The organism is Arthrobacter pityocampae (assembly GCF_002927275.1).
GTDB classification, from domain to species: Bacteria; Actinomycetota; Actinomycetes; order Actinomycetales; family Micrococcaceae; genus Arthrobacter_D; species Arthrobacter_D pityocampae.
Genome location: NZ_PRKW01000003.1, coordinates 455,939 through 511,964 on the forward strand (window position 1 = coordinate 455,939; position 56,026 = coordinate 511,964).

55 protein-coding genes (2 of these 55 cut by a window edge) are annotated in these 56,026 nt (G+C 71.1%); 26 read left to right on the forward strand and 29 right to left on the reverse strand.

The features are described from left to right. A protein-coding gene (locus C4K88_RS08465; protein ID WP_241521783.1) for an alpha-amylase family glycosyl hydrolase crosses the window boundary here: on the forward strand, positions 1-566 show its final stretch. It extends 2,146 nt beyond the left edge of the window; the window shows 566 of its 2,712 coding nt (coding positions 2,147-2,712); its start codon lies off the left edge, out of view; its stop codon occupies positions 564-566. A gap of 103 nt (positions 567-669) precedes the next feature. On the opposite strand, the gene C4K88_RS08470 is transcribed toward C4K88_RS08465, so the two are convergent. Together C4K88_RS08470 and purN are read right to left on the reverse strand one after the other, a co-directional pair. Further along, on the reverse strand, positions 670-1,686 hold the full coding sequence (locus C4K88_RS08470) for a magnesium and cobalt transport protein CorA (protein ID WP_104121182.1): 1,017 nt from the start codon (positions 1,684-1,686) through the stop codon (positions 670-672). 1 nt (position 1,687) lies between these two features. Further along, entirely contained in the window at positions 1,688-2,278 is a 591-nt protein-coding gene (gene purN / locus C4K88_RS08475; RefSeq protein ID WP_104121183.1) for a phosphoribosylglycinamide formyltransferase, read from the reverse strand. Positions 2,279-2,317: 39 nt separating this feature from the next. Between purN and C4K88_RS08480 the strand changes: the two genes are divergently transcribed. After that, positions 2,318-2,776 (forward strand): hypothetical protein, encoded by a 459-nt coding sequence (locus C4K88_RS08480; RefSeq protein ID WP_104121184.1) that lies wholly within the window; start codon positions 2,318-2,320, stop codon positions 2,774-2,776. A gap of 22 nt (positions 2,777-2,798) precedes the next feature. On the opposite strand, the gene C4K88_RS08485 is transcribed toward C4K88_RS08480, so the two are convergent. Next, on the reverse strand, positions 2,799-4,079 hold the full coding sequence (locus C4K88_RS08485; RefSeq protein ID WP_104121185.1) for a cell division protein PerM: 1,281 nt from the start codon (positions 4,077-4,079) through the stop codon (positions 2,799-2,801). Between the two features lie 74 nt (positions 4,080-4,153). Next, positions 4,154-4,906 carry a sulfite exporter TauE/SafE family protein gene (locus C4K88_RS08490; protein WP_241521784.1) on the reverse strand — a complete coding sequence of 251 codons (753 nt, stop codon included), beginning with the start codon at positions 4,904-4,906 and terminating at the stop codon, positions 4,154-4,156. 73 nt (positions 4,907-4,979) lie between these two features. Between C4K88_RS08490 and C4K88_RS08495 the strand changes: the two genes are divergently transcribed. The 4 genes from C4K88_RS08495 to C4K88_RS08510 all read left to right on the forward strand — a co-directional run bounded on the left by C4K88_RS08495 (position 4,980) and on the right by C4K88_RS08510 (position 9,431). Next, positions 4,980-5,612 (forward strand): DUF1684 domain-containing protein, encoded by a 633-nt coding sequence (locus C4K88_RS08495; RefSeq protein WP_104121187.1) that lies wholly within the window; start codon positions 4,980-4,982, stop codon positions 5,610-5,612. Positions 5,613-5,697: 85 nt separating this feature from the next. Beyond that, positions 5,698-6,867 (forward strand): glycosyltransferase family 4 protein, encoded by a 1,170-nt coding sequence (locus tag C4K88_RS08500; protein WP_104121188.1) that lies wholly within the window; start codon positions 5,698-5,700, stop codon positions 6,865-6,867. Positions 6,868-6,935: 68 nt separating this feature from the next. Further along, entirely contained in the window at positions 6,936-8,582 is a 1,647-nt protein-coding gene (locus C4K88_RS08505; protein WP_174705219.1) for a stealth family protein, read from the forward strand. A gap of 42 nt (positions 8,583-8,624) precedes the next feature. Continuing rightward, the gene (locus C4K88_RS08510; RefSeq protein ID WP_104121189.1) at positions 8,625-9,431 is read left to right on the forward strand and encodes an MSMEG_6728 family protein; all 807 of its coding nucleotides are present in this window, start codon (positions 8,625-8,627) and stop codon (positions 9,429-9,431) included. A gap of 108 nt (positions 9,432-9,539) precedes the next feature. On the opposite strand, the gene C4K88_RS08515 is transcribed toward C4K88_RS08510, so the two are convergent. Continuing rightward, complete coding sequence (locus C4K88_RS08515; protein WP_438502337.1) at positions 9,540-10,409, reverse strand: phosphodiesterase; 870 nt, start codon at positions 10,407-10,409, stop codon at positions 9,540-9,542. A 281-nt stretch (positions 10,410-10,690) separates the two neighbouring features. On the opposite strand from C4K88_RS08515, the gene C4K88_RS08520 reads away from it, so the two are divergent. The 4 genes from C4K88_RS08520 (at position 10,691) to C4K88_RS08535 (ending at position 13,939) form a co-directional block, all read left to right on the forward strand. Beyond that, positions 10,691-11,101: a DoxX family membrane protein gene (locus C4K88_RS08520; protein ID WP_104121191.1), complete on the forward strand. Its 411-nt coding sequence runs from the start codon at positions 10,691-10,693 to the stop codon at positions 11,099-11,101. A 16-nt stretch (positions 11,102-11,117) separates the two neighbouring features. Beyond that, complete coding sequence (locus C4K88_RS08525; protein WP_104121192.1) at positions 11,118-11,852, forward strand: SOS response-associated peptidase; 735 nt, start codon at positions 11,118-11,120, stop codon at positions 11,850-11,852. Between the two features lie 32 nt (positions 11,853-11,884). Continuing rightward, positions 11,885-12,628: an MBL fold metallo-hydrolase gene (locus C4K88_RS08530; RefSeq protein ID WP_104121193.1), complete on the forward strand. Its 744-nt coding sequence runs from the start codon at positions 11,885-11,887 to the stop codon at positions 12,626-12,628. Between the two features lie 63 nt (positions 12,629-12,691). Continuing rightward, positions 12,692-13,939: a phospholipase D-like domain-containing protein gene (locus tag C4K88_RS08535; RefSeq protein WP_438502340.1), complete on the forward strand. Its 1,248-nt coding sequence runs from the start codon at positions 12,692-12,694 to the stop codon at positions 13,937-13,939. On the opposite strand, the gene C4K88_RS08540 is transcribed toward C4K88_RS08535, so the two are convergent. From C4K88_RS08540 to C4K88_RS08565, 6 genes are read right to left on the reverse strand one after another with little or no spacing between them, the layout of a single operon-like run. Continuing rightward, the gene (locus tag C4K88_RS08540) at positions 13,908-14,672 is read right to left on the reverse strand and encodes a GntR family transcriptional regulator (RefSeq protein ID WP_104121195.1); all 765 of its coding nucleotides are present in this window, start codon (positions 14,670-14,672) and stop codon (positions 13,908-13,910) included. The two genes, C4K88_RS08535 and C4K88_RS08540, sit on opposite strands and share 32 nt — an antisense overlap. Further along, positions 14,638-16,299, reverse strand: coding sequence for a dipeptide ABC transporter ATP-binding protein (locus C4K88_RS08545; protein ID WP_104121196.1), 1,662 nt, complete (start codon positions 16,297-16,299; stop codon positions 14,638-14,640). Before C4K88_RS08545 ends, C4K88_RS08540 begins: the two co-directional genes overlap by 35 nt. Beyond that, positions 16,283-18,091: a gamma-glutamyltransferase family protein gene (locus tag C4K88_RS08550; protein WP_104121197.1), complete on the reverse strand. Its 1,809-nt coding sequence runs from the start codon at positions 18,089-18,091 to the stop codon at positions 16,283-16,285. The genes C4K88_RS08545 and C4K88_RS08550 overlap by 17 nt, the downstream gene beginning before the upstream one ends. Further along, on the reverse strand, positions 18,088-18,996 hold the full coding sequence (locus C4K88_RS08555; RefSeq protein WP_104121198.1) for an ABC transporter permease: 909 nt from the start codon (positions 18,994-18,996) through the stop codon (positions 18,088-18,090). The genes C4K88_RS08550 and C4K88_RS08555 overlap by 4 nt, the downstream gene beginning before the upstream one ends. Next, positions 18,996-19,961: an ABC transporter permease gene (locus C4K88_RS08560; protein WP_241521785.1), complete on the reverse strand. Its 966-nt coding sequence runs from the start codon at positions 19,959-19,961 to the stop codon at positions 18,996-18,998. Before C4K88_RS08560 ends, C4K88_RS08555 begins: the two co-directional genes overlap by 1 nt. Beyond that, positions 19,951-21,630: an ABC transporter substrate-binding protein gene (locus tag C4K88_RS08565; protein ID WP_104121200.1), complete on the reverse strand. Its 1,680-nt coding sequence runs from the start codon at positions 21,628-21,630 to the stop codon at positions 19,951-19,953. Before C4K88_RS08565 ends, C4K88_RS08560 begins: the two co-directional genes overlap by 11 nt. A 129-nt stretch (positions 21,631-21,759) precedes the next feature. Between C4K88_RS08565 and C4K88_RS08570 the strand changes: the two genes are divergently transcribed. Genes C4K88_RS08570 through C4K88_RS08580 form a run of 3 tightly spaced genes read left to right on the forward strand, consistent with a single transcriptional unit; the run spans position 21,760 to position 24,384 of the window. After that, positions 21,760-22,479, forward strand: a complete 720-nt coding sequence (locus tag C4K88_RS08570; protein ID WP_167399009.1) for a YoaK family protein — start codon at positions 21,760-21,762, stop codon at positions 22,477-22,479. Positions 22,480-22,483: 4 nt separating this feature from the next. Continuing rightward, complete coding sequence (locus C4K88_RS08575) at positions 22,484-23,500, forward strand: CPBP family intramembrane glutamic endopeptidase (protein ID WP_104121202.1); 1,017 nt, start codon at positions 22,484-22,486, stop codon at positions 23,498-23,500. Between the two features lie 32 nt (positions 23,501-23,532). Further along, the gene (locus C4K88_RS08580) at positions 23,533-24,384 is read left to right on the forward strand and encodes an NmrA family NAD(P)-binding protein (RefSeq protein WP_167398999.1); all 852 of its coding nucleotides are present in this window, start codon (positions 23,533-23,535) and stop codon (positions 24,382-24,384) included. 25 nt (positions 24,385-24,409) lie between these two features. Here C4K88_RS08580 and C4K88_RS08585 read toward each other — a convergent pair whose 3' ends face one another. Beyond that, entirely contained in the window at positions 24,410-25,081 is a 672-nt protein-coding gene (locus C4K88_RS08585) for a pentapeptide repeat-containing protein (protein ID WP_104121204.1), read from the reverse strand. A gap of 147 nt (positions 25,082-25,228) precedes the next feature. On the opposite strand from C4K88_RS08585, the gene C4K88_RS08590 reads away from it, so the two are divergent. The 4 genes from C4K88_RS08590 (at position 25,229) to C4K88_RS08605 (ending at position 29,992) form a co-directional block, all read left to right on the forward strand. After that, positions 25,229-26,713: an APC family permease gene (locus C4K88_RS08590; protein ID WP_104121205.1), complete on the forward strand. Its 1,485-nt coding sequence runs from the start codon at positions 25,229-25,231 to the stop codon at positions 26,711-26,713. Positions 26,714-26,767: 54 nt separating this feature from the next. Continuing rightward, positions 26,768-27,232 carry a hypothetical protein gene (locus tag C4K88_RS08595; protein ID WP_104121206.1) on the forward strand — a complete coding sequence of 155 codons (465 nt, stop codon included), beginning with the start codon at positions 26,768-26,770 and terminating at the stop codon, positions 27,230-27,232. A gap of 90 nt (positions 27,233-27,322) precedes the next feature. Continuing rightward, positions 27,323-29,137: a glutaminase A gene (gene glsA, locus C4K88_RS08600; protein WP_104121207.1), complete on the forward strand. Its 1,815-nt coding sequence runs from the start codon at positions 27,323-27,325 to the stop codon at positions 29,135-29,137. Positions 29,138-29,146: 9 nt separating this feature from the next. Continuing rightward, entirely contained in the window at positions 29,147-29,992 is an 846-nt protein-coding gene (locus C4K88_RS08605) for an NAD-dependent epimerase/dehydratase family protein (protein ID WP_104121208.1), read from the forward strand. Here C4K88_RS08605 and C4K88_RS08610 read toward each other — a convergent pair. The 3 genes from C4K88_RS08610 to C4K88_RS08620 all read right to left on the reverse strand — a co-directional run bounded on the left by C4K88_RS08610 (position 29,989) and on the right by C4K88_RS08620 (position 33,572). Next, on the reverse strand, positions 29,989-31,239 hold the full coding sequence (locus C4K88_RS08610; protein ID WP_104121209.1) for a glycosyltransferase 87 family protein: 1,251 nt from the start codon (positions 31,237-31,239) through the stop codon (positions 29,989-29,991). The genes C4K88_RS08605 and C4K88_RS08610 overlap by 4 nt on opposite strands. 112 nt (positions 31,240-31,351) lie before the next feature. Further along, the gene (locus C4K88_RS08615) at positions 31,352-32,323 is read right to left on the reverse strand and encodes a D-2-hydroxyacid dehydrogenase (RefSeq protein ID WP_104121210.1); all 972 of its coding nucleotides are present in this window, start codon (positions 32,321-32,323) and stop codon (positions 31,352-31,354) included. Continuing rightward, complete coding sequence (locus C4K88_RS08620) at positions 32,316-33,572, reverse strand: AI-2E family transporter (RefSeq protein WP_167399000.1); 1,257 nt, start codon at positions 33,570-33,572, stop codon at positions 32,316-32,318. The genes C4K88_RS08615 and C4K88_RS08620 overlap by 8 nt, the downstream gene beginning before the upstream one ends. A gap of 45 nt (positions 33,573-33,617) precedes the next feature. Between C4K88_RS08620 and C4K88_RS08625 the strand changes: the two genes are divergently transcribed. From C4K88_RS08625 to C4K88_RS08635, 3 genes are all read left to right on the forward strand, one after another. Next, positions 33,618-34,289 (forward strand): ScbR family autoregulator-binding transcription factor, encoded by a 672-nt coding sequence (locus tag C4K88_RS08625; protein ID WP_104121312.1) that lies wholly within the window; start codon positions 33,618-33,620, stop codon positions 34,287-34,289. Positions 34,290-34,480: 191 nt separating this feature from the next. After that, the gene (locus tag C4K88_RS08630; protein WP_104121212.1) at positions 34,481-35,455 is read left to right on the forward strand and encodes an aldo/keto reductase; all 975 of its coding nucleotides are present in this window, start codon (positions 34,481-34,483) and stop codon (positions 35,453-35,455) included. 30 nt (positions 35,456-35,485) lie between these two features. Continuing rightward, complete coding sequence (locus tag C4K88_RS08635) at positions 35,486-37,153, forward strand: amidohydrolase (protein ID WP_104121213.1); 1,668 nt, start codon at positions 35,486-35,488, stop codon at positions 37,151-37,153. Positions 37,154-37,157: 4 nt separating this feature from the next. Here the strand turns inward: C4K88_RS08635 and C4K88_RS08640 are convergent, their stop codons facing one another. Then, a complete protein-coding gene (locus C4K88_RS08640; protein ID WP_104121214.1) occupies positions 37,158-37,967 on the reverse strand; it encodes an SDR family oxidoreductase in 810 nt (269 codons plus the stop codon). A gap of 65 nt (positions 37,968-38,032) precedes the next feature. Between C4K88_RS08640 and C4K88_RS08645 the strand changes: the two genes are divergently transcribed. Continuing rightward, positions 38,033-38,476 (forward strand): hypothetical protein, encoded by a 444-nt coding sequence (locus C4K88_RS08645; RefSeq protein WP_104121215.1) that lies wholly within the window; start codon positions 38,033-38,035, stop codon positions 38,474-38,476. Positions 38,477-38,577: 101 nt separating this feature from the next. After that, complete coding sequence (locus C4K88_RS08650) at positions 38,578-38,820, forward strand: hypothetical protein (protein WP_104121216.1); 243 nt, start codon at positions 38,578-38,580, stop codon at positions 38,818-38,820. Here C4K88_RS08650 and C4K88_RS17350 read toward each other — a convergent pair. Beyond that, a complete protein-coding gene (locus C4K88_RS17350) occupies positions 38,817-38,972 on the reverse strand; it encodes a hypothetical protein (RefSeq protein WP_167399001.1) in 156 nt (51 codons plus the stop codon). The two genes, C4K88_RS08650 and C4K88_RS17350, sit on opposite strands and share 4 nt — an antisense overlap. Before the next feature lie 111 nt (positions 38,973-39,083). On the opposite strand from C4K88_RS17350, the gene C4K88_RS08655 reads away from it, so the two are divergent. Then, complete coding sequence (locus C4K88_RS08655; RefSeq protein WP_104121217.1) at positions 39,084-39,854, forward strand: DUF429 domain-containing protein; 771 nt, start codon at positions 39,084-39,086, stop codon at positions 39,852-39,854. A gap of 12 nt (positions 39,855-39,866) precedes the next feature. Further along, entirely contained in the window at positions 39,867-40,751 is an 885-nt protein-coding gene (locus C4K88_RS08660) for a hypothetical protein (RefSeq protein ID WP_104121218.1), read from the forward strand. Between the two features lie 99 nt (positions 40,752-40,850). Here the strand turns inward: C4K88_RS08660 and C4K88_RS08665 are convergent, their stop codons facing one another. The 8 genes from C4K88_RS08665 to C4K88_RS08705 all read right to left on the reverse strand — a co-directional run bounded on the left by C4K88_RS08665 (position 40,851) and on the right by C4K88_RS08705 (position 49,826). After that, positions 40,851-41,690, reverse strand: a complete 840-nt coding sequence (locus tag C4K88_RS08665) for a GAF domain-containing protein (RefSeq protein WP_104121219.1) — start codon at positions 41,688-41,690, stop codon at positions 40,851-40,853. Between the two features lie 62 nt (positions 41,691-41,752). Next, on the reverse strand, positions 41,753-42,772 hold the full coding sequence (locus C4K88_RS08670) for a glycoside hydrolase family 18 protein (protein ID WP_167399002.1): 1,020 nt from the start codon (positions 42,770-42,772) through the stop codon (positions 41,753-41,755). A 211-nt stretch (positions 42,773-42,983) separates the two neighbouring features. Beyond that, positions 42,984-43,520, reverse strand: coding sequence for a hypothetical protein (locus C4K88_RS08675; RefSeq protein ID WP_146065656.1), 537 nt, complete (start codon positions 43,518-43,520; stop codon positions 42,984-42,986). After that, positions 43,517-46,237: a galactose oxidase early set domain-containing protein gene (locus C4K88_RS17355; RefSeq protein ID WP_167399003.1), complete on the reverse strand. Its 2,721-nt coding sequence runs from the start codon at positions 46,235-46,237 to the stop codon at positions 43,517-43,519. The genes C4K88_RS08675 and C4K88_RS17355 overlap by 4 nt, the downstream gene beginning before the upstream one ends. Before the next feature lie 27 nt (positions 46,238-46,264). Next, positions 46,265-47,731, reverse strand: coding sequence for an ArnT family glycosyltransferase (locus C4K88_RS08695; RefSeq protein ID WP_104121224.1), 1,467 nt, complete (start codon positions 47,729-47,731; stop codon positions 46,265-46,267). Next, entirely contained in the window at positions 47,728-48,516 is a 789-nt protein-coding gene (locus tag C4K88_RS08700; protein WP_146065659.1) for a polysaccharide deacetylase family protein, read from the reverse strand. Before C4K88_RS08700 ends, C4K88_RS08695 begins: the two co-directional genes overlap by 4 nt. Next, on the reverse strand, positions 48,513-48,668 hold the full coding sequence (locus tag C4K88_RS17360) for a hypothetical protein (RefSeq protein ID WP_167399004.1): 156 nt from the start codon (positions 48,666-48,668) through the stop codon (positions 48,513-48,515). Before C4K88_RS17360 ends, C4K88_RS08700 begins: the two co-directional genes overlap by 4 nt. 15 nt (positions 48,669-48,683) lie before the next feature. Beyond that, the gene (locus C4K88_RS08705; protein WP_167399005.1) at positions 48,684-49,826 is read right to left on the reverse strand and encodes a glycosyltransferase family 2 protein; all 1,143 of its coding nucleotides are present in this window, start codon (positions 49,824-49,826) and stop codon (positions 48,684-48,686) included. A 313-nt stretch (positions 49,827-50,139) separates the two neighbouring features. On the opposite strand from C4K88_RS08705, the gene C4K88_RS08710 reads away from it, so the two are divergent. After that, positions 50,140-51,564 (forward strand): HNH endonuclease, encoded by a 1,425-nt coding sequence (locus C4K88_RS08710; protein WP_104121227.1) that lies wholly within the window; start codon positions 50,140-50,142, stop codon positions 51,562-51,564. A gap of 141 nt (positions 51,565-51,705) precedes the next feature. On the opposite strand, the gene C4K88_RS08715 is transcribed toward C4K88_RS08710, so the two are convergent. From C4K88_RS08715 to C4K88_RS08730, 4 genes are read right to left on the reverse strand one after another with little or no spacing between them, the layout of a single operon-like run. Continuing rightward, complete coding sequence (locus C4K88_RS08715) at positions 51,706-52,101, reverse strand: universal stress protein (RefSeq protein ID WP_104121228.1); 396 nt, start codon at positions 52,099-52,101, stop codon at positions 51,706-51,708. Next, a complete protein-coding gene (locus C4K88_RS08720; RefSeq protein ID WP_104121229.1) occupies positions 52,098-53,720 on the reverse strand; it encodes a tripartite tricarboxylate transporter permease in 1,623 nt (540 codons plus the stop codon). Before C4K88_RS08720 ends, C4K88_RS08715 begins: the two co-directional genes overlap by 4 nt. Further along, positions 53,713-54,249 carry a tripartite tricarboxylate transporter TctB family protein gene (locus C4K88_RS08725; RefSeq protein ID WP_104121230.1) on the reverse strand — a complete coding sequence of 179 codons (537 nt, stop codon included), beginning with the start codon at positions 54,247-54,249 and terminating at the stop codon, positions 53,713-53,715. Before C4K88_RS08725 ends, C4K88_RS08720 begins: the two co-directional genes overlap by 8 nt. 3 nt (positions 54,250-54,252) lie before the next feature. Then, positions 54,253-55,260 carry a Bug family tripartite tricarboxylate transporter substrate binding protein gene (locus tag C4K88_RS08730; protein WP_104121231.1) on the reverse strand — a complete coding sequence of 336 codons (1,008 nt, stop codon included), beginning with the start codon at positions 55,258-55,260 and terminating at the stop codon, positions 54,253-54,255. A 198-nt stretch (positions 55,261-55,458) separates the two neighbouring features. Between C4K88_RS08730 and C4K88_RS08735 the strand changes: the two genes are divergently transcribed. After that, positions 55,459-56,026, forward strand: partial view of an ATP-binding protein gene (locus C4K88_RS08735; protein WP_241521786.1) — the 5' portion only. It continues 1,028 nt past the right edge of the window; 568 of the gene's 1,596 nt are visible here — the first part of the coding sequence; it begins with the start codon at positions 55,459-55,461; its stop codon lies off the right edge, out of view.

The following is a 56,026-nucleotide window of genomic DNA, read 5'->3' on the forward strand; positions in this document are numbered from 1 at the left end:
CGGCCGAGGGCACGCAGGTCTCCGGCGACGTCGAGGTGACCGCCACGGCGAGCCCGGAGAACTCCGAGTACGCCGTGACCCTCGAGCGCAGTGTCGCCGGAGGGGCGTGGACGGCCATCGGCACGGACGACTCGTCCCCGACCTACACCGCCGTCGACGATCTCGCGGCGCTCGACCTCGCCGAGGGCACCCAGGTCCGCTACCGGGCCGTCCTCGGGACGTCCGTGAGCGACATCCGGACCGTGACGGTCGGCTCGGTCATCGAGCAGCCCGGCACCGTGGCCGTGGCCGGCAGTCTCGACTCCGAACTGGGGTGCGGCGGGGACTGGGACCCGGCGTGCGACCAGGCGCAGATGAGCTTCGACGCCGCCTCGCAGACCTGGATCCTCGAGGTCGCGGACCTGCCGGCCGGCAGTTACGAGTACAAGGCGGCCCTGGACCGCAGCTGGACGGAGAACTACGGGGCCGGCGGCGGCCGTGACGGCAGCAACATCGTCCTCCAGCACGCGGGCGGTCCGGTCACCTTCGTGTACGACCACCGCACCCATGTGATCAGCACGCGCTAGCTCGTCCGGAGCGCACGCACCGACGGCCGGGACCACGCGTCCCGGCCGTCGGCATGTCAGGGGAAGAGGCCCGGTCGACGAGGTGCACTGGACGAGGTGCGGGTCAGAGCCAGTCGTTGCGTTTGAACGCCCAGTACAGGCCGCCGCCCATCGCGACCATGAGCAGCAGAGCGAACGGGTAGCCGAGACCCCAGTGCAGCTCGGGGATGACGTCGAAGTTCATCCCGTAGATCGAGGCGATCAGGGTCGGGGCGAAGAGGATCGCCGCCCAGGAGGAGATGCGCTTGACCTCCTCGCCCTGCGTCAGCGATGTCTCCGTCAGGCGGGTCATCTCCTCGTTCTGGCGCTGGGCGACGAGCGTGGAGTGGACCGTCAGGGCGTTCTGCAGCAGCGTGCGGAACGTGTTGACACGCTCGACCACGCGGATCACGTGGTCCTGGACGTCCCGGAGGTTCCGCGCGAGTTCGTCGTCCATCCGGTACTTGTCGGAGCCCCGGAGCAGGGCGTCCATCATGGTCTCCAGGGGCTGCGTGGCGCGCTGGAACTCGATGACCTCGCGGTGCAGCTCGTAGATCCTCCGCGTGACGTCGGGGGCTCCCCCGAACAGTTCGTTCTCGATCTCGTCGACGTCGTTCTCCAGACCCAGCACCACGGGCCCGTACTCGTCCACCACCTGGTCGAGCATCGCGTACAGGACGGCCTGGGGGCCTGCGCCGAGCAGCTCCGGATCCGCCTCGAGCCTCCGCCGCACGATCCCGAGGTCGGGTGACTCCGCGTGCCGGATGGTCACCACGAAGTCCTGGCCGATGAAGATGTGCAGCTCGCCGAACTCCACCTTCTCCTCGGCGTCGAGGTAGCGGGCGGGCCGCAGGACCACGAACAGGGTGTCGCCGTAGCGTTCGAGCTTCGCGCGCTGGTGCCCGTTGGTGGCGTCCTCGACGGCGAGGGGATGCAGCCCGAACTCGGTCTCGACCGCCTGGATCTCCGTCCGCTCGGGGCGGTACAGGCCGATCCAGCCCATGCCGCCGCTGTCCCGCATCAGCTCGAACGTCTGGTCCAGGGTGTCGGGGTTGATGCGCTTCTTCCCGCCGACGTACACGGCGTTCGCGACGAGGGGCACCTCAGGCCCCGTTCCCGACGGCGCCCGCGGGATCGCCGGCCAGTGCGGCGAGGGTCTCGATCAGGAGCCGGCGCTCCTCCACCTTGATCCGCTCGTGGAGCGTCTCCTCCGTGTCCCCGGGCAGGACGGCGACGGCGGCCTGGGCGAGGATGGGGCCCGTGTCCACGCCCGCGTCGGCGATCATGACGGTGCAGCCCGTCACCTTGACGCCGTAGGCGAGGGCGTCGCGGACCCCGTGGGCGCCGGGGAAGCTCGGCAGGAGCGCCGGGTGGGTGTTGAGGTAGCGGTCGGGGAACGCGTCGAGGAAGTGCTGATCGACGATCCGCATGAACCCCGAGGACACCACGTAGTCCGGTTCGTGCGCGGCGACCGCCTCGGTGAGGGCGCGGTTCCAGTCCGCCCGGTCGCCGTACTGCCGGAAGTCGACCTCGAACGTCGGGATCCCGGCCGCGGCCGCGCGCCGGACGCCGCCCGTGCCCGGACGGTCGGCCCCGACGGCGGCCACGGTGACGGCGAGGCGGCCTGCGGCGACGGCGTCGATCACGGCCTGGAGGTTCGAGCCGGAGCCGGAGACGAGGACTACGATGCGCATGACTCAACCTTAGGGTCTCGCCTCGCCTAGGGTTGAACCATGGCGAGGCGAGGAACCACCAGGCAGCAGGACACCGACCGGACCGCATCACGAGGTGCCGGGACCAAGCAAACGGCACCCGAGGATCCCGCGGCGGTCCGCGCCTCCTCCGCCCGGCTCTGGCTGCGCCTGTTCCTCCTGGCACTCCTCGGGGCGGCGCTGACCAGCGGCCTCGTGCTGCCGTGGAAGGTGATCGCGCTCGTGCTGGCGCTGTTCGCCCTCGCGGCCGGCGTCGTCGCGCTCGTGAAGGCGGTCGGCGCGAAGTTCCCCCGGTTCGTCGTGCTCGCGACGTCCCTCGGCCTGGCCGCCGCCCTGTTCCTCACGGCGGGTACCGCCGCGTCGGTGCTCCTCTGGCCGGTCACCCGGACCTACGAGGACTGCATGTCCCGGGCCCTCACCCTGCAGGCGCAGAGCGACTGCGAGGACGGGCTGAGAAGCCTCGACGTCTTCGGAGCGTAGGATCGCGCGGTCCGGCGCGGAGTCAGCGCCGCCGCGGTTCCCGTTCCAGCAGCGGCCCGAGGGCATGCCCGACCAGGGCCCCGACGGCCACCTCCACCGCGAGCCACAGGCCGAGCGCCAGCGGGTCCGGCCCCAGATCGGTGAAGCGGCCCAGGCCGAGCGAGGCCCGCGAGAGCAGGGCGACGGCGGCACCGAACAGTCCGGCGGCGATGCCGATGAGTCCGGCGAGCGCGAGGGTGGATGCCGTCGCGGTGAGCCACCGCCTGCTGCTGCGCAGCACGAGCCACTCGTCGAAGTGGTTCTCGCCCTCGCGGAAGAACCACCAGCCGGCGAGGAGCCCGCCGAGGACCGGGATGGCCAGCGCCGCGTACCCGTAGTCGAGGGTGCCCGCGGGGAGCGCGCCGAGGATGGGCAGGGCGGGCAGGGGGCCGACGGTGCTGGCCAGCGGCGTGAGGGAGCTGCCCGTACCGAGGGCGAAGCCCGCGCCCGTGGACCAGGACAGCGTCCACAGCGCGAGGTTGGGCAGGAGCCCCAGCTGGAGCAGGGTGACGACGGTCGCGCCGGCGATCCCGCCGTCGATGCGCTCGTAGATCGCGGCGATGCCGGCCCAGTTCAGCCCGATCGCGACGGCGAGCAGGGTGGCCGATAGGCCTGCGGCGACCAGCACGGCGATGAAGCCCGACCGGATGACCGACCAGGCGTAGGAGCCCGCCCAGCGGGAATGCTGGCTGGCACGGCCCACCCAGGCAGCGAAGTCCACGCCCACCAGGCGGCTCCAGGCGCCCGCCTCACGGTAGGCGCCGGTGATCAGCCCGATACCGGCGGCCACGGGCGGGATCAGGGCACCCGCCGCGAGCGGGACGGAGGCGTCCGGGGTGCCCGACACGTACGCGATGCCGGCGCCGATCGCCGCATAGGTGACGAGGGCGCCGAGCAGCGCCTGCCAGAGCTGGTCGGTGTAGGACGCCCGGGCCAGCCGCCGCCCGGCGCGCCAGGCGAGGAGGAGCGGGACGAGGATCAGGCCGAGGGGGACGACGCGCAGCAGCCCCGACACGGCCTCGGCCCCGGCCACACCCGGGGGGAAGTGCAGTACGAGGGGCACCCCGTGCATGAGGAGCCAGCCCTGTCCGGCGAGGCGGGCAGCGGACTCCGCCGTCCGGTCCGCGAACCCCCCGGTGAACCACACGGCGGCGACCGGGAGCACCACGAGCAGGGCCGAGATCACGGCGGCCTGTCCGAGTTCGAGCACCCCCTGGAGCCACAGGGGCATGGGAAGGGCGCGGGGCTTGGTGGGGATTTTCATCCCTTCCATGGTGCCACCGACACGGGCTCCCGCTGCCCACCGACGCGGGCCGGGCAGGTCGCACGGGCGCCGGATCAGCCGACGATGTCGACGATGCCCTTGACGACGGCGAGGCCCGCCCCGATGAAGGCGATGACGATGACGAACAGGCGGGCCTGGTCGTCACGGACGAAGCGGCCGAGCTTCTCCCCGGTGACGATGCCGGCCACGATGGCCAGTCCGATCGCGATCCACATCCACGGCGCGAGGACGGGCGCCTGGGCCGGGTCCAGGAGCAGTTTCGTCACGAGGGTCACCGAGCCGATGCAGACGAAGAAGGGCTGGAGCGTCGCGGCGAAGGGACGCTGGGGCCAGCGCGCGAGGAGGGCGTACGCGCTGACGGCCGGGCCGCCCACCCCGGCCATCGAGTTGGTGACGCCGGCGGCGAAGCCCGCAACGGCCTTCGGCGCGTTGCCGCGCACGACGACGTCGGATCGCTGGAGCACCAGGGAGACGGTCAGGGCCACGAGGACCACGGCGCCGACCGTGACCGACAGCGGAGCGGACGGGAGGGCCACCGCGAGGAAGGACCCCGGGATGGAGCCGAACAGGGAGGGGACGACGAGCCAGCGGAACATGCTCCAGTCGATGTCCTTCCAGACCCGGCCCACGATGATGGCCGAGGACACCACGCCGCAGAGGTTCACGAGGAGGACGCCCTCGTGCGGTCCGAGGATGATCACGAGGAACGGGGCGATCAGCAGCGCGAACCCCAGGCCGGCGATCCGCTGCGCGATGGCGCCCACGAGGATCGAGGCCAGGACGATGCAGAAGATGCCGAGAGTCACCCAGCTACAGTACGCCCGGGCAACCATTTCCCCCTCCCCCGGCCGCCGCCCGTGACGGCGGTACGCTGGGCTCATGACAGCCCTGACCACCGCACTGGCCACGGCGGACTGGCGCCAGCGGGTCTTCCGGCTCTACGACGAGGTGCGCGAGCGCGCCGCGTCCTCCTCGCCCGAGGCGTCGCACGCCCTCTGGCGCGAGGGCCGCGACGCACTGTTCCGCACCCACCCGGCGTCGGCCCTCCGGAACGGTGCGCTGGCATCCTTCGCCGGGCTCGCGGTGGCACCCTACGACCCGGCCTTCCGGTTCGAGGCGGAGGTGGACGACGACGGCGCGGGGCAGGCGATGAACGTCGCGACCGGGACGGACGGCGTCGTGCCGTTCGGCCGCCTCGGCAGCGTGGTGCTGCCGGGTCTCGGGAAGCTCGCCCTGTGGAAGCTCGGTTCCTACGGCGGCGGGCTGTTCCTGCCGCTGCGCGACGGCACGTCCGGCCGGCCCGGCGGCTCGTACGGCGGGGGGCGCTATGTCCTGGACACCGTCAAGGGCGCCCACCTGGGCGAGGGGCGGCCCGGGCACCTCGTGGTGGATCTCAACTTCGCCTACAACCCGTCCTGCGCCTACGACGAGGCGTGGGCCTGCCCCCTGCCCGGTCCTGACAACCGGCTCGTGGACGACGTCCCGGTCGGCGAGCTCTACCGGGAGTACTGACCCGGACGCCGCAGTTCGTCCGACGTTCACCCCGGGGCCATCCTGCGGCGGCCCGTCCTCCTCCTGCAGGGGCGAGCGTGGGGGTGTGAGGATAGCCGTCGTCGCAGAATCGTTCCTGCCCCACATGAACGGGGTCACCCACTCGCTGCTCGAGGTGCTCGCGCACCTGCGGGCCCGCGGCGACGACGTGCTGGTGATCGCGCCGGCGCCGTCCCGGCTCGGTGAACCGGCGCCGTCCCGGGTGGAGGGCTTCCCCGTCCACCTGCTCCCGTCCGTGGCCCTGTCGGGGTACGCCGACGTCCGGCTGGCCGCCGGGACCGTCGCCCGCGTCCGCCGCGTCCTCGCCGCCTTCGGGCCCGACGTCGTCCATGTCGCCTCGCCGTTCGTCCTCGGCCGGCGGGCGGTGCAGGCGTGTGCGCAGCTCGGCGTCCCCACGGTGTCCGTCTATCAGACCGAGGTCCCGGCCTACGCCGCCCGGTACGGGGTCCCCTGGCTGGAGCCCCGGCTGTGGCAGCGGGTCGTGGACATCCACGACGCCTCCACCCTCACCCTCGTGCCGTCCACGTTCGCACTGGAGCAGCTGGGCTCCCGCGGCGTGCAGCGGCTGCACCTGTGGCGGCGGGGCGTCGACACCGAGAGGTTCTCGCCCGCCCGGTACGACGCCGCGTGGCGGGCGACGGTCGCGCAACCGCACGAGCGCGTCATCGGCTACGTGGGCCGGCTCGCGGCGGAGAAGCAGGTCGAGGACCTCGCCGTCCTGGACTCCCTGCCCGGGACACGGCTCGTCATCGTCGGCGCCGGACCGCAGCAGGAGAGCCTCCGGGCCCGGCTGCCGAGGGCGCACTTCGCCGGATTCCGGACCGGGACGGACCTCGCCCGCATGGTCGCGTCCTTCGACCTCTTCGTCCACCCCGGCGAGTCCGAGACGTTCTGCCAGACCATCCAGGAGGCCATGGCGTGCGGCGTCCCGGTCGTCGCCGTGGGCCGGGGCGGCCCCCTGGACCTCGTGGATCCGTCGCGCACGGGCTGGACCTACACCCCCGGCGACCTGCAGGGACTCCGTGCCGCCGTCGTCGACCTCGTCGGCGACGACGCCAAGCGGCGCGCGTTCGGCCGGGCCGCGCATACCTCCGTCCAGGGCCGGACCTGGCCCGTGCTCTGCGAGCAGCTCGTGACCTACTACGGGAGGGCCATCGGGGTGCAGCAGCGGGTCGACCCCGCACCCCGGGCCCGGCGGGCGTCCCGGCCCGGCTGATCCGTGTGCCTGAACCGCTGGACGCGGCCGCCCGAAGAGAGTATGGTGCCCGACCGCCGTCGTGACGCGTGCGCAGGCCCTATCATGGGAGCTACCCCACCCACTCTCCGGAGGTTCCGATTACAGACACGGCCGCCCAACACGACATCTACTTCGGCGCACCCGAGCCGGAGAATGAAGCCGAGATCCTGGAGTCGGCATCTCGCGCGGCGGTGGCCCGGCTCGAGGGCCGCACGGACATCACGACCGTCAAGCGACGCTTCACGCTGATCAACCAGGACCGCACGCCGCACCAGGCGATGGTCGAGGACCTCCTGTTCATCCGCCGCGCGCTCGACGACGCCGGCATCGGGTTCCTGCTGGTGCGCGGCAACGACGAGCGGCCCGTGATCGCCGTGGACCTCAAGGATCGCGAGAAGCTGCGCGCCGCGCTCGTCGAGGCCTGCCGGGACGAGCCGTTCTACTCCCGCACCGTGGACACGAAGCGCCGCACCACCCTCCTCGTGAGTGACGGGCACCTCTCGAGCAGCGGCAAGGCCCGCATCTTCCGCCTGTTCCGCCCGCGCATCGAGCCCCTCGGCGGGCTCGCGTACGGCCCGTCCGCCGGCGTGCAGATCGAACTGTGGGCGCTCGGCGGGAGCGCCATCGAACTGCCGGTGGAGAACTCCCTCACCCGCCGCACCCTCCCCGCCGCCGAGGTGGTGCGCGGCGAGGTGGAACGCCACGGCCTCACCTGGCCCACGATCGACAACATGTTCGCCGACCACGCCACGGACATCGACTTCGACATCGACCTCGTCTTCTCCTGGGTGGACGGCAGCAGCCCCGAGTACCGGGCGGCGCGGGCGGCCCGCATGGAGGGTGTGGTGGTCGGTGAGGGCGACGACCACGAGGCACGTTTCCGGCAGATCGACGAGCTCAAGTACGCCCTCCGCTCCGTCTACATGTTCGCGCCGTGGGTCCGCCGGATCTTCATCGCCACCGACTCCGACCGCCCCGCCTGGCTCGCCGACCATCCCTCCGTCACGCTCGTGCGGTCCGAGGAGCACTTCAGGGACCCCTCCGTCCTCCCGACGCACAACTCGCAGGCCGTCGAGGCACAGCTGCAGCACATCCCGGGCCTCTCCGAGTACTTCCTCTACTCCAACGACGACATGTTCTTCGGCCGCCCCGTGGCCCCGGACATGTTCTTCTCCCCCGGCGGGGTCACGAAGTTCATCGAGGCGGACACGCGCATCGGCCTCGGCGACAACGACGCCGAGCGCAGCGGCTTCGAGAACGCCGCCCGCGTGAACCGCCGCCTCCTGCACGAGCGCTTCGGCCGGATCACCACGCGCCACCTCGAGCACACCGCCGCCCCCCTGCGGAAGAGCGTCCTGCTGGAGATGGAGGCGGAGTTCGCCGCCGAGTTCGCGGCGACGGCGGCCTCACGGTTCCGCGCCAAGGACAACATCTCGGTGACCAACTCGCTGTACCACTACTACGCGCTGCTGACCGGCCGCGCCGTCACCCAGGAGATGGCGAAGGTGAAGTACGTGGACACCACGCTGCGGTCCGGGCTGAAGAGCCTCAACAAGATGCTGGACAAGCGCAACCAGGACTTCTTCTGCCTCAACGACGGCAGCTTCCCGGAGGTCCCGGCCGAGGAGCGGGCCCACCTCGTGACGGACTTCCTCGAGAAGTACTTCCCGGTCAAGGCTCCCTGGGAGGTCTGAGCCTCCCGCCGGGGTGTCGGGGGCGCGTGCCAGACTGACGCGATGCAGACCTTCCTGCCCTACCCCGACTTCGCGGCCAGCGCGCGCGTGCTGGACCAGGCGAGGCTCGGCAAGCAGCGCGTCGAGACGTTGCAGGCGCTGCGCGCGCTCGTCATCCCCGACTACGGGTGGCGGCGTCACCCGGCCATCCGCATGTGGATGGGCCACGTCCCGGCGCTGACCCTCTACGGCCTGGCCATGGTCGCCGAGTGGGTCGCGCGCGGCCATGCCGACTCCACCCACCGGCAGATCCTCGAGTTCGCCCCGCGCGTGCTGGAGGAGCCGGACGTGCCGATGCCGCCCTGGTTCGGCGACCCTGCGCTGCACGAGAGCCACCGGTCCAATCTGGTCCAGAAAGCCCCGGCGATCTACCGGGCTCGGTTCCCCGGCGTCCCGGAGGATCTCCCCTACGTCTGGCCCGCGCCGGACCGCGAGCGCCTGCCCGTCGATCCCGTGGGTCGGCGCCTGTGGATCTGGCGGGGCGGCGCGACCGCCGGAGACGCCGGCACCGACGCCGTCCTGCTCATGCCGTCCACACCGCACGGAGGGAACGCGTCCCCGAAGTGGGAGCGGCAGCTGCACGCGTTCGAGGAGTCCGTGCAGGAGGGGGACGCCGTCGCGATCCCCGACGCAGAGGGTCTGCGGTTCCGCACCGGATGCCTGGGCCCGGTCCTCATGCACGAGGACGGCCTGGTCCGGACGGCCCGGTTGCACGGCGCGCTCCGGCGCTCCGACCTCGACCCGCCGGCCCTGCTGCAGGATCCGCGGACGTTCTTCGGCGTCGGGATCCCCGACGCCCTGAGCATCTGACCGGACCGCGTGATCGGGCCGCATGGTCGGACTGCGCGGTCGGGCTGTCTGGTCGAGCGGTCCGGCGGGCCGAGGTGAGGCGCCTGTCGGGCCGAGGTGAGGCGCCGGTCAGGCCGAGGTGAGACGCCGGGCGCGGCCGCCCTCGGGGATGGTCACGCCGTGGGCCTCGAGCCGGCGCCGCGTCTCCTCGCGGGGGACCAGCTCCCCCACCGTGGCGTGCCTCCCGGCGGGGACCACCGAGTGGACGATCGTCTCCTCGTAGACGTGGACGAGGTTGTACGACTGCGCACCGTCCCGCCCGCGCGTGCCCCCGCCGTCGAACAGGAGGTCCTGCGTGTAACAGGTGGCACTCGCCACCGAGACCGGGACGCCGGCGAACATGGCCGTCGTCGAGTAGTGGAGGTGCCCGGCGAGGATCGTGCGGACGTCCGACCCGCGGACGACGTCGGCGAGGTCCCGCTGGTCGCGCAGCTCCACGAGCACCGCGAGGTCCTGGACGCTGGGGACGGGCGGGTGGTGGAGGGCCAGGATGGTCCCGTGCGGTGCCGGCACCTCCAGTTCGGCGGCCAGCCAGCGCAGCTGCCCGTCCTCGAGTTCGCCGTGGTGGCGCCCGGGCACCGTGGAGTCCAGGGTGATGATGCGCAGGCCGTCGACGAAGTGCACGGCGTCCACCGGTGCGTCCTGGCGTCCGTCCGGCAGCCCGTCGAGGAGGCCTGCCCGGAACGCGGCGCGGTCGTCGTGGTTGCCCATCGCCCAGATGACTTTCGCCCCGAGACGGTCCGCAGCGGGGTCCACGATCGCGCGGAGCTTCGCGTACGCGCCCGGCTCGCCCTTGTCCGCGAGATCACCGGTGAAGACGATGGCGTGCGGCCTTGCCCCGGATGCCTCGAGGTCCTCGAACACCTCCCGCAGCCTCTGCTCGCTGTCCACCGCCCCGTACAGCGGACCGTCCCCGCCGAGCAGGTGGGTGTCGCTCATGTGCAGGACGAAGTGTTGGGGCCGGGGGTGTTCTGCTGTCCGGGGGACCATGGAACCTTCTCCGATAGCTGGTGGGCACGCTGGCTTGTCTGTAATCCAACCAGACGGCCGCGCCCCTGTCTGCGAACTTCCGGCGGCACGGCGCGAAACATCGAGGAAACGTGTGGCGTCGGGAGGGCCCGGGCGCGGGCGCGGGTTCGTCCACCCCGGGAGACTGGCGGGGCGGCACCGCGCACCGTAGGCTCACGAGCGACCGACCATCCCCGCAGAAGGGCACCATCATGGGCTTCCGCATCACGCACATCCCTCTCCGCCTCGCGACAGGCGCCTACATCCTCAACTCGGGCCTCGGGAAGACGTCGCTCGACGCCGGCACCGCCGCGTACCTGCAGTCCGCGGCGTCCAAGGCCTTCCCCCAGATCGGCCGGCTCGAGGCGCAGCAGTTCGGCACAATGCTCGCGGCGTCCGAGATCACGATCGGCTCGGCACTCCTCGCCCCCTTCGTCCCCAGCAGGCTTGCCGGGCTCGCACTGCTGGCCTTCTCCGCCGGGATGCTGACCATGTACTTCAGGACCCCCGAGATGACGCTGGAGGACGGCGTCCGTCCGAGCCCGGACGGCGTGGCCCTCGCGAAGGACAGCTGGATGACGGGTATCGCCCTGGCCCTCATCCTGGACCGCCGGAAGAAGTAGCAGGGAGGACACAGGCATGTGCGGACGCTTCGTCATCGCGGGGAGCCGGGCGGACCTCATCGACGCCTTCGAGGTGGACGAGGCCGCCGAGGAGGAGATCCGGCCGTCGTGGAACGTGGCGCCGACCGACACCGTGCGGCTCGTCGTCGAGCGGCTGGACCCGCTCACCGGCGAACTGACGCGCCGCCTGGAACCGGCGCGCTGGGGCCTCATCCCCTCCTGGGCCAAGTCCGCGTCCGTGGGGGCACGGATGATCAATGCCCGCAGCGAGACGCTGCTGGACAAGCCGTCCTTCCGGGCCGCCGCACTCAAGCGCCGGGCGATCGTCCCCGCGGACGGGTACTACGAGTGGCGGAAGAACGACGACGGCTCGAAGACCCCGGTCTACCTGCACGGCGCGGACGGCGCGCTCCTGGGCTTCGCCGGGCTCTACGAGTTCTGGCGCGACCCGGCGACGGTGTCCCCGGAGCACCCCCAAGGGGACTGGGTGGTCAGCTGCACCATCATCACCCGGCCGGCGAGCGACGCCCTCGGGGAGATCCACGACCGCACGCCGGTGATCCTCCCACCGGATCTCCGCGGGGACTGGCTGGATCCACGCAACGACTCCCGTCCCGCGGTGCAGGAACTGCTCGACGCCATCCCGGACCCCTCCCTCGTCCCGCGGATCGTCGGCAAGCAGGTCGGGTCGGTGCGCAACAACGGCCCCGACCTCATCGCCCCCCTTCCCGAAGCGTCGGAGGGCGCCTAGGGTCGGAGGATGACGACGAGCGGAGCAAACGCATGATCAGGACGGACATCGCCCCGGGCATCCACTACCTGGAGCACGCCCGGACCAACGTGTACCTCGTGGAGGACGACGACGGGCTCCTCCTGGTCGACACCGGGCTGCCCCGCTCGAAGGGACTGCTCCTGGCGGTACTGACCCGGATCGGGCGGACCGTGCAGGACATCCGGGGCATCGTCCTCACCCACGGGCACTTCGACCACGTGGGGACGGCCGAGCACCTGCGCTCGCGGTACGGCATCCCGGTCCACTGCCACCCGGACGACGCCCGGATCGCCGCCCATCCCTACAGCTACGACCGGGAACGGAGCCCGTTCCTCTACCCGCTGCGCTATCCCCGCGCCGTTCCCGGGCTGCTGCGCATGACCGCCGCGGGCGCCGTCGCGGTCAGGGGGGTGCAGGACACCCTGCCGCTGACGCCCGGGACCGCCGCGGCCCTCCCCGGTTCGCCGGTCCTGGTCCCGACGCCGGGGCACACGAAGGGCCACTGCGCGCTGTACTTCCCGGACCGTGACGCCGTCATCAGCGGAGACGCCCTCGTCACGCTCGACCCCTACACGGGCCACCCCGGCCCGCAGGTCGTCGCCCGCGCCGCCACCGCCGACATGCAGGCCGCGCTGGGCTCCCTGGAGGCACTGCGCTCCACGGGGGCCGGGACGGTCCTGCCGGGCCACGGGTTCCCCTGGTTCGCGGGCGTGGAGTCGGCCGTCGCGCAGGCCATCGAGGTGGGCGGGCACTGAGCCGGGTCTTGGTGACCGCCGCGATCCGGCCGGGCGGCACGATACGCTGAAAGCATGGGCTGGTTGAGGCGTCAGACGATGGTCGGGTTCGCCCGAGGCACGGTGAAGCGCGGGCTGCTCGCCATGGTCACGGCGCAGGCAGTGGTCATCGCGGGAGTCGTCGCCGTGGACATGTACGAGAGAAGCCGGCGTACCCGGCGCCCGGCGTTCCCGCAGCCGGGCACGTTCCGCACCACGATCGCGGACACCGGGACCACCGTCTACACCTACGGCGAGGACCTCTTCGAGGCGATGATCGAGGCCATCGACGGCGCGAAGCAGCAGGTGCTCCTGGAGACCTACATCTGGAAGGGCGACGAGGTCGGTGCGCGCTTCCGCGACGCCGTGAACCGGGCGGCGGACCGCGGCGTGGACGTCTTCGTCATCTACGACGGCTTCGCCAACCTGGTGGTCAACCCGTTCTTCTACGACTTCCACCCGAACGTCAACGCGTACCGCTTCCCGGTCATCCGCCCCTCGATCGTCTTCACGAACATCCGCGGCACCGGCCTGGACCACCGCAAGGTCCTCGTGGTCGACGGCGAGGTCGGGTTCGTGGGCGGCTACAACCTGGGCACGCTGTACGCGACGAAGTGGCGGGACACGCACCTGGAGATCCGCGGCCCGTCCGTGTGGGAACTCCGGGAGGCGTTCGTCAGCTTCTGGAACCTGCGGGCCATCCCCCGGCGGCCGGAACTCCCGGACCTCAGCGCCACCTACTGGGAGCCGCGCATCCGCGCCGTCAACAACGTCCCGGCCCTGCTGGTGTACCCCATCCGCGGGGTCTACCTGGATGCGATCAACCGCGCCCACAAGCACATCTTCATCACCACCGCGTACTTCATCCCCGACCGGCAGATCCTCGACGCCCTGCTGCGCGCGAGCCGCCGCGGCGTGGACGTCCGGGTGATCCTCCCCGAGGACTCCAACCACGTGGTCTCCGACTGGCTGTCCCGCGGCTTCTACTCCTCGCTCATCAGCGCCGGCGTGCGGATCCTGCTGTACCAGAACTCCATGATCCACGCAAAGACGGCCACGGTGGACGGCGAGTGGAGCACGGTCGGCACGGCCAACATCGACCGCCTCAGCCTCACGGGCAATTACGAGATCAACCTCGAGATCTTCGACCGGGACCTCGCGGCGACGATGGAGGAGATCTTCGCGGTGGACTCCTCCAACAGCCGCGAACTGACCCGCGAGGAGTGGGAGAGCCGCCACGTGGTGGCGCGTGCCAGCGAGATCATCCTCGCTCCCCTGCGCCCGTTCCTGTGACCTGCGACGGACCGGCGGAGGCCGCCCCGGGCGCGGCGAAGCGCTCCAGGTAGCCGCGCTGCGAGGACTCCACGTGGCCGGCCATCAGGCGCCCGGCCTCGGTCTCGCTGCCGCCGTCGATCGCCGCCAGAACGAGCCGGTGCTCGCCCCAGGACTGCTTCCCGCGGTGGTCGACGTCGGCCGCGTACAGCCACTCGATCTTGCCGGAGATCTGCCGGAGCAGGGCGGCCAGTGACGCGCTGCCGCTGAGCTCCGCGACCCCGAGGTGGAAGCGGATGTTCAGCTCCGGGAGCTCGGCGAGGGCGTCGGCCGCGACCGCGCGGTCGCCGTCGTCGAGGATGTCCGCGAGGGCCCGCCGCGCGGACCACCACGCGGCGTCCGGGGCGTCCGCGCCGAACTGGGCGGCGGCCCGCCGGGCCGCCCGCCGCGCGATCCTGGCCTCGATGACGCCGCGGACGGCGAACAGGTCCTCCGCGTCGTCGAGCGGGATCGCCGCCACGGTGGAGCCGGCGTACGGCCGGGACTCGACGAATCCCTCCGCCTCGAGTGCCCGCAGCGCCTCCCGTACGGGCACGCGGGAGACGCCGTACGCCGCCGCGAGCGCCGCCTCGGTGACCCGGCTGCCGGGCGCCAGCACACCGAAGATGATGTCGTGACGGACGGCGTCGAGGACGCGCTGCGGTGCGGCGGCGTCGGTCTCAGGCCGCGAAGGTCGCGCCGGGAATCGCTCCAAGAAGCTCCTTCGTGTACTCGGCGTGCGGGCGGTTGAACACGTCGTCCACGGACCCGGTCTCGACGACGTCACCGGACTTCATCACGACCACGTCGGAGGCGATCTGCCGTACCACGGAGAGGTCGTGCGTGATGAAGAGGTAGGTGAGTCCGAGCCTATCCTGCAGGTCGGCGAGGAGTCCCAGGATCTGGTCCTGGACGAGGACGTCGAGGGCGGACACCGCCTCGTCGCAGATGAGCAGCTCGGGTTCGAGGGCGAGCGCCCGCGCGATGGCCACGCGCTGCCGCTGCCCGCCCGAGAGCTCGTTGGGGCGGCGCTGCGCGACCGCCCGCGGCAGCGCCACCTGGTCCAGGAGTTCGCCGACCCGCTCCCGGCGGCCCGGGCGGTCGCCGACGCCGAAGATGCGCAGCGGTTCGTCGATCAGGCGCTCGATGCTGTACGTCGGGTCGAGGGAACCGTAGGGGTCCTGGAAGACGGGCTGCACCTTGCGCCGGAGCGCCCGGCGTTGGGCGCCGCGCGTGGTCGTGAGGGATTCGCCGTCGATCAGGGCCCGCCCGGAGGACGCCGTCTCCAGCCCGAGGATGATGCGCGCCACGGTCGTCTTGCCTGATCCCGACTCGCCGACGACCGCCGTCGTCGTACCCCGCTCGACGGCGAAGGAGACGTCGTTCACGGCGCGTACCGTGGAGCCCCGCCGGCCGCGGAGGGCGAACTCCTTGACGAGGTTCTCCACCACGAGAATGGGCGACGTCGCATCCTTCGCGGCCGCCGGAGGAGTCAGCGGTTCCGCGTCGAGCACCGCCGCCACCGACGGGGCCGCCGCCACGAGCCGCTGCGTGTACTCCTCCTGGGGGTTCAGCAGGATCTGCCGGGGCGTACCCACCTCGACGATCCGGCCCTCGGACATGACGATGATGCGGTCCGTCCGGTCCGCGGCGAGCCCGAGATCGTGGGTGATGAACAGCAGCGAGGTGCCGCGCGCGTCGACCAGGGACTGCAGGTGGTTGAGGATCTGCCGCTGCACGGTGACGTCCAGGGCCGAGGTGGGCTCGTCCGCGATGAGCAGCTCCGGTTCCCCCGCGAGGGCGATCGCGATCAGGACGCGCTGGCGCATGCCGCCGGAGAACTCGTGGGGGTACTGGCCGTACCGGCGTTCGGCATCCGGGATACCGGCCTCCGAGAGCAGGGCGATCGCCCGCTGCCTGACCTCGGCGCGGTCCGGCCTCCCGCCGTCGGTACCGCGGCGACTCGCGACGATCGCGTCCGCCACCTGCGGGCCGATCTTCATGGCCGGGTTCAGGTTGGACATCGGGTCCTGCGGGACGAGCGCCACCCGCTGCCCGCGGATTCTCCGCAGCACCGGTTCGGAGGCGGCCGCCAGGTCCTCGACGTCGCCCCGGGTGCGCCCCGCTCCGAGCACGATCGACCCGTGGGTGATCCGGCCGCTGCCGGGCAGCAGGCGGAGGATCGCGCCGATCGCCGTGGACTTGCCGGAGCCGGACTGTCCGACGATGGCCACGCGTTCGCCGCGCCGCATCGCGAAGCTGATGCGGTGCAGGACGGGCGTCCCGCCGAAGGCGACCTCCAGGTCCTCGACCTCGAGGATGTTCTCAGCGTCCTGCAGCATAGCCCTGTGCTCCTCGTGGATTGGCGGCGGCGGACAGCACGCCGGTCTCGTGGTCCCGGGCGACGGCGGAGAGCCGGCCGAGCGACCAGTCCCCCGCCCGCGTGACGAGGTGGCCGCGGCGTTCGAGGTCCGCGATCACGTCCTCGCCCAGCCGGTCCTCGACGACGGCACCACCGGGCTCCCACGTCCGCGGCCAGAAGGATCCGGGGATCGAGGTGGTGTGGAGGGACGGTGCGTCGATGGCCTGCTGCGGCGTGTACCCGCCCACGATGGTGCGCAGGATGTAGAGCAGCTGCCACTGGTCCTGCTGGTCGCCGCCGGGCGAGCCGAGGGCGACGACGGGCGAGCCGTCCCTGAGGATGAGCGTGGGGGTGAGCGTGGTGCGCGGCCGCTTGCCGGGGGCGAGCGTGGACGGCGCGCCGTCCTCGAGCCAGGTCATCTGCAGCCGGGACCCGAGGCAGAAGCCGAGTTCGGGGATGGTCGGCGAGGACTGCAGCCAGCCGCCGCTCGGCGTCGCGGAGACCATGTTCCCGGCGGCGTCGACGACGTCGATGTGGCACGTGTCGCCGCGTGTCTCGCCGCTGCGGGACACCGTGGGCTCGCCCACCCCGGCGAAGCCGCCGCCGCCCACGAGGGCGGGCGGGGTGTAGTCGGTGCGCAGGGGCGGGGTGAAGGGCGTGCGGCCCGGGACGCTGCCGGGCCGGAACGCGTGCGAGGCCTCGTCGGTGATCAGGGCGCGGCGCGTGGCGGCGTACTCCGCGGAGAGCAGGTACTCGAGGGGCACGTCGGCGTCGCCGTAGTAGGCCTCGCGGTCGGCGATGGCGAGCTTCTGCGCCTCGAGGATGGTGTGCGCCCCGAGCGCGGTGGAGGGGTCGAGCCGGTCGTCGTCGAACCCGTCGAGGATCGCGAGGGTCTGCAGCAGCGCCGGCCCCTGGCCCCAGGGGCCGGTCTTCGCGATGGTGTGGCCGCGGAACACGAGGGTCGTGGCCTCCTCGTACCCGGCCTCGAAGCCGGCGAAGTCCTCGACGGTGAGAACGCCGGCGTGGTCGAGTCCGGAGGAGTGCCGGTGCGGTGTCGCCACGAACGCGGCGGACGCCTGGGCCACGAGCCCGGTGCGCCACTCGTGCCGGGCGGCGTCGATCCGCTCGGCACGTGTCGCGGCGTCGGCCCCGGCGTCGACGAGGGAGGTGAGCACGCGGGCATAGGCCTCGTTGCGGATCACCTCGCCCTCCCGCGGCGGTCTGCCCTCGGGCATCCACAGGGCGGCGGAGGTGGGCCAGTGCTCGGTGAACAGATCCGCGACGGCGGCGATCGTCGCCCCCACCCGGCCGAGGACGGGATGGCCGTCCTGGGCGTAGCCGATGGCGAAGGCGAGGACGTCCCCGAGGTCCCAAGTGCCGTGGTCGCGGAGGAGGAGCAGCCAGGCGTCGACGGCGGCCGGCACCGCGGCGGCGAGGGCGCCGGCACCGGGCACGAGTTCCAGGCCCTCGGCGAGATAGTGCTCGCGGGTGGCCGCGGCCGGTGCCGGTCCCTGGCCCATGAGGACGACCGGCCGTCCGGGCTCCTCGGCCGTGGCGAAGACGCCCGTCATGTCACCCCCGGGGCCGTTGAGGTGCGGCTCGACGACGTGCAGGACGAACGCCCCGGCGACGGCGGCGTCGAACGCGTTGCCGCCGCGCTCGAGGACGGCCTGCGCGGACGCGGTGGCCAGCCAGTGCGTCGAGGCGCTCATCCCGAACGTCCCCTGGAGCGTGGGGCGGGTGGTGAAGGAGGGAGGGGGCGTGTACGTCATCGGTGTCCCTTTCGGGGGGTGTTCGTCGGGTCGAAGGCGTCGCGGAGGGCGTCCCCGAACAGGTTGAAGGCGAGGCAGATCAGGGCGATCGCGATGCCCGGGAAGATCGCGGCACTGGGTGCGCGGAAGATGTACTGCTGGGCGTCGGAGAGCATGATCCCGAGGCTCGGCGTGGGGGGCTGGATGCCGAGGCCGAGGAAGGACAGCAGGGCCTCGCCGATCACCGCGACGGGCATGATCACCGTGGCCTGCACGATGATCGCGGACGTCGCGTTCGGGAGGACATGCCGCAGCATGATCCACGTCGGGGAGGCATCCATGGTGCGGGCGCCGAGGACGAAGTCGCTCTCCTTGATGCGCAGGGTCTCGCCGCGCACCACCCGGATCATGGTGGGGATCTGCGCGATGCCGAGCGCGATGGCCGCGTTGCCGAGGCTGGGTCCACTGATGGCAGCGAGTCCGACGGCGATGATCAGGAACGGGAACGCGAGCGTGACGTCCGTGAGGCGGGAGATGACGGCGTCGAACCCGCGGGAGTACCCCGCCAGCAGACCCAGCGGCGTCCCGACGACGACCGCGAGCAGCACGGACAGCACACCGACCTGCAGCGAGGTCTGGATGCCGAACAGCAGGCGGGAGAGGATGTCCCGCCCGAGGTCGTCCGTGCCGAGCAGGAAGCCCTCGGTCAGGGGCCGCTGGAACGGGGTGTCGAAGTGCACCTCCGTGGGCGGGTACGGAGCGAGGACCGGGGCGAGGACCGCGGCGAGCACGACGACGACGAGCATGATGCCACCCGTGATGCCGAGCGGGTTGGAGCGGAGGGAGGACAGGATGCGGCCGCGGCCGGAGCCGAGGCCCTCGCCCGCTCCCGCTGCCACTCCCGGGGGCAGTGTCTCGACGGCCATCAGTTGGCTCCTCCGACGCGGATCTTGGGGTTGACCACCGAGTACAGGACGTCCACGGCGAGGTTGATCAGGATGTAGCTGACGGTGATGATCAGCACCACCGCCTGGATGACGGGGTAGTCACGCGTGAAGACGGCGTCGAGGGTGAGCTTGCCGAAGCCCGGCAGCGCGAAGATGCGCTCGGTCACCACGGCGCCCGAGATGAGGCCGCCGAGCTGCAGGCCCACGATGGTCACGACGACGATCAGGGAGTTCCGCAGCCCGTAGCGCACCAGCACGCGGCCCCGGCCGAGGCCCTTGGCGCGGGCCGTCCTCACGTAGTCCGTGGTCATGGTCTCAATCATCGACGCCCGTGTCTGGCGCATGATGACGGCGGCGAGCCCGGTGCCGAGGATCAGGGCCGGCAGGGTGAGGTAGTAGAGGCCCCGGAGCGGATCCTCGAGTACGTCCACGTACCCCGAGGCGGGGAACCAGCCCAGGGTCACGGCGAGATACAGGATCGCGAGGATGCCGAGCCAGAAGTTCGGGACGGAGAGCCCGATGAGCGCGAAGCCGTTGGCGCCCCATTCCGGCCACCGCCCGCGGAACCGTTCCGCGATGACGCCGAAGAGGACCCCGACGACGATGGCGACCACGATCGCGTACGCCGAGAGCCACAGTGTGACCGGCAGCGTGGTGGCGATCAGTTCGGTCACCGGCGTTCCCGTGCGCGTGGACTGCCCGAAGTCCCCGCGGAGCATGTCACGCACGAAGGCGAGGTACTGGGTGGCGAGCGGCTGGTCGAGGCCCATCTCGGCCCGCACCGCCGCGAGCTGCTCCGGCGAGGCCTCCTCCCCCGCCATCGCGAGGGCGGGATCGCCCGGCAGTTGGCGCACGCCGGCGAAGACGACGATCGAGGCGAGGATCAGGGTCACCGCCGACTGCCAGAGTTTCGTGACGACGTAGCGGCCCATGTCAGTTCCCACTCTCGGAGGATGGCTCGATGAAGGCGGCGCCGCTGAGGTGGACGACGCCGTCGGCGAAGGTCTCCACCCCGGCGATACCGGTGCTGTAGGCGGTGAGGCTGCGCTGCCGGTACAGGTAGATGAGGGGGTTGTCCTGCTGCACGGCGTCCACGGCCTGGCCGTAGAGGGCGGCGCGTTCGTCGACGTCGTTGATCTGGGCGGCGCGGGTCAGCAGGTCGTCCACCGCGGGGTTGCTGTAGCCGGAGTAGTTGTTGCCGCCGCCGGTCGACAGGAAGTTGAACATGTTGCCGTGCGGGTCGATCCGCCCGGACCAGCCCAGCTGGAGGGCCTCGAAATCCCCCTGGGACTGCACGTCGAGGAGCGTCGAATACTCGACCGGCACCACGGTGAGTCGGAACCCCGCGTCGGCCACAGCGGCCTGCAGCGCCTGCGCGTACCGCAGGGTGTCCGGCGTGTTGGTCACCTGCATCTCGATGGGATACGGCGTGGGGACGCCGGCGTCCTGGAGCAGCTTCCGCGCCCCCTCGGGGTCGAAGGGGGGACACGCCTCGCTGGCCGCGGAGGCGTAGGGGCTGTCCGGTGAGACGGGCGAGCACGCGGGCTCGAACCAGCTGTTGAACACGGTATTGACCAGTGCCTCACGATCGATCGCCATCGACAGGGCCATCCGGACGGCTTCCTGCTGGGCGAGCGGGGTCCCGATGGTGCCGGGCGCTTCACCCACCCCGTCGGTATTGCCGACGTTGACCGTCAGGCCCTGGTAGCCCAGCGATCCGACCTGCAGCACCCCGACGCCGTCCTCCCGGAGGAGGGCGTCGATGTCCTGCGGGGAGATGGTGTCTGCGACCTGCACATCGCCCGACCGCAGGTTCGCCGCCCGGATGTTGGCATCCGTGATGATGCGGTAGGTGATGGAGTCGAGGTGGACGTTCTCGGCGTCGTAGTAGAGGGGGTCGCGTTCGACGGTGATGGACGTCTGGGGCACACGGTCCACGAATCGGAACGGTCCCACGCAGACAGGACTGGCCCCGAAGTCGGCGCCCTTCTCCTCGACGGCCTTCGGGGAGAGCATCATGCCGGCGCGGTCGGCGAGGGCCGCGGTGAGCGGGGCGAAGGGCCTCTCATAGGTGATCTGCACACGATCGGCGCTGATGGCCCGGATGCCCGCGATCGGGCCCAGTTCACTCTTGCGCGTTGAGCCCTCCAGTTTGAGGTGACGTTCGAGGGTCGCGCGGACCGCGTCGGCGTCGAACGGCACGCCGTCGGCGAAGACGGCGTCGGTGCGCACCGGGATGGTGACGGTCAGGCCGTCGTCGGAGATCTCCGGAAGTGCTGTGGCCAGCTGCGGGACGAGGTCGCCCTCGGCATCGATGTCGTAGAGCTTCTGGCACATGGTCTGCATGACGTACCGCGTATACAGGGACGACGACGTCGTGGGGTCGAGTTTGTCCGGTTCGGCGGAGAGTGCCATCACCAGCTCTCCTCCCTCCCGGATGGTCGCGTCGCCGATGGGCACGCTCGTCACGTCCTCCCTCACGGGAGCCGCAGGAAGCGGCTGGATCGGCTGGCAGGCGGTCACGGCGGCGACGAGGAGGGCGGCCGCGGCCAGGAGGCCGGCGGCTCGGCCTCGCCCTGCGGAGGCCGCCGTGGTCGGGATGGGATGCTGCATGAGGTTCCTCACGGATGGACGGGTGGAACAGCTGGTGCCCAAGCGACATCGGATTGAATACAATCGCCGGTACGACGATAAGCTTCGTATACATTCGTTTCAAGGTTATTACCGAAGGAAATCATCGTGATGAAGAACCGGGTGGCCACGGACCGCCTCCACCTGTGGCTCATGCTCATCCTGACCTTCTCCACCGGGGTGATCGACGCCGTCGGCTATCTGGGGCTCGATCGCGTCTTCACGGGCAACATGACGGGCAACGTGGTGCTCCTCGGCATGGCCTTCGCCGGCGGTTCCGACCTGCCCGTCCTCCGGCCGGCCCTCGCCCTCGTCTTCTTCATGCTGGGCGCCGCGCTCGCGGGCCGGGTCCTGCGGAAAGCCCCCGAGGGATGGTCCGGCCGCACCTCGGGCACGCTCCTCGCGGTGACCGTCGGCCTCACCGGGCTCGCCGTCTTCGTCGCGCTGGTCGACGTCACGGCCGAGGAGATCCTCGGCAGCATCACCACCTCGGTCCTGGCGACGGTGATGGGCATCCAGGCCGCGACGGCCAAGCGCCTCAAGGTCGCCGAGATCACCACCGTCGTGGTCACCTCCACCATCACCGGCCTCGCCTCCGACTCCCGCCTCGCCGGAGGGAAGAGCCCTTTCTGGGCCCGCCGTGCCGCGGCGATCGCACTGATCATGGCCGGCGCCGTCGTCGGCGCCGTGGCCCTGAAGGGCGACCTCTGGATCGGCATCGCCGTGTCCGCAGTCCTCTCCGCCGTCGTCACCCTCCTCGGACACCTCCGCCACCGGCGGGACGTAAGGGCCGCCCTCACAGAGAACGCCGGGGAAGCCGCACTACGGTAGGCCTATGCACCAGGTCGATCAGCAGTTCGCATTCCACCGGCTCGCACGATCGTGGCCCCGGCACCGCTGGTGGAGGCCGCTGCTCACCGCCCTCCTCGGCGGCGTCTTCTACGTCGTCCTCCTGCTTCTGGCGCTGGTCACGGGACTCGCCCTCGCCAGCCTCACCCCCGCCGGCGTCGGACCCTACTTCGATGCCCTGTCGGTCCTGGATCTCAGCAACCCGGTGATGTTCGCGTTCACCCTCGTCTCCCTGATCCTGATGATCCCCGCGCTGGCCCTGGCCACCCTGATCGTGGGACCCCGGCCCCTCGGCCTGCTCTCCTCCGTGGCCGGCCGGATCCGGTGGGGGTGGCTCGCGCTGTGCGCGGGCGTCGCCGTCGCCGTGTTCCTCGTGAACCTGGCGGTCTCCTTCGGGGTCGGCGTCCTCTTCCCCGCGGAGGCCGAACCGTTGCCCGTCCCGCCGGAGACGTCCACCCTGATCGTCCTGCTGGCCCTGTCACTCCTCGCCGTCCCGTTCCAGGCCGCCGCCGAGGAGTACGTGTTCCGCGGGTTCCTGATGCAGGCCATCGGCAGCTGGCTCCGCCACCCCGCGTTCGCGATCCTGCTCCCCGTGCCGCTCTTCGTCCTGGGGCACGGCTACGATCCGCTCGGGCAGGCCGACGTCGCCGTCTTCGCGATCTTCGCCGGCTGGATCACCTGGCGGACGGGCGGCCTGGAGGCCGCGATCGCGGTGCACGCGATCAACAACATGACCATCTTCGCCCTCGGGGCCTTCGGGCTCGTCGACGTGAACTCCACCGAGGGGTCGCTGAGCGGGCTCGTCCTGTCCATGGCGACCATGGCGGTCACCGCCGTCGTCATCGTCCGCCTGGCGGACAGCCGCGGCATCACCCGGACGCGGACCGTCACCGTGTGGCCCGCGCTGGAGCCGGCGAACGGGATCCCTGGCCCGGCGCTCCCCCCGCGTCCGGCGACCGACACCGACCGGCTGACGGCCGACCGGCGGCCGATCGACGGCTGACGCACGTCCGCCCGGGGGCTATGCTCGCCGCTATGACCTCCCCCGTCCTCGTCACCGGTGCCACCGGTACCGTGGGTCAGCCCGTGGTGGAAGCCCTGCGTGCCGCGGGAGTGCCGGTCCGGCCCGTGAGTCCGCGCATGACGGACCCCGAGGGGGCCGCCTTCGACTTCGGCGTCCCGGAAACCTGGCCGCCCGCCTTCGACGGCGTGAGCACCATGTTCCTCGTCCGGCCGCCGCACCTCGCGAACGTGGCCCGGGACATGGTGCCGTCCCTCGAAGAGGCACGCCGCTGCGGGGTGCGGCACGTGGTCCTGCTCTCCGTGCAGGGCGCCGACCGCGTCCCCGTCCTGCCGCACGCCCGCCTGGAGCGGTGGCTCCGGGCGTCGGGCATGGCCTGGACCTTCCTCCGGCCGTCCTACTTCGACCAGAACCTGGTGACGGTGTTCGCGGGCGACCTCCGCGACCACGACCGCCTCCTCGTTCCCGCAGGAGCGGCGCGGACGGCGTTCGTGGATGCCCTCGACGTCGCGTCCGTGGCCGCGGCGGTGCTCCGGGAGCCGGGACTGCACCGCGGGCGGGCCTGGACCCCGACGGGCAGTGAGGCGCTCACCTGGTCGGAGGTGGCCCGCATCCTCTCGGAGGTGCTCGGCCGGCCCGTCACGTACTCCGATCCGGGCATTCTCGGCTTCTTCCGGCACGCCCGCGCGGATCTCGGGATGGATACAGCCATGGCCGCCACCACCACGGTCATCCATGCCACCGCCCGGCTCGGCGTCGCGCAGCACCTCACGGACGACGTCCGGCGAGTCACCGGACGGGACCCCCTGACCTTCCGGGCCTTCGCCGACCGTGAGCGGGCCGCCTGGGAACGGCCCGGAGCCTGAACCGGGCTCCCGCCCCAGCCCCGCCTCAGCCCTCGACCCGCAGCCCCATGCCCGCGGCGAGGAAGGGGGCCAGCAGCAGCAGCTGGTGCTCGTCGATCGTGGCGCCCCGCAGCCCGTCGAGGCCGTTGATGCCCCGGAAGCTGCTGGTGCGGAGGTCCACGTCCTGCAGCCGTGCGCCATCGAGCGTGAGGGTGCCGACCGTGCAGTCCCGCAGGGACACGCGGGTGGCCCGGGCGCCGGTGAGGTCCAGCTCGCCGATGATGCATCCGCTCACCAGGACGTCCGTCAGCTGCGCGCTGCGCAGGTTCACGTAGTCGAGCTTCCCGCCGTCGAGGTGGACGCCGTCGAACGTCGTGTCGTACAGCTCCGCCGACCCCCACCGGGTACCGCGCAGCGACGTCTCACGCCAGGTGCTGCGCGGCGCACGGAGCACCGGGGCGAAGAGATCCTCGAACGAGCACCCGACGAACCGGGCGCCCCGCAGCTCGGCGTCGTTCAGGGACACGGCCTCGAGCACGCACTCCTGCAGCGTGATCCCGGCCAGGTCCCCGCCGTCGAGCACCAGCCGTTCGTAGTGCTCGCCGTCCCGGTGGTCGCCGTCCAGCAGATCCGGTGCTTCGACGCGCACGAGGCCCCGCGGCGGGTGCAGGGACAGGCGGGGCGCGTTCGTCGTGCTGCGCGGAGGACGTGGTGGCATCGCGGGATCCGTTCGTTCGTTCGTGGCACGTCGGGCAAGCCGGTGCTACGGGCTGGGCTGTGTTTCCTCCAATCATCGACGACTTAATTCGTCCGAAACATGCCGGCTCCTACAGTTGAACCACCCCCACAACGAAATGGAGCCGCCATGCCGATTCCCGACAGCACGCCCGACAAGACACTCGACCACCCACCCGGGACCGGCACGCAGGACGCCTCCCTCCTGAAGGTCCTCGGCAACTGGGACGCCCTCGCCCTCGGGTTCGGGGCGATGATCGGCTTCGGGTGGGTGGTGCTGACCGGCGGCTGGATCATCTCCGCGGGTACCGGCGGCGCCGTCCTCGCCATGGTGACCGGGGGCGTCATCATGGGCGTCGTCGGCCTGACGTACGCCGAACTGACCGCGGCCATGCCGAAGGCCGGCGGCGAGCACAACTTCCTCCTGCGCGGCATGGGCCCCCGCTGGTCCTTCGTGGGCTCCTGGGCCATCACCGGCGGCTACGTCACGATCGTCGCCTTCGAGGCCGTGGCCCTCCCCCGGACCGCCGAGTACATCTTCCCCGGGCTCAGCCGGATCCCCCTGTGGACGGTCGCCGGCGATCAGGTGCACCTCACCTGGGCGCTCGTCGGCGCGGTCGCGGCCGTCGTCGTCACCCTCATCAACATCCGTGGCGTGAAGATCGCGGGCGCCGCGCAGACCTTCGTGGTGCTGTTCCTCCTGATCATCGGGCTGATCCTCGTCGTGGGCAGCTTCACGGGCGGATCGACGGGCAACATGGAACCCTTCCTCACCGGCGGCGCGGCAGGCTTCTTCGCGGTCCTCGTCGTGGTGCCGTTCCTCTTCGTCGGCTTCGACGTCATCCCGCAGTCCGCGGAGGAGGTCAACATCCCCGCGCGGCAGATCGGCCGCCTCGTCGTCGTCGCCGTCGTCCTCGCGACCATCTGGTACGTGATGACCATCCTGACCACCTCCTCGGCGATGTCCTCGGACGAGCTCGCCGGCGCGGACATCGCAACGGCCGATGCCATGGGCGCGATGTTCGGCTCGGACCTCATGGCCAAGGTGCTGATCGCCGGCGGCATCGCGGGCATCCTCACCTCGTGGAACTCGCTGCTCCTCGGGGCGTCCCGCCTCATGTACTCGATGGCCCGCTCCGGCATGCTCCCCCGCTGGTTCGGCGTGCTGCACCCGCGCTACCGGACGCCGGTGAACGCCCTGATCTTCATCGGCGGGCTGTCCTTCATGGCCCCGTTCTTCGGCACGCAGATGCTCGGCTGGCTCGTGGACTCCGGCGCCCCCAGCATCGTCCTCGCGTACATCCTCGTCTCGCTCGTCTTCGTGATCCTGCGTCGCCGCGAACCAGGCATGGAGCGTCCGCTGCGCATCGGCGGGGCGGGCAGCGGCGGCACGGTGATCGGCTGGATCGCGGTCGTCCTCTGCGTCGCCCTGCTCAGCCTGTACCTGCCCGGCATGCCTGCCGCGCTGACCCCGCCGCCGTGGATCCTGTTCGGCCTGTGGTGGGTCCTGGGCCTCGTCTTCCTGCTGCGCATCCCCCGCGGGATCGCCCCGGGGCCCGACGCCGAGGAGCGACTCCTCGAGAAGCTCGCCGACCGTCCGGGAGCGGCCCGCTGACCCAAGCACGCGTGGTTTACTGGGGCATTCGTCGATCCAGGGGGAGGACAACCGATGACCAGTGGCCCGCAGTCCACGCACGATCCACGCTACGACGGCATCTACCAGCGGGGCGGCGGCACCGATGCGGCGGCGCGGACGGCCCCACCGGTCCCCGCCGCTCCCGAGCTGCCGCCCCTGGCTGAACCGTCCGGCCCCGGCACCACCGTGATCCGCGAGGTGGCGCCGGAGCCGGGCGGCCACGGAGACGCCTCGGCGGCCCCGCGCAATCCGTACGACCCCTGGATCTGGGGCGTCGCAGGGATGCTCGTGGCGCTCGGCGTCTACCTCCTCGCGGCACCGCTGATCCACGCGGAGGCGTACGCCGAGGCCATGACCACGGTCCAGGCCGGCCCCTACTCCGCGCCCTGGTTCACCTACACGGGCCTGGCCTCCCCGGTGCTGCTGCTGGCCGGCGTCACCACCGCCGTCGCCCAGCTCTTCGTGCACTCGATCCGGCACACGCTGCGCGCACGCTGACCGGTCACTGATCGGACACCGAGAGTGCGCCGATCGTCCACCGGTCAGCTGCGGTCGGGGCCAGGGCGCCGCCCCCGTAGTGTGGAGGGCATGGAATCACCGATCGAGAGCTACCTGAAGACCATTCACCGGGAGATCTCAGATCTGAGGGACGGCAAGCCGTACAGCACCATCCCCGCGATGGCGAACGTCGACCCCGACAACTTCGGGATCTGCCTGACGACGGTGGACGGCTACATGTACGAGGTCGGTGACACGCGCGAGGAATTCACCATCCAGTCCATCTCGAAGCCCTTCACGTACGGGCTGGCGCTGGCCGACCTCGGCATGGAGGCCGTCGACGCGAAGGTCGACGTCGAGCCCTCCGGGGACACGTTCAACGAGATCTCGCTGGCGCCCGGGAGCGGCCGCCCGTCGAACGCGATGATCAACGCCGGCGCACTCACGGCCACGTCCCTCGTCCGGTCGCGGGGCGGCAACACGCGCTTCAAGCGCATCCTCGGCACCTACTCGCAGTTCGCGGGCCGCCAGCTGGGCGTCGACGAGGAGATCTTCCGCTCGGAGGTGGAGCACGGCCACCGCAATCGGGCGCTCGCCTACCTGCTGCGGTCCTTCGACATCATCGAGGACGATCCCACGCCGGTCATCGAGGACTACTTCCGGCAGTGCTCGGTCATGGTCAACTGCATGGACCTCTCGATCATGGCAGCCACGCTCGCGAACTCGGGGCGGAACCCGATCACCGGGGTGGAGGTGCTGGACCTGCTCTCCGTGGAACGCGTCCTGTCCGTCATGACCACGTGCGGCATGTACGACGACGCCGGGTCCTGGATCAGTACCGTGGGCATGCCCGCCAAGAGCGGGGTGGCCGGCGGGACGATCGCCGTCCTGCCCGGCCAGGTGGGCCTCGCCATCTACTCGCCGCCGCTGGACGAGCACGGCAGCAGCGTCCGCGGCATGGCCGCGAGCCAGCGCCTCTCCCGCGACATGGAACTGCACTTCGTCCGGGCGGCGCGGGCCGGGAAATCGGCCATCCGCGCCGCCTACGACATCCGGGCCACGCCGTCGGGCATCCGCCGCACGGACGAGGCGATGGACGTCCTCCGCGAGCACGGCCATCGGGCGCGCGTGATCGAGCTGAACGGCGACCTGCTCTTCGCGGGCACGGAGTCCATGGTGCGTGAACTGAGCGGACTCGACGACGACGTCGACTTCGTGATCCTCGACCTGCGGCGCGTCGACGAGGTCGCCGACGTCTCGCTGCGGCTGCTCGGCGAGGCGCGGGAGAACCTCACGAAGGTGGGGTGCGGCCTCGTCCTGATCGACGGCGAGGGCACCCTCGCGGAGACCTTCAAGGACGTGGACGTGCCCGTCCCCACCTTCGACACGCGGACCGCCGCCGTCGAGTGGTGCGAGAACGAGCTCATCACCCGGCACGGCGGGGACCTCCTGCTCCCCTCGACGGTCGAGGTGTCCCAGTGCCCGGCGCTGAGCCCGCTCACCGCCGAGGACATCGAGTCCCTGACGCTGCGCATGGAGGACCGCACCTACGAGAAGGGCCACGTGGTGCGGCGGGTGGGGCAGGTCTTCGGCGGCGTCTACTTCATCCTGTCCGGCAAGATCGTCACGTCGGTGCCCGGGCCCTCCGGCGAGCGCCTGAAGCTCACCACCCTGAGCGCCGGCATGACGTTCGGCGAGCTGGCGCTCGGCAGCGACGACCGCCAGGAGACCACCGTCAAGGCGCTCGAGGACGTGCACGTGAAGGTGCTCACGGCCTCGGCCATCAGGGCCATCGAGGAGGAGGACCCGAAGCTCGCCGTCGAACTCTGGAAGGCGTTGACCCGGGACGCCTACACGCGCGTGGACCTGTACCTGCGCGAGACCGCGGTCCGGATCCGGGACTAGGGTGGTGCGATGACGGTATTGATCGCGGGCTGCGGAGATCTCGGGACCGAGGTGGGGCTGCGCCTGGCCGCGCGGGGCGAGCGCGTGGTCGGCTGGCGCCGCTCCGCCGAACGCCTCCCCGCCGCGATCGAGGGCGTGGCCGTCGACCTCACGCAGCGCCTGCCGCCCGTCCCGGCGGACACCGACGTCGTCGTCATCGCCACCGCCGCCGGGGACCGCACCGAGGCCGCCTACCGCAGCGCCTACGTGGACGCGACCCGCAACATCCTGGCCGCCCTCGAGCGCGACGGCGTGACGCCCCGGCGGATCCTCTTCGTCTCCTCCACCGCGGTGTACGGGGATTTCGACGGCGCCTTCGTCACCGAGGAGTCACCGGCGGAGAGCACGGCGCCCACGGCCCGGCTGGTCCGCGAGGCCGAGCAGGTCCTCCTCGAGGCCCCGGTCCACGGGACCGTCCTCCGGCTCTCGGGCATCTACGGCCCCGGCCGCACCCGGCTGATCGACCAGGTGCGCAGCGGGAAGGCGGTGCTGCCGGCCGAACCGCAGTGGACCAACCGCATCCACCGCGACGACGCCGCGGCCGCCATCGTCCACCTCGTCACCGCGGTGGCGTCCCCCGCGCCGATCTACCTCGGCAGCGACGAGCTGCCCGTGGACCTCGGCGAGGTGCTGCGCTTCCTGGCGGCCGAGCTGGACCTGCCGGACCCGCCGCGGGGCGAGGCGTCGTCGGGCCGGGGCGGTGCCCGCCGCGTGGACAGCAGCCTGCTCCGCGCCACCGGCTTCACCTTCCGGTACCCGACCTACCGCGAGGGTTACCGGGCGGTGCTCGCCGGGCAGGGCGTCAGGCACCCCTAGGCGCGGGCAGCCTCCGCGGCCGCCCGCGCCCGCGCGATGAGGTGCCCCAGCCGCACGAGCGACCACACGAAGATACTCACGACGAGCAGGTTCCGCAGCGTCAGCAGGACGGCGACCGCGGGCTGCAGGTCGTAGCGCAGGGCGTCGTAGAACACCGGGTAGACGAGCGTGGTGAGCGCGGCCGTCGCCAGCATCGCGAGCGCCGGGTAACGCCACTCCGCCGCCTTGTCCAGCACGAGGCCCGCGGCGATCGTCGCCGTGATCCACAGCATGAACTGCGGCGAGCCCACCTTGTTGAACACCACGAGGGTGCTGACGAGGGCCAGCGACCCGGTGGCGAGCAGCGCGGCCGGCTCGGCGCCGCGGTGCAGGGCGATCCCGAGGAACACGGCCACCAGGACCACCGTGAGCGCGAGCAGCGGGGACATGAGGTCCCCCACCAGTCCGCTGAGTGCACCCCGGACCTCCATGGTGTTGATGACCTCGTCCTCGAAGAAGTAGGCGCCGGAGGACCCCGTGATGGCCTGCCACACGCCCGGAGTGCTGAGTGGCGCCTCGAGCTGCATGCCGCGGGCGCCCTGGGCACCCAGGAACCCGGTGAGGTTGCGGACGTCGCCGAACACCGCCACGACGACGGCGATGCCGGCGGTGACGGTGATGCCGGCAGCGAGGATCCGGAGCCGGCCCTCCCGGACGACGACGAGCGCGGCGAGCACCACGGCGGCCGGCCACACCTTCATCCAGGTGGCGGCGCTGAGCAGGAGGGACGCGGCGAACGGCCGTGCGGCGACGATCAGCAGCGCGGTGATGACCAGCGGCGCGGTCAGGCCGTCGATCCTGCCCACGGCCACCGGCCCGAGGAGCGCGGTGGCCGTGAGCCACCAGTAGGCGGCGGTGAACGACGACGGCGTGCCGCGCCGGACGAGGGCGGCGACGCCGACGGCGTTGAGGCCCGCGAAGAGCAGGAACCAGGCGAACTGGTAGAGGTGGGGCCCGAACACGGCGGCGGCGAGCATCGGGGCGAGGGCCCCGGCCGGGTACACCCACGCCGTGTCGATGCCCTCCCAGACGCCGTCGCCCAGGGCCTGGTACGCCCACTCCCGGTAGAAGCGGACGTCGCTGAGCACTCCCCCGCCGAGGATGAACGGCAGCAGCCGCGCGAGGAACCCGGCGTGGATGACGGCGAAGAACAGCCAGACCGAGCGGGCGCTGTTGCGGGTCTCCGGACGGGGCGGGCGGATGCGCACGGGTGCTCCTGATCAACGGGTGGTGGCAGCGGCAATCGTCTCACCCGCCGCGCGACCCGCGCCAATCCGTGACCGACCCCCGTGACAGGTGCGCCGCCTCCGCCCGGTCCACCTAGCTCCGGGAGGGCACGTACCCGAGCGCCTTGTCGACGACGCCGGGCAGCGGCCGGCCCTCCCGCCACAGCAGGAAGTTCCGCTCGAACTGGGCGGCGAGGTCGTCCAGCCAGGTGTCGGTGTTGCTGGCCAGGTGCGGGGTGACGAGGACCGTCGGCAGCGACCACAGCGGATGCCCCGGCGGGAGCGGTTCGACGGCGAACGTGTCCAGCACGGCGCCCGCGATCCGCCCGTCCGCGAGGGAACGGACGAGGGCCTCCTCGTCCACGAGCCGGCCCCGGCCCACGTTGATCACGACCGCGGTAGGAGGGAACGCCGCGATGACCTCCGCGTTCACGAGGTTCTCGGTGGCCGGGGTCAGCGGCGCCACGAGGACGAGCCAGTCGACGTCGCCCACCACCCGCGCGAGGTCGGCGGAGGCGTGGACGCGGCCGAAGTCGTCGTCGTGCCCGACTGCGGTGCGGCCCGCTCCCTCGACCTGCACGCCGACCGCGCGCAGGAGCCGCGCCGTGGCGCGGCCGATGCTGCCCGTGCCCACGACGAGCGCGCGGGTGCCGGCGATGTTCCGGCCTTCGCGCCACGACCACTGTCCGGCCCGCTGCTGGTCGCGCAGCTCACCGAAACCCTTCGCGGCGTGGAGCATGGCCCCGAGGACGTACTCGGCCATCGGCTGGTCGAAGATGCCGTGCGCGTTCGTGACGACGACGTCGGACGCCACGAGCCCGGGGAACAGCAGCTTGTCCACTCCCGCCGCGGCGACGTGCAGCCAGCGCAGGGACCCGGCGGCATGCCATGCGGCGGGCAGCGCCCCGGAGAAGTAGTCCCACAGGTAGAGCACGTCGGCGCCGTCGAGCGCGCGGTCGAGGTCGGGGGCCTGCACGATCCTCACCTCGGCGAGGTCGGCGACGCGCTCGAGCCCGCGCACGGGCCGCGCTCCCTCCAGCACGGCCACGACCGGCCGATCACGCACCGGACTCCCCGGGGCTGTGCGCCAGGGGTCCTGCCTCGGTCGTCGCCCGCGCGTCCTGCGCCGGCCCGTCCGCCCCGGCGCCGCGCTCCGGCCGGTACTCGGTGGACAGGTCGCGGAGGTAGCGGAGCACCACGATCGCGACGGCCGCCGTCGGGACCGCGAGGAACGCGCCGACGAGCCCGAACAGTGTCCCTCCCAGGGTGACGGAGGCGAGGACGACGGCGGGGTGGATCTCGAGCGTGCGGCCCACCAGCAGGGGCTGGATGAAGTTGCTCTCGAGCTGCTGGACCAGCACCACGAGGCCGAGCACCACCAGGGCGCTCACCCAGCCGTACGCGAGGAAGGCGACGAGTGTGGCCAGGAGGCCCGACACGATCGCCCCGACCACGGGGATGAAGGCCGAGAAGAACACGAGCACGGCCAGCGGGATGGCGAGCGGGATGTCCAGCAGCACGAGGCCGAGCCCGATGAAGACGGCGTCGACGAGCGCGACGGTGGCCTGGGCGAAGATGTAGGAGGAGAGCGTCTTCCAGGTGCCGCTCGCGATGGTCGAGGCGTGGCCGAAGGCGGCGGAGTTCGTCCAGCGGGACGCCCACGGCATGAAGCGGTCGCCGTCCTTGAGGAAGAAGAACGTGAAGACGAGCGCCAGGACCACGACGACGGTCAGCGAGGTCAGCTCGCTCAGTCCCGCCGTGATCCCTGAGACGACGTTCCCGACGTTCGACTGGAGCTGGGCCAGGGCCGTGTCGACGACCTCGTCGAGGCTGGCGGCCTCGAGGTTCAGCGGCGGACCGGCGACGAAGTCCGCGAGGTCGGCCACGTTGTCGCGGGCCAGGCCCGAGAGTTCGGTGACGCCGCTCGCGATCGCAGGGATGGTCGCGGCCCCGATGCCGGCGACGACCCCGAGGAAACCGACCAGCGTGAGGAGGGCGGCCAGGACCTTCGGCAGGCCGCGGCGGAGGAACCGGTTGACGGGCCAGAGCACCGAGGCGAGGAGCAGGGCGAAGAGCGTGGGCAGGACGATCGACCACAGCGCCCCGGTGACGTACCAGAGGACCACGAGGCCTGCGAGGACGATCAGCGCCCGCGCGGTCCACACCGCGCTGACCCGCAGCCCGTCCGCGAGCGCGCGGGGGCGGAAACGGCGGGCCACGGTGGACCCGTGCGGCTCGGCGGCCGGGATGTCGGTGTCGTCCGGGATGTCGGTGTCGTTCGGGCCGCTCGGGCTCTCGGGGTGCTCGCGTGTCACGTAGCCATCCTGCCCTACCACCCGGCCGTGACGGAGAATGAACCCATGAGTTCCGCACCACTCACCCCGCCTCCCCGGCAGCAGGAGCGCGCACGGTCCACCCGTGCGGCGATCATCCGAGCGGCGGCCGGTGTCTTCGAGGACCACGGGTACGGGAACACGTCCCTGGCCGCCGTCGCCGCCGCGGCGCAGGTCACGAAGGGCGCGCTGTATTTCCACTTCGCCTCGAAGGACGCCCTCGCGGTGGCGGTGATCGAGGAGCAGCACGCGATCGCCTCGGCGGACGGGGCGCGCGTCCAGGCCCTGGGGCGGCCGGCGCTGGAGACGATGGTGCTGGTCTGCCGCGGCTTCACCCTGCAGCTCATCGAGCATTCCGTGATGCGCGCCGGGATCCGCCTGACCTTCGAGGCGTCGGCCTTCGGACACGACGTCCGCGGCCCTTATCTCGACTGGGCCGTGCGCTTCGGGGAGCTGTCCAGGACGGCCCAGCAGGACGGCGACCTGCGGCCGGACCTCGACGCCGACGCCTTCGCCCGGGTGGTCGTCGGCTCCTACACGGGGGTGCAGATGGTGTCCAACATCCTCACCGGTCGGGCGGACGTGATCGAGCGGCTCGCCGATCTGTGGACGATGCTCCTGCCGGGCGTCGTCGGAGCGGACCGGCAGGAGCGGGTCCCGCAGCTCGTGGCCCTGTTCCGCGACGGCCCCTCCGACTAAAACCGGTCGAACGGTTTGTTTTTGCTCCGGTCGTCGGTAGTGTTGGTGCCGGCACTGCAGGGTCTCCGTGGGGGAAGCACCCTGCCCGGTCCGTCGAGGGCCGTGCCCCGGGCGTCCACGGTCGCGCTTCGCTTCCGTGGGTCGCCCGAACTAGGCTTGCCGGACCTCCCCGACGCCAGCAAAGGTGACGCATGCGCTACGTGAAACTCGGTTCGACCGGCCTCGACATCTCCCCCCTCGCCCTCGGCTGCATGAGCTACGGCTCCCCCGACCGCGGCAACCACGCCTGGACCCTCCCGGAGGAGCAGAGCCGCCCCCTGATCCGGGCCGCCGTGGAGGCGGGCATCAACTTCTTCGACACCGCGAACGTGTACTCGGACGGGTCCAGCGAGGAGATCGTGGGCCGTGCCCTGGCCGAGTACACGCGCCGGGAGGACACCGTGATCGCCACGAAGGTGCACGGCCGGATGCACGAGGGGCCCAATGGCGCCGGACTGTCGCGCAAGGCGATCCTCGCGGAACTGGACAACAGCCTGCGCCGCCTCGGCACCGACTACGTGGACCTCTACCAGATCCACCGGTTCGACCCGACGACACCCCTGGAGGAGACCCTCGAGGCCCTGCACGACGTCGTGAAGGCCGGCAAGGTGCGCTACCTCGGGGCGTCCTCGATGTACGCGTGGCAGTTCTCCAAGGCCCTCTACCTGCAGCGCATCAACGGCTGGACCCGGTTCGTCACCATGCAGGACCACTACAACCTGATCAACCGCGAGGAGGAGCGCGAGATGTTCGGGCTGTGCGCGGACCAGGGCATCGGCGTCCTGCCGTGGAGCCCGCTCGCGCGCGGGAAGCTCACGCGCCCGTGGGACGAGACGACGTCGCGCTCGGAGACGGACGAGTTCGGCAAGACGCTCTACGGCACCCTCGACGCCGACCGTCGCGTCTCGGACGCCGTCGGGACCGTGGCCGAGGCCCGCGGGGTCCCCCGCGCCCAGGTGGCCCTCGCCTGGGTGTCGCGCAACCCCGTGGTGGCGGCGCCGATCGTCGGGGTGGGCAAGCCCGGGCACCTCGAGGACGCCGTGGCCTCCCTGGATCTCGAGCTGACGGACGCAGAGGTCACGGCCCTCGAGGAGCTCTACGTGCCGCACCCCCTCATCGGGTTCTGATGCCTGTCCTTCCCGGCGTGCGCTGACCCGATGCCCGCCGACCTCGTCCTCCACAACGGCCGCGTGTTCGACGGCCTGTCCCTCCACCCCACCGCGACGGCGGTCGCCGTCGCCGGTGACGCCATCGCGACCGTCGGGACGGACGCGAAGGTCCTGGCGGTGACGGGCCCGCGCACCGACGTCGTGGACCTCCGCGGACGCCTCCTCACCCCCGGTTTCACGGACGCCCACGCGCACACCTTCATGGGCGGCATCGAGGCCCTGGCGTGCAACCTCGAGGGGCACCGGGGAGCCGGCGGCGTGCAGCGCGCCGTCGCCGCCCATGCCGCCGGCCCGGGCAGGAACCAGGACTGGATCACCGGGGCCGGCTGGTACAAGGGAGACTTCGACGGCGGGTTCCCGGACGCCCGCGTGCTCGACGCCGTCGTCCCGCACCGTCCGGTGCACCTGATCAACCGGGACCACCACAGTGCCTGGGTCAACACGGCGGCGCTGGAGCGGGCCGGCATCGACGCGCGCACCCCGGACCCGCCGGACGGGCGGATCGGCCGCAGGGCGGACGGCTCGCCGAGCGGGATCCTGCACGAGGGGGCGATGTCCCTGGTCGCCCGGCTGCTGCCGCCGGTCACGCGGGCCACCGTCGAGGCCGGGATCCTGTACGGGCAGCGGCACCTCCATGCGCTCGGGGTGACGGGCTGGCAGGAGGCGATCATCGGTGACTACGCCGGGTACCCCGACGCCGCCCCCGCCTACCGTTCGCTCGCCGCCTCGGGGCAGCTGACCGGCCGGGCGACCGGTGCGCTCTGGGTTCCGCGGGGACTCACCCTGCAGGACATCCCGGACCTGATCGGGGACTTCCGCGAGCGCCGGCGCATCAACGCGGAGGCGGGCTTCCCGACCTCCAGTGCCAAGATCATGGTCGACGGCGTGCCCGAGAACCGGACCGCCGCCCTGCTGGAGCCCTACGAGCCCGTCGGCTGCGACTGCGTGCCGGCCTCGGCCGCGGACCGCGGGCCCACCTACCTCCCCCCGGAGGTGCTCGACGCCGTCGTCGCCGCCCTGCAGTCCGCGCGGTTCGACCTCCACCTGCACGCCATCGGCGACCGCGCCGTCCGGACGGGCCTCGACGCGGTGGCCCACGCCCGGACGCACGTGCCGTCCGGCGGCTCCTGGCGGCCCCGGCACACCATGGCCCACGTGCAGCTGGTGCATCCCGACGACGTCCCGCGCTTCGGGGAGCTCGGGGTGACCGTCAACGCGCAGGCGCTCTGGGCCTGCAGCGACGAGCAGATGCGCGCCCTCACGGTGCCCCTGATCGGCGAGGACCGCGCGCAGTGGCAGTACCCGTTCGCGTCGATGCTCTCCGGTGGGGCACCCCTCGCGATGGGCTCCGACTGGTCCGTCTCCGACGCCGACCCGTGGCAGGCCCTCCATGTGGCGGTCAACCGGACGCACCCCGACCATCCGGGCATCCCGCCCCTGGTGCCGCGCGAGGCGCTGACCCTCCGGGCGGCGCTGTCCGCCTACACGGCGGGCTCCGCCCGGGTCACGCGGTCGACGGCGGGGATTCTCCGCGCCGGCCTGCCCGCGGACCTCGCGGTCCTCACCGTCGACCCGTTCGCGCTCGAGGCCTCGGAGCTGCACACGGTGGCGGTGGACCTCACGGTCGCGGGCGGGCACGTGGTCTTCGAACGGTAGCGGGTCACCAGCGCCGGAATCCGCCCTCCGTGCTGAGCACCTGGCCCACCATCCACCGGCCGTCGTCGCTCAGCAGCCACGCGATGAGCCGCGCCGGGTCGTCCGGCTCACCGAAGCGCCCCGACGGGCAGTGCGTGAGGACGTCCCGGAGTACCTCCAATGGCCGGTCCGCCGTCCCCTCGTCCAGGTAGCCGGTGTTCACCGGTCCCGGGTTGACGGTGTTGAGCAGGATGCGCCGGTCCACGAGGTCGTCGGCCACCGAGGCCGTCAGCCCGGCGAGTGCGGCCTTAGACGCCGCGTAGGCGATCTCCCCGGGCATGGGGCCGGCCACCTGGCCCGAGGTCATCCAGATCACGCGGCCGCCCTCGCGTCCGTCGTGCTGGTCCGCGAAGTATTTGGTGGCCAGGAGGGTGGAGCGGGTGTTGACCTGCCAGTGGGCGTCCAGGTCCTGCCAGGAGATCTCGCCGAGCCGCCCGTCGCCCCCGCTCCTCGCGTGGTTGCAGACGAGGCCGTCCAGGTGGCCGAGGGCCCCCGCCGCCGTGATGAGCTGTTCGCCGCCGTCGGGGTCCGCGAGGTCGATCCCCGCGTGGGCGAGCTCCGCGCCGTCGCGCATCCGGCCGCGGATGCCGGCGACCACGGCGTCGATGCTGTCGGCACCCCAGGGCTGCTCGTCGTCGTGCGGCGCGAAGTGGTGCAGGAACAGGCTTGCGCCCATGGCGGCGAGGCGGGAGGCCACGGCGTAGCCGATGCCCTGGCGCCGGCTCACCCCGGTGACCACGAAGGTGCGGCCCGACAGGGGGTAGGGAGAGTTCATGACCCCAGCCTAGGTGTGGGCGCTTCGCTAGGCTGGAGGCACCACCGAGCCTCCCGAGGAGATCCATGCGTCCGACCACGAGAGCCCGCATCCTGACGGCCGGCGCGGCGGTGGCCCTCGGGCTGTCCGGCTGCGCTGGCGGGCCTGTCCTCGACGTGCTGGAGCAGGACCAGAAGGACCAGGACGTCCTGACCATCCGGACGGACCTCGACGGCATCGACCTCGCGACCACGCGGTTCCTCGCCGAGCAGGACGGCGTCGAGTACTTCGCCGCCCGGCCGACCGCCGGCAGTGCGAGCGAGGACACCGTCTGCCTGCTCGCGGAGGAGGGCATCGGGGTGGGCCTGGAATGCGCGCCGCTCGAGTCCGGGGCGGCCGGTGCGGTGATGCGCGACAGCCGGGCGACCGTGGCACTGCTGCCCGACGACATCGACCGCAACGCCGTCACGGACGACGGCTTCGCCCTGCTACACCCTAATCTCGCGATCCGTCCGGCCGACGCGGGGTGAACCGGCGCTGCGAACCGTCCTCCGTGCAGGACGTGGTGGACACTCCTGTCCCGTCCGTGCCTAGCATGGGAGCACCAGGAACGGACGGAGATGGAGGAGCCATGGCGGTTGCAGGGGACGACGGCGGCGAACTGATCATCGGGGACGTCACGCACACGGGCGGTCGCGCCCTCGCGATCGGCCTGTCCTCCTCGACGGACAGCGCGGGCCGGCCGATGGTCAGCGTCGGCTGGGTGGAGCAGGGTGAGCAGCTCGGGCTCACCCTCGACGAGGCCGTGGCGCTGCGCGACGAACTGACGCGCATCATCGACGACGCCGGAGGCGCGCGCCCCCAGGACGACTAGGCCTGCACCTGGCTCGTTCCCACGGTGATCCGGTGGTTCTGCTCGCACTGGAAGACGGCGAGTGTGCCGGGCGGAACCGGCCCTTCGGCGGGCCACTGGTCCTCACCGAGTTCGACGAGCGTGGAACCGCAGCTGGGGCATCGTGCATCCATCAGTTCTTCTCCCTTCCTTCGCGTGATCATTTCTTACTACCCGCATGCCGCGGTCCGGGCCAGGAGCAGGAAACCACTGGAGCGCGAGGGCGCGCGTGCCTATAATCGGGCGTGCTCACGGCCGGCGTCGATCTCGCAGCGGAACCGAAGGGCACCGCCCTGGCCGTGATCGACTGGTCCGGCACCGCAGCCACGGTGGAGGTGACCCTCGGGGTCCCGGATGCCGCGATCGCACGGGTTGCCCCCGACGTCGACCGCCTCGGCATCGACTGCGCCTTCGGGTGGCCCGACGACTTCGTCGCCTTCGTCACGCGCCATGCCGAGGGCCTGCGCGTGGACGGCGGCGGGGCGGAGGGTCTGGCGTGGCGCCGCCGCCTCTCCTACCGCGCGACGGACCGCGTGACCCGGGAGCTCACGGGCCGGTGGCCGCTGAGCGTCGCCACGGACCGGCTCGGCCTCACGGCGATGCACTGCGCCGCACTGCTGGACGCGATCGGCGAGGCCCTGGGTGCACCCGTGGACCGCGCGGGCGGCGGCACCGCCGTCGAGGTCTACCCCGCGGCCACGCTGCGGGGCTGGGGTTTCGACACGCGCGGCTACAAGAACGACGACGGCGTGCGTGAGGCCCTGCTGGACAGGCTCCTGGCACGGGCGCCGTGGCTGGACCTCGGGAGCACGGTCCGGCAGCTCCTGGTCTCGTCGGATGACGCGTTCGACGCCGTGATCGCCGCCCTCGCCGCCCGGGCGCACGCCCTCGGCCGGACCCATCCGGTCCCGCGGGGGTACCGGGACCAGGCGCGCCGGGAGGGCTGGATCGCCCTGCCCGTGGGACGGTTGGAGGAGCTCGCACCGCAGGGTGCGCGGCGCGGGGAACCGGGATAGGAGGCAGCGCCCATGGATCTGGCCGAACGGGCGGGGGCCCTGTACGTGCTGCCACTCGATCGTTTCACGGCGGCGCGCAACGCCGCGGCGAAGGACGCGGCGCAGGACGGCGACGGGGAACTCGCCGCAGCCCTCCGGGCGCTGCCCAAGCCGTCGTCGGCGGCGTGGCTCGTCAATGTGCTCGTCGACCGCCGTCGGGACGAGGTGGAGCAGGTGCTGGAGCTCGCCGCTTCGCTCCAGGAGGCGCAGGCGAGCGTCGACCGGGCACAGCTGCACGCGTTGGGCCAGCAGCGGCAGCGCCTCCTTGCCGCCGTCGCACGGCAGGCGCTGGACGCCGCCGCGGAGGTGGGTCACGACGTCGGCCCCGCGGCGCTGCCCGGCGTCGAACAGACCCTGCGGGCGGCCCTCGCCGACCCGGCTGCGGCGGCTGCGGTCCTGACCGGGCGGCTGGTGCGCCCCCTCGAGGCGAGCGGCTGGGATCCGGTGGATCTCGACGGCGCCGTGGCGGGGCCGTTCACGCCTCCGGGAGCTTCCTCCGGTTCAACCTCCGGTTCAGCTTCCTCCGGTTCGGTGGCGGGAGCCGAAGGGTCCGGTCCTGGCGGACAGCAGCGCGAAGAGGCCGAGGCCAGGCTGGCTGCATTGCGCCAGGCGCTGGTGGATGCGCAGGACCGGCTTGCGGCGACGACCAGGGCGTCGGAGCGCCTCGCCCTGCGGCGCGACGGGCTGACCGCCTCCATCGAGGACCTCGAGGACCGCCTCGGTGCGCTGCGGCGGGAGCTGGCCGACGTCGACGAGCAGGGCAGCACCCTGGCCCGCGAGAAGGAGACCGCTGTGCGCTCGGTGACCGAGGCCGGGGAGGCGGAAGCCGATGCGGCCCGGGCACTGCGGGACGGGTGACGCCGGCCCCGGGATCAGGTCGGAGTTCGCCTAGGTCAGAGTTCGCCCACGTCAGAGTTCGCCCACATCACAGTTCGCCCACATCACAGCTCGCCCACGTCACAGCTCGCCCACGTCGATACCCGGCGCGCCGCCGTCGTCGTGCGGGTGTCTCCTGACCTCCCGCTGGGCGCGGTCGGCGAAGCCGTGGAGTGCGCGACGGTCGCCGGCGGAGAAGCGGTGGGGGTACTGATCGAGGATGCAGAAGGTGCCGATGTTCCATCCTCCGGGGCCGCGCAGCGGGTACGCCGCGTAGAACCTCAGCGAGGGCTTGCCCGTCACCAGCGGGTGGTGGCGGAACTGCTCGTCGCCCAGCGTGTCGGGAAGCACGAGCGGGGCGGACGCGTGGACGACCTCGCTGCAGAAGGTCTCCTGCCGGGGCAGGAGTTGGCGCAGCGGTCCGACGGAGGCCTTGAGGAACCGGTGATCCGCGCCGATCAGGGCGACGCTGGCTGAACTCACCTCGAAGGCGTCGCGGGCCTCGCTCACGAGGGCGTCGAGCGCCGGGGCCGGACCGGATGCCAGCAGGCCGCTCGCGGTGAGCGAGCGCAGGCGCTCGGTCTCGGCTTCCTCGTCGGTGAGCAGCCAGGCCGCGGCTGCGCTGATGGTCGGGCTGTCGGTGGTCCGGACACCGCCCATCGAGTCGAGGATGTACGGGACGCAACTGGGGAGGTTGCGGTCCCAGAACATCTCGTTGAGGGCGTGCGCGAGGATGTCCCGGTCCAGGTCGCCCAGGTCCGCGTCGTCGTCCGGCCGGCCCGGCTCGGCCTGCAGGAAGCGCTCCACGTGCGCCTCGGTCCGCCGTCCGCCCAGTGCGCAGTAGTCGAGCCAGACCTCCTCGAGGGAGAGGCCGCCCGTCGACAGCGCGGTGAGCATCAGCTCCAGTTGGATCTGATGCACGGCGTCTCTCCTCGAGGTACTGGGTCATGCTGTCCCCCAAGAAGATCAGCATGCTTATTGTTCTACGGTAGCGGAGGATCGGGTCGAGGAGAAGTGCCGACGTCCTCCTGGCGTGACCCGGCAGCAACCGACCGCGGGTCGTCGATGCCGCAGCGTGCGGCGAGATCCGCGATGGTGTCCACCGTGGCCACCCGTCGGGTGCCGCCCAGACCGGGCACGGGAAGGGGGATGATGGGCGGCACGGTCGTGGGTAGCGTTGCCGTGGCGGCCCCCGTCATCACGAGGGGTGCGACCTCGTTGGCGAACGGCCAGCCCATTCCCTCGTCGGTGGCCAGGTCCCAGTTGTACGCACCCCGGAGCGAGGGGTGAGTGGCCTGCAGCGTCCTCCAGGCGCCCGAGACGGCGGCGAGGGTCGAGTAGTCCGCCGCCCGGCCCAGGCCGAAGCCGACCCCTACCCGGCCGGCGTCGCCCATGCGCGCCACCCACTCCCCGACGGACGCGACGATGTAGTTCTCGGCGGCCAGTCCGGGTCCGTCGTAGTACTGCGGGTTGACCATGTCCAGGGCGCCGGCGTCGATCATCGCCCTGCAGTGCGCCACGTCCGCCGGACGCCAGGGGGCAGGCGGGCTGGTGATCGCGAAGCTCTGGCCGTAGAAGGACTTGAGTTGCCGGGAGATCCAGATCATCTGGTCGGTGGCGGGCTGCTGCTCGCCCTCATAGGTGTTCCAGTCGAGTCCGTCGAATCCACCGAGGTCGCCGTAGATGCGCCTGATGCTGTCCAGGAAGGCCTGGGCCCGCGGACGGGTGGAGAGGTCGACGTTGGCCCCGGCCCCGCCGACCGTGAGGATCACCGTGCGCGTCCTCCGCAATTCAGCCAGATCCGCCGTGAAGTGGGTGGCCGCTCCGCGTCCGTTGCCCGGACCGGTCCACTGCACCGCGCCGGTGGTGCCGGGCGCGCCGCCGACCGGGGAGGCGGAGAACAGGAAGACGGTGTTGTAGTGCGAAGGAATGTCCCTCAGCCGGATCGGTGCACCCCAGGACGTCCAGTACCCCGCGACCACGCGGTTCGGAAGTGGCGCCATGATTCTGCTCCTCGATCTCGGGACCGGTTTGTCGTACGGATAGCCCTCGGGTACCGGCCGCTCCGAGGGGTCGGCGGGGCGCAGCACCCCACCGCCGGCCCCGACTGCCGGTCTCAGGACGGGAGGAAGTCCGGCCAGGGAGGCCGCTCCCAGGAAGAACGAGCGGCGGGTGATCATGTCCTGCCTCCCGCCGCTCGTCCATGTGTCCTGCCTACCTGGCGTCGTCGCCCTTGCCGCACGCCACCCCGTCCTTGTTGGAGTCCAGCCCGAGATAGTCCTCGTCCTGGACCGCGAGTCCGTCGGGGATCAGCGCCCGGACGTCCTCACAGAGGTAGAACGCGGCCATCTCGGGTCCGTCCATCCCCGTGTGGCCGGCATGCTCGGCCGCGAGCCGCGGCGGGACGGGAGGCAGGCAGGCCCCGTCCGTGCCGTAACCCGGCACGCAACCGCCTGCCAGTGCCGCATCGGACACGTCATCGCCGTCCAGGCCCTTGTCCGCGTCGCTGGTCATCCTGATGCCCTGGGCCTGCTCGGGCGCGGGCTCGTTGACCCCCTCGGCCTCGGGTGCGACGTCCGCGATCGGAACGTCGGCCTCGGGGACCTGCGCGTCCGGACGGGCGTCGGGGGCCTTCACGGGAGGCGATACCAGGGGTTGCTCCGCGCCGGGTGCGCCCACGGCGGAATCGACGGCGCACCCGGTGAGCAGGAGCAGTCCTGCTGCAGCGGCTGCCACGAGTTGTGCTCTCATCGGACGTTCACCATCCTTGCAACGGAGGGGACACCGCCGGCATCGAGGACCGTGAGCATGTACGGGCCGGGAGGCAGCAGTGCGGGGTTGGAGGGCACGGTGGCGCGACGAGTCGCGCCGGTGCCGGTAATGGGCAGGTCCACCAGGCGGGCGTTGGTGTCCGTCTGGTGCGTGGCCGAACCCACGGCGGTGAGCGAGGCGCTGACGACGTCCCCGGTGACGCCGAGGTCGAGGCCCGCACCGTAGCCGGCCGTCCCGGGAGCTGCCGTGATCGTCGGGCGGGTGCCCTTGAACAGATAGCCCGGCTCGTAGATCGAGACGCGCATCTCGAACGACCCGTCCGCCGGGTTGGAACCGAAGACCGCGACGCGGCCGTCCATCAGCACCAGCGAGGAGGAGTGGTAGTTGCGGCCCACCGGGTCCGCCGCCACCGTCGACCAGGCGTTGGTCGCCGGGTTGTAGGTCGCCGCGCGCAGCACGTTGCCGGCACGGGGCCCGGTGCTGCCGTTGGAGGACAGGACGGTGCGGTCGGGCAGCGTCGTCAGGTTGACGTACATCCGCCCTTCCGGCCCCGGAAGGGCAGGTCCGGGCTTCCATGCGGGGCTGGCCGAATTGAGGTTGATGAGGTCGACGCTGTTGGTCGCACCTCCCCGATCGGTCGATCCGCCGCCCGCGATCATGAAGGTCTGGTTCTGCGCCGGAGGGAGCAGGACCGAACTGGCCTGGTCACGCAACTGTCGGTCCCGCAGGCCCGGGACGTCGCCGCTGGTGGCATTGCGCCAGTTGTGGATGACCGAGCCTGTCGCTGACGGCGAGTTACCGAAGGTGTAGCCGCCCGTGAAGAACAGATTGCCGTTGGCCATCAGGAAGAAGTGCGGGTAGGTCCCCCAGTACCGGTTGGTCTGGGGGGTGGCCGTGCGCGGCTGCCACTGGTTGGTCGCCGCATTGAACATCTCGACGGCGGTCGACCCCTTGGCCACACCATCGCGATTGTCGTAGCCGCCGACCGACCAGATGTTGCCGTTCTCCAGCTTGGTCAGCGTCGGGTACCAATGGCCGTCGATCGTGTCGTTGACCTTCGTGTAGCTGTCGGTACCGGGGTTGAAGATGTAGGACTGCTTCGAGCCGATGTAGCCGATCGCGCCCCTGTGTCCCGCGTAGCCGTCCGTGCCACCGCTGATGAGCACCCTGCCGTCCGGAAGGGTGACGTGCCCGGCGCAGAACATGTCGTAGGGCACCGGGATCTCCTTGAAGGCACCGGTGGAGGGGTTCCACACGGCGCTCTTGAAGGTCCCGGCGTCGAAGTCACCGGTGTTGTTGCCCGAGCCCGCGAGCAGCAGCACCCGACCGTCGCGCAGCAGCGTCGAGTGGATCGCCCGTGCGGGCAGCGGCGCGTTCGCGACGGTCCAGCGGCCCGTTGCCGCCAGACCGGTCGGTGGAGGCGGCGTCGGCGTCGGCGTCGGGGTCGGCGTCGGCGTCGGCGTCGGAGCGGTGCCGCCCGGCAGCGTGACGGTCGCCCCGACCGTCGCGTGCTGGCGCAGCCAGTCGGCGGAACCGTCATGACCCGAAAGCACGTAGCCCCCTGCCGGAATGGCCATTCCGGGTTTCAGGTCGCTGCGTGCGGAAACCCGCCCGTTCGACGCGACCGCAGCCTCGAAGCCCCACTGGTTGGCCGGACTCGCGGTCCCCGTGTATCGGACCAGGAAACCGGCCTGGCGGGGCACGTTGGTACCGTTCAGGACGCGCTTGGCAGCCCCGATCTGGACCTCGTTGGCCGCGGGTGGAATGATCGGAGTCGGGGTCGGGGTCGGGGTCGGAGTCGGAGTCGGCGTCGGCGTCGGTGTCGGGGTCGGCGTGGTCGTGCCGCTACCCACCTGCACCGTCGCACCGACCGGCGCGTTCGTGCTCAGCCAGGTCGCAGAGGCCTCATGTCCGGACAGCACGTAGCCCCCGGCGGGGATCGCCATCCCGGGCTGGTAGCGCGACACAGCGGTCACCTTGTTGTCCGGCCCGACGGCGACCTCGATGCCGTACTGGTTGGCGGGGCTGCGGGTGCCGGTGTACCGCACGAGTGACCCGGCCGCGCGGTAGATGTTCGTGCCGGTGAGTGTCCGGACGGCGGAGCCGATGCGGACCTCGTTGGCGGCGGGAGCCGTCGGCGGAGGGGTGGTGCCCCCGAAGTTGATGGTGACCTTCGCCGCGGCGCTGCGGCCCGGGGGCCCACCCCATGTGCGCACCCACTCCTCGTCGAGGACGTGCGCCTCCACCGAGTATCCCGCCGTGTTCGGCAGGGTATAGGTCCGCGTGCCGGGGAGCTCGTACGCCCCGTCCCTGGTGGTCATCCGGCCGGCGACGGCCCAGGAGCTGCGCCAGGTGCCGTCCGTGCGGGAACCCGCGGCCGGAGCCGTGGCCTCGGCGAGCAGGATCTTGCCCTCACTGTTCTCGGGGACCTGCCGGGTGAAGTCGGGGTGGTAGAGCCACCACTCGACCTTGACGATCGCGCCGCGCGCAGGCTGGGTGGCCCGAGCGCTCGCCTCCAGGGGCACGGTGCCGCTGAGGGTGGCACCGGGGGCAGGCGCGGACATGGTGACGGCGACGCACTGCGTTCCCCAGGGACAGGGCGCGGCGCTGGCAGGAGAGATACCGACCAGACCGACCAGAAGCACGGTGGTCAGCACGGCCAGGTACCGGCCCAGTAACGCCCGTAGAGATTTCATCGGATCCCTTTCTTGTCCCGTGACGGATCAGTCGCGGGTGTAGATGAGCCAGTTGTCACCCGGAGCGGATGACGCGGGGAACGGCTCGAAGGCCAGGGCATACGCAGCGCTCTCCTCGAGCGCGTCCAGGAAGACCGCCTGCGCAGCGTCCTGGTCCGGGTCGCCCACGCTGGAGCTGCGCAGGATCACCGTCTGGTACCGCTCGTCCCCGACGGCGGCCCGGATGCGGTCCTCCCCCTCGAAGTAGAGCTCGAACGTCGTCTCCCAGGCGATGCCGGGCAGATCACGCGTGTGGTAGTCGAGCGCGTCGGTGGCCGAGCTGATGTACAGGCCGCCCTGGGGATCGGATTCGATGGCCATCACCACGCTGCGGACGTTGGTCCAGCGATACATGGTGTCGGCGCGGACCAGGGGGAACAGCGCCATGATCAGCACCGCCATCACCACCGGGGTGACCATCAGCGGGTAGCGGGAGATTCGCGCCAGACCCCACCCGATCGGCAGAGCGAGAAGCATGACCGAGTAGGCCAGGTGCTTCTCGAACGAGACGGCCTCGCCGAGGATCATCTGACCGACGGGCAGCGCCGTCGAGGCGAGGACCAGACCCGACCCGAGAAGCAACAGCCGCCGGTCGCCGGCACGGAACATCAGCAGCAGCGACACCGCTGCGAGCAGCAGCAGGAAGATCAGATGATCACCGACGAGGGCGAGCAGGGCCCCCGTGGTGGTCGGGGACAGTGCCTGGCGGGCGGTCGTGGTGAAGGCGACGTCCCGGGCGAGCGATTCCCCCCAGAGTGTCCAGGCGGTGGCCAGCAGGCCCAGCGTCACTCCGGCCGCGACGAGGGCGCGGCGAGCCCCCAGGAAACCCAGGACGAAAGTCGCCGCGAGCACGACCGGCACGAAGATGCCGGCGGTGTACTTGGTCAGGGCGGCCAGCGTCAGCACACCGCCCAGCACGACGGCGGACGGGTAACCCCTGCGCGTCAGTCCCACCCATAGGCCGAGAGCGAGCAGGAAGATCACGAGGGCGTCGAACGTCCCCAGCCAACCGGTGAAGATCACCGGGCCGGAGAGCATGAACGTGGCCGCAGCGAGCAGACCGGCGCGCCTGCCCCACAGCTGCCGTGCCGTGCCGTAGAGGGCCATCGCCGTGCCGAGTACACAGACCAGACTGAAGAGCCGGACGAGGTAGAGACCCCCGACGGAGTCCAGCAGGGCAGCGAGCACGGGATAGAGCGCGGGCATGCCGGAGAAGAACGCACCGGCATCGCCGAGCGGACGACCGTTGACCCAGTGGTCGAGGTAGGCGTTGCCGGCGTTGATGTACAGCGCCTCGTCGATGAATGCCGTGTTGCGCAGGCGGACCGCGAGCGCGACACCGTAGGCAAGGACCAGTGCCAGGAGCAGCCACTGCTTCCTCTCCCGGCTCATGGGCGGGCGAACCGGTGGCGTGATCTGCGATGCCTCCGAAGGCATCAGTGCGGTGGCGGTCATGGCTCCTGCTTCTCTGCTCGTGCCCGGTGGGTCTGGTCGAACCGGTCGGTGGGTAGCTCGGTGTCTGCGGCGACGACCCGGCCGAAACACAGGCCCTGGGCGTAGTAGTGCTCGACGATCAGCGGCAGCGCCTCGATGGTGAGCGGCTTGCCGTCGTGCATGAGGAGGATCCCGCCGTCCGTCATCCCCTTGGACTTCTCCACCACCTGCTCGACGGTCGTGGCCTCGAAGTCCTTGGAGTCGACGGTCCACAGGACCTCGAGCATTCCGCGGCTCTCGACTGCAGCCCGGATCTCGGCGCTGGTGTTGCCGAACGGTGGGCGGAACAGCGGCGCGGCGTCATGGCTCAGGTCGCGGTGCGTGACCGTTGCCGCGTCGATGTCGGCCAGGGCGTCCTTCAGTCCCACGGCCAGCAGGTCGGGGTGGGTCATCGTGTGGTTGCCGAGTTGATGACCGGCAGCCAGCGTGCGCTCGACCAGACGGGAGTGGACCCGTTCCTGGGTCCCGGTGTTGAAGAACGCCGCAGGGATCTCGTAGTGGTCGAGCACGGCCAGGAGGTCGGGGGTGAGGTTGGTGGGTCCGTCGTCGAACGTCAGGGCCACGTAGCCTGCACAGGCAGCCGGCGGCTTCAGCTCCGGCAGGTAACTCATGTCCACGCGCTCGATCGATGCCTCGTCGCGAGGGATCGGGGTGGGCGGCAGCGGCTCTTGAGCAGCACACCCCACGAGGGAGAGCATGAGCACCGCGACGGCGGCCCCGACGTACGGGGCCACCCTGCGGCTCAAAACTCCTCCTTCGGCCGCAGCCGCGTCAACACGACCCCGGCCATGATGAACGCCACGCTGGAAACGATGATCCAGAATGCGTCCAGTCCCGTAGCCGCCAGCGTGGCGGCTGACGCGCCGGCTGCTGCAGCACTTCCATTTGCTCCGTACATTGGTCTCTCCTCCTCTCAGGTGATCCAGACGCGCGCTTCGCGGCGCACGGCTCCGAACAGGGAACGCCAGTACACGATGAACATGGCGTTGTCATAGAGCCAGAGCGGGACGAAGAGGACGGCCGTCCGTATGGAGGCCTGATCCTTCGTGCGGTACGCCGTGACGATGTTCTCTGCCATGAAGATCGGCAGCAGGAACCAGTACAGGGGATTGGGCGTGATGCCCCAGAGCAGCCAGCTCAGCACCAGCGCGAGCAGCGCGGCCGGGAAGAGCAGGGACGAGAAGAACGTGAACGCCACCCCGCCCCAGGTGCGGCGCGTGATCCCGTTCCAGCCATAGAGCCAGAGCGACTCCATGGCGCCCCGGTACCAACGCAGGCGCTGGATCTCCAGGGCCTCGATGGTCGGCATGACGTCGGTGACGACCGGGCACCGCTTCGTGCTGGAGCAATCGAAGCCCAGATGCCGGATCGCGAGGGTCAGCTCGTAGTCCTCGGTGAGGGAATCCTCCAGGTAGACCGTGCCGGGAGTGCCCGGAAGGGTGGTGCCCCGCGCCTCGGCGATGGCGCGGAAGACCTGCACCGGGAACAGCGACGCCGCGCCGGACAGGACATGCACTTTTCCGCCCTGCCGCCCCATGAGGCGGGAACCCCGGGCATATTCGATGGCCTGCGCGCGCTCGACGAAGTTGGTCGGCGTCCGTGCGACGATGCAGCCCGATACTCCGCCGAGATCGGCCTTGACGCCGTACACCCACAGGGCGTTCTTGACGAAGTCGGCGCCGAGTTCGCCGTCGGCGTCCTGGGCGAGGATGTAATCCCCGTCATCGAGGAGCGGCATGACCAGGGCGAGTCCCTGGTTGAGGGCACCGGCCTTCTTGGCCCTGTTGCCGACGGTTTCCACCACCTGGGCGCCGGCCGCCCGTGCCAGGCGCACGGTGTCATCGGTGCAGTTGTCGGCCATGACGATGACCAGCGCGGGCTGAATGGTCTGGGCGAACTGGCTGCGGACCGTCTTGACGATCCCTTCCTCCTCGTTGTGCGCCGGAATGAGCGACACGATGCGGGGACCGGGCCGGTCCAGGCCGGACAGATCGAGGCCGGCGGCGTAAGGCGCCGCGGCCGGGCGATCGATCGGCGAACTGATGATGGAATTCAATGAGACCTCCTCGAGACCGATAAATCTCGAACCCCTTCACAGCGGAGCGAGACTCGAAATCACGGCATTTCGACGACCGCCACTCGGAGCCGCAGGTATGGTCCTTGCGCCCTCTACGTGTAGTGGCACGTAGGGGCGCTGACAACCAGGCCGGCGGCCGGAAAAGGGGATGATCGGTAGCTGAATATGCCTTGTCCCTACAGCATGGAGTGGTCCGTAATTTTGAGCCCGAGTAGGTAGTACCTAACTTTCAGGGAGTAATTACTTATTCGACTCTGATGATTCACTCAGTTACACGGTCGAATAAACGCGTGTGAGTAATGAGTGCCGCGAAAGGGTCGCCCCGAGTCCCGCAGAGCCCGTTGCCGCGGACCCCGTCGAAGGCTACGAGGAGTCGCTGGTCTCCCGCCTCCGAGCGCTCGAGGACCTGAAGAGTGCAGTAGCGGCAGACCAGGCACGCACAGCGCTGGCGCTGGATATCGCCCGACGCCGGGCCGAGGCGGCCGCCGGCATGCCCGCCGACCAGCGCGGCCGGGGTGTCGGCGCCGAAATCGCCCTGGCGAGGAGGGAATCTCCACACCGAGGCTCACGGTTGCTGGGATTGGCACGGACGCTCGTCATCGACATGCCGCACACCCTCGCAGCACTCGAGTGCGGTGTCCTCGATGAGTGGCGGGCCACCCTGATCGTCCGGGAGACCATCTGCCCGAGCGCCGAGGACCGCCGGGCGGTGGACGCCGAACTGGCCGCGGACCCGAGGGACCTCGAGGGCGTAGGGACCCGGGAAGTGAGGAACAGGGCGCAGAGGATCGACGTACGCCCGGATCTGGGGGCGGCCGTTGACAGGGCCCTCAAGGCCGCCCCCGAACGCCATGTCAGTTGCCGACCCGCTCCGGACACCATGGCGTACCTGACCACCTTGCTCCCCGCCGCCGAGGCCATCAGCGCCTACTCCGCCCTGTCCCGCGATGCTGACACGCAGACCAACGCCGGGGGCAACCGGGGGCTCGGACGGGGACAGCTGATGGCCGACGCCCTCGTCGAACGAGTGACCGGTGCGCCCGCAGGATCGGTGCGGGTCGACGTCCAATCGATCATGACGGACCGCACGCTGCTGCAGGGCGACAGCGAGCCGGCGTACCTGCCGGGGTACGGGTATGTGCCGGCGCAGTACGCGCGGAATCTCCTCCGAGACGGTTCGGGGAGTCATCGCGGTCCGGGCGAGACCTCGGCGGACGCCCGGGACGCCCAGAGCCCTGCAGGCGCCCAGCACCCCGAGGGCAAGGCCGGACACACCCACGATCAGGCGGCTCAGGCATGGCTGAGACGGCTCTATACCGCCCCGGACACCGGCCGACTGGTGGCCATGGATTCCCGGGCCCGGCTCTTTCCACCCGGGTTGCGCCGTTTGATCGCCGCAAGGGACGCGACCTGCCGCACCCCGTACTGTGACGCGCCGATCCGGCAGTTCGACCACATCGTTCCATGGCGCCTCACCGGCAGCACGAACGCCGATGGCGGTCAGGGACTGTGTGAGAGCTGCAACTACGTCGAGGAGGCGCTCGGTTGGTCGTCACGACCGCTACCCGGAGCACGGCATGCAGTCGAACGGCGCACCCCCACCGGGCACTCGTACGTCTCGGAAGCGCCGCCGCTGCCCGGAACGTCCCCGCCGAGGAGGACGACCCGCCCGGTGCACTCGGTGACCGACTTCATCATCCACCGGGCTGCCGCGTAGCAGTCCGGTCCGGGGCGAACCGCGCCCTCCCGATCATCCGCCGCGAGGACGAGTATCCCTGCGGAGTCCCGGGATTTCAGGCCCCTGGGCGATCGCCCCGTACATGCCTCAGCCGTCAGGGCCGGGTGCCCGCTCCTGCCGTCAGGGCAGCTTCACGGCGAGGACATTGCAGCGCGCCGACAGCAGGATGGTCTGCGCCGTCGAGCCCATGATCAGCTTGCCCACCGGCGTCCGGTGCCGCAACCCGATCACGATCAGCTCTGCACCCAGTTCCTCCGCCGTGTCCACGACCTCCTCGGCCGCCGTGGCTTCCGAGATGCTGTGACGGACGGAGAAGGGAACGCCGGTGGCCCGGAGCAGGGCATCCAGCTTCGAGACGTCCTCGTCGTCGGCGTAGGCCGGGTTCACGAGGCGGTCCGCGCGCGTGGTGTTGATGACCACGAGCTCCGCCTCCCTGCGCCGGGCCTCCTCCACGGCCTGGGAGACGGTGGCCTCCCCCAGGGCGTTGGGCACGTAGCCCACCACGATCGTGCTCATCGGTCGGTGTCCTCTCGGTTGTGCGGGTCCGCAGGTGTCACGACCGCTGCGTCGGCGCCGGGAACGGCTGCGGTTCCCCGCACGACGTCGGCCGCGTCCCCGTTGGCGGCCACCATCGCCTCGAACTGGCGCTGGCGGCGCTTGAGCAGGAGGGACAGGGCGAAGATGACGACCAGGACCACGTAGATCGTCGCGGCGACCGGCGACTGCACGAGCGCCACGGGGTCGCCCTGCGAGATGGCGAGCGAACGCCGCAGCTGGCTCTCGAAGATGGGCCCCAGGATCAGGCCCACCACCATCGGGGCGATCGGGTAGCCGTAGCGGCGCATGAAGAAGCCGAGGATGCCCACGATGAGCAGGATGATGACGTCGATCGGCGTGAAGTTCACCGAGAACGCACCCAGCACCGCGAACACCAGGATGCCCGCGTACAGATAGGGCCGCGGGATCTGGAGGATCTTGACCCAGATGCCCACGAGCGGCAGGTTGAGCACGAGGAGCATCAGGTTGCCCACGTAGAGGCTCGCGATGAGCGCCCACACGAGCGTGCTGTTGGATTCGAAGAGCTGCGGACCCACCGGGATCTGGTAGCGCTGGAACGCCACGAGCATCATGGCGGCGGTCGCCGTCGTCGGGATGCCGAGCGTCAGGAGGGGCACGAGGACGCCGGCGGCCGCGGCGTTGTTGGCCGCTTCCGGACCGGCCACGCCCTCGATGGCGCCCTTGCCGAACTGCTGCTTGTGCTCGCCCTTCGCGAGCTTGCGCTCGGAGGCGTAGGAGAGGAACGTCGCCACGTCCGCGCCACCCGCGGGGATGGTGCCCACGGGGAACCCGATCAGGGTGCCGCGGAGCCAGGGCTTCCAGGACCGGCGGAGGTCCTCCTTGCGGAGCCAGCTGGTCCAGCCCCCGGTGACCGGGATGATCTTGATGGGACCGTGGCGGAGCCGGGACGCCACGTACAGGGCCTCACCGACGGCGAACAGCGCGACGGCCACGAGGACGACGTCGATCCCGTCCGCCAGGAACGGGCTGCCGAACGTGTAGCGCTGCTGGGCGGTGAGCGCGTCGAACCCGACGAGCGCGATGAACAGGCCGAGCCCCAGCGAGGCCAGGCCGCGCAGCACGGAGGATCCGAGGAGCGCACCGACCGTCAGGAACGCGACGACCATGAGGGCCACGTACTCGACGGGACCGATCTGCACGGCGAATGCGGCCACGTACGGTGCCACGAAGCTGAGCAGCACCGTGGCGATGGTGCCGGCCACGAACGAGCCGACGGCCGCCGTCGCGAGCGCCGCCGCTCCCCTGCCGGCCTTGGCCATCTTGTTGCCCTCGAGCGCCGTGACGATCGAGGACGACTCCCCGGGGGTGTTCAGCAGGATCGAGGTGGTGGACCCGCCGTACATGCCGCCGTAGTAGATGCCGGCGAAGACGATGATCGCCGCCGTCGGTTCGAGACTGTAGGTGATGGGCATGAGCAGTGCGACGGTCATCGCCGGGCCGATACCCGGCAGCACACCGACCGCGGTGCCGACGAGCACGCCGCCGAGCGCGAAGAGCAGGTAGATGGGCTGCATCGCCGTGGCGAAGCCCTCCATCAGCAGGAAGAAATTATCCACCGAACACACCGAACCTTTCGAGGAAGCCCGGGGGCAGCGAGACGCCGAGGAGCCCGGCGAAGACGAACTGCAGCACCAGGGCCAGGACGACGGCGGTGATCAGGTTACGCCACCAGGGGCGGGCCCCGAGGGACCACGCAGCGCCGAAGAAGAGGAGCGCGGCGGCGAGCGGCCAGCCGAGCGGGACGATCAGGAAGGCGTGCAGCAGCACGAACCCCGCGAGCTTCCCGACGGTCAGCCAGTCGGTCTTCGCGTCGAGGTCCACGTCCTCGCCCTCGTCCGCCGCGCCCCGGTGGCCCCGGAGCACCTGGAACACCAGACCCGCCCCGACGACGAGGAGCAGGGCGGACACTGCGAACGGGAAGGCCCGGGGTCCGATGTCGCTGGCGGACGGCGGGGTCTGGATGCCGGCGCCCGCCACGAAGCCGAGCACGCCGATGCTCACGATGATGAGGGCGAAGACCAGTTCGCCGACCGGCTTGCCGGGAGCGGCGGTGCCGCTCCCGGTGTTCTGGACCGAGGTACTCATGGCCTAGAGCAGTCCGATGTCGGTGAGGGTCGTCTTGACGCTCGCGATGTCCTCGTCGAGGAAGGCCTCGAACTCCTCGCCGGCCAGGAACGCGTCCGCCCAGTTGTTCTCCTCGAGGGTGGCCTTCCAGGTGTCCGTGGCGTGCAGGTCGGTGACGAGCTGCGTGAGGGCCTCCGCCTGCGCGTCGTCGATGCTGCCGGGGGCCACGACGCCGCGCCAGTTGGTGAGCACCAGGTCGATGCCCTCCTCCGTGAGGGTGGGGGTGTCGGGCAGCTGCGGTGCGGCGTCCTCGCCGGAGACCGCGAGGGCGCGCAGTTTGCCCGAGTTCACCTGTTCGGCGTACTCGCCGACGCCCGAGATACCGGCGTTGACCTTGTTCCCGAGCAGGGCCGCGAGTGACTCGCCGCCACCCGAGTAGGGGATGTAGTTCAGCTTCTCGGGTGCGACACCGGCTTCCTTGAGCACGGAGCCGGCGAGGATGTGGTCCGCACCGCCGGCCGAGCCGCCCGTGATGGAGACGCCCTGGCCCTTGGCCTCGATGTCGTCGAGCAGGTCCTGCACGGTCTGGTACGGCGAATCCGCGGGGACCACGATCACCAGCGGCTCCTCGGTGAGGCGGGCGATCGGGGTCGTGTCCTCTATACGGTTGGCTGCACTGTTCGTCTCGACGGCGCCGACCATCACGTAGCCCATGACCATCAGGGTGTTCGGATCGGTCTCGGTGGCGAGCTTCGCGAGGCCGTTGGTACCGCCGGCGCCGCCGACGTTGACGACGGAGGCGTTGCCCACGAGATCGTTCTCCTTGAGATCGGTCTCCATGGCCCGGCCCGTCTGGTCCCAGCCTCCCCCGGGGTCGGCGGGGACCACGATGTTGAGCTTCTCGATGCCTCCCTCCGCGTCGCCGGCGGTGGTGCTCTCCGTCATCGAGCCGCAGGCCGACAGGGCGAGCGCGGAGGCGAGGGCCAGGGCGGTGAGGGTCGAACGGCGCGCCGTTGTGCGATCGATCGTCATGGTTGTTCTCTTCCTTGAGATGTGGTGCGGGGGATGTGATGCGGGTCACCACTGCTGAGCTCACGCTAGGTAACGCATCGAGTGGCGGTAAAGCATGCGGTCGTAGTGCTCGTAGTGGTCTTTGTGGTCATGGCGGCCCGACGCAACACACGAGTGTGACGCGACGGCGCGTGTCACACTGTGAGGATGGTCAGGACGATGCCGCTTCGATCGCAGCTGTTCCTGCTGCAGTTGGCCATCGTGCTCGTCATCGTCGCCGTCGCCGGGTCCACCGCCGTCGCCATGCAGCGGCTCCAGATCCGGGAGCAGTACCAGGACCGCATGGTGGGCGTCGCGCAGTCCGTGGCACAGCTGCCCTCCGTGATCGAGGCGTTCGGCCAGGAGGACCCCAGCGCGACCATCCAGCCCATCGCCGATCTCATCCGCCAGTCCACCGGGGTGACCTATGTCGTCGTCACCGATGCCGAGGGCATCCGGTACTCCCATCCCAATCCGGCGCTGATCGGCGAGCCCGTCTCCACCGACCCGTCCGTCCCGCTCTCGGGGGACATCTTCGTGGGCACGCAGACCGGCACGCTCGGTGAGTCCTGGCGAGTGAAGGTACCCGTCCACAGCGGCGGGGACGACACCGGAGCCATCATCGGCACGGCGTCCGTGGGCGTCCTCGAGTCCGAGCTCGACGCCGACCTCTACGAGGACCTCCCCCGATTGCTCGCCTGGCTGATCGTCGCAGCCCTGGTCGGTTCGGCCGGCGCCATCTGGATCT

Excerpts from the sequence above, each read along its gene's own strand:
- C4K88_RS17350 (WP_167399001.1), bottom strand. The coding sequence starts at position 38,972 with ATGGATGCACGATGCCCCAGCTGCGGTTCCACGCTCGTCGAACTCGGT.
- C4K88_RS08525 (WP_104121192.1), top strand. The coding sequence starts at position 11,118 with ATGTGCGGACGCTTCGTCATCGCGGGGAGCCGGGCGGACCTCATCGAC.
- C4K88_RS08650 (WP_104121216.1), top strand. The coding sequence starts at position 38,578 with ATGGCGGTTGCAGGGGACGACGGCGGCGAACTGATCATCGGGGACGTC.
- C4K88_RS08580 (WP_167398999.1), top strand. The coding sequence starts at position 23,533 with ATGACCTCCCCCGTCCTCGTCACCGGTGCCACCGGTACCGTGGGTCAG.
- glsA (WP_104121207.1), top strand. The coding sequence starts at position 27,323 with ATGGAATCACCGATCGAGAGCTACCTGAAGACCATTCACCGGGAGATC.
- C4K88_RS08635 (WP_104121213.1), top strand. The coding sequence starts at position 35,486 with ATGCCCGCCGACCTCGTCCTCCACAACGGCCGCGTGTTCGACGGCCTG.
- C4K88_RS08530 (WP_104121193.1), top strand. The coding sequence starts at position 11,885 with ATGATCAGGACGGACATCGCCCCGGGCATCCACTACCTGGAGCACGCC.
- C4K88_RS08640 (WP_104121214.1), bottom strand. The coding sequence starts at position 37,967 with ATGAACTCTCCCTACCCCCTGTCGGGCCGCACCTTCGTGGTCACCGGG.
- C4K88_RS08515 (WP_438502337.1), bottom strand. The coding sequence starts at position 10,409 with ATGAGCGACACCCACCTGCTCGGCGGGGACGGTCCGCTGTACGGGGCG.
- C4K88_RS08510 (WP_104121189.1), top strand. The coding sequence starts at position 8,625 with ATGCAGACCTTCCTGCCCTACCCCGACTTCGCGGCCAGCGCGCGCGTG.
- C4K88_RS08630 (WP_104121212.1), top strand. The coding sequence starts at position 34,481 with ATGCGCTACGTGAAACTCGGTTCGACCGGCCTCGACATCTCCCCCCTC.
- C4K88_RS08520 (WP_104121191.1), top strand. The coding sequence starts at position 10,691 with ATGGGCTTCCGCATCACGCACATCCCTCTCCGCCTCGCGACAGGCGCC.
- C4K88_RS08715 (WP_104121228.1), bottom strand. The coding sequence starts at position 52,101 with ATGAGCACGATCGTGGTGGGCTACGTGCCCAACGCCCTGGGGGAGGCC.
- C4K88_RS08575 (WP_104121202.1), top strand. The coding sequence starts at position 22,484 with ATGCACCAGGTCGATCAGCAGTTCGCATTCCACCGGCTCGCACGATCG.
- C4K88_RS08555 (WP_104121198.1), bottom strand. The coding sequence starts at position 18,996 with ATGGCCGTCGAGACACTGCCCCCGGGAGTGGCAGCGGGAGCGGGCGAG.
- C4K88_RS08670 (WP_167399002.1), bottom strand. The coding sequence starts at position 42,772 with ATGGCGCCACTTCCGAACCGCGTGGTCGCGGGGTACTGGACGTCCTGG.
- C4K88_RS08625 (WP_104121312.1), top strand. The coding sequence starts at position 33,618 with ATGAGTTCCGCACCACTCACCCCGCCTCCCCGGCAGCAGGAGCGCGCA.
- C4K88_RS08590 (WP_104121205.1), top strand. The coding sequence starts at position 25,229 with ATGCCGATTCCCGACAGCACGCCCGACAAGACACTCGACCACCCACCC.
- C4K88_RS08485 (WP_104121185.1), bottom strand. The coding sequence starts at position 4,079 with ATGAAAATCCCCACCAAGCCCCGCGCCCTTCCCATGCCCCTGTGGCTC.
- C4K88_RS08675 (WP_146065656.1), bottom strand. The coding sequence starts at position 43,520 with ATGAGAGCACAACTCGTGGCAGCCGCTGCAGCAGGACTGCTCCTGCTC.
- C4K88_RS08545 (WP_104121196.1), bottom strand. The coding sequence starts at position 16,299 with ATGCTGCAGGACGCTGAGAACATCCTCGAGGTCGAGGACCTGGAGGTC.
- C4K88_RS08585 (WP_104121204.1), bottom strand. The coding sequence starts at position 25,081 with ATGCCACCACGTCCTCCGCGCAGCACGACGAACGCGCCCCGCCTGTCC.
- C4K88_RS08660 (WP_104121218.1), top strand. The coding sequence starts at position 39,867 with ATGGATCTGGCCGAACGGGCGGGGGCCCTGTACGTGCTGCCACTCGAT.
- C4K88_RS08605 (WP_104121208.1), top strand. The coding sequence starts at position 29,147 with ATGACGGTATTGATCGCGGGCTGCGGAGATCTCGGGACCGAGGTGGGG.
- C4K88_RS08550 (WP_104121197.1), bottom strand. The coding sequence starts at position 18,091 with ATGACGTACACGCCCCCTCCCTCCTTCACCACCCGCCCCACGCTCCAG.
- C4K88_RS08480 (WP_104121184.1), top strand. The coding sequence starts at position 2,318 with ATGGCGAGGCGAGGAACCACCAGGCAGCAGGACACCGACCGGACCGCA.
- C4K88_RS08645 (WP_104121215.1), top strand. The coding sequence starts at position 38,033 with ATGCGTCCGACCACGAGAGCCCGCATCCTGACGGCCGGCGCGGCGGTG.
- C4K88_RS08730 (WP_104121231.1), bottom strand. The coding sequence starts at position 55,260 with ATGACGATCGATCGCACAACGGCGCGCCGTTCGACCCTCACCGCCCTG.
- C4K88_RS08495 (WP_104121187.1), top strand. The coding sequence starts at position 4,980 with ATGACAGCCCTGACCACCGCACTGGCCACGGCGGACTGGCGCCAGCGG.
- C4K88_RS08565 (WP_104121200.1), bottom strand. The coding sequence starts at position 21,630 with ATGCAGCATCCCATCCCGACCACGGCGGCCTCCGCAGGGCGAGGCCGA.
- C4K88_RS08595 (WP_104121206.1), top strand. The coding sequence starts at position 26,768 with ATGACCAGTGGCCCGCAGTCCACGCACGATCCACGCTACGACGGCATC.
- C4K88_RS17355 (WP_167399003.1), bottom strand. The coding sequence starts at position 46,237 with ATGAAATCTCTACGGGCGTTACTGGGCCGGTACCTGGCCGTGCTGACC.
- C4K88_RS17360 (WP_167399004.1), bottom strand. The coding sequence starts at position 48,668 with ATGTACGGAGCAAATGGAAGTGCTGCAGCAGCCGGCGCGTCAGCCGCC.
- C4K88_RS08570 (WP_167399009.1), top strand. The coding sequence starts at position 21,760 with ATGAAGAACCGGGTGGCCACGGACCGCCTCCACCTGTGGCTCATGCTC.
- C4K88_RS08725 (WP_104121230.1), bottom strand. The coding sequence starts at position 54,249 with ATGAGTACCTCGGTCCAGAACACCGGGAGCGGCACCGCCGCTCCCGGC.
- C4K88_RS08695 (WP_104121224.1), bottom strand. The coding sequence starts at position 47,731 with ATGACCGCCACCGCACTGATGCCTTCGGAGGCATCGCAGATCACGCCA.
- purN (WP_104121183.1), bottom strand. The coding sequence starts at position 2,278 with ATGCGCATCGTAGTCCTCGTCTCCGGCTCCGGCTCGAACCTCCAGGCC.